Here is a 51,290-nt window from a genome sequence, read left to right as displayed (position 1 = left end):
ATTCATTACTATACTTAGCCATAATAAAACACCCCAAAAGTTAGATTTTGAACTCTAACTTTTGGGGTGCACGTCATGGAGACGCTTTTTTGTCGGTTTATAAATAGTAAAGTACCAAGGCTAGAAGCATTAATACAAAAGAGGGAAGTCCTGCCATGAAAAACCAAGCAGAACGAACTGACATGGCTTCGGATGGAACACGCATCGATTCAAGCGCCTCTCGCTGTCCTTTTCGTGCTAGAACCTTCTGCATGCTTTTCATGAAAAAGTCAAAGGATCCTGTACGGATAATAAAAACTATCCCACCTATTAACAACAATAATCCACTTACAAAAAATGAAACATTAATATAGCCTAGTAAAGACCACTGACCATAAATGAGCCATATAAAAATGAGTATTACAACTTGAGAAATAGAAAAAATAATAATATTTGATTTCATATAAATCCTTCTTTTCATAATAGAATTAATGACTACCATCTATCATACTAGAAGCAGGACTGGAAGTGTACAGACAACATGCAGTACTATTAAAATTAAGAAAATTTAGTTGATAGCGTTTACATCTATAAATTTTTCTTGTATAATGAATAAGCTAGTTCTTCAAACTATTTCAAAGGGGAGGTCAATGATTTGAAGAGTAAAAAGTGGCTTTTACTTATGGCGCTGACGTTAGTGCTCAGTATGTTCCTAGCTGCATGCGGCGGTTCGAAAGAAGAAGACAAGCCTGCGGCAGATAAGGACAAGGAGGATGATCAGGCAACTGAAAATCCAGCAGAAGAAGACGGAGAGCCGGATGCTGAACAAGTATTATACTTGGAGGAACGAAATGCGATTCCTTCTGTTGATTCTGCGATCGTTGAAGACCAAGTAGGCTTCAATGTGTTGAACAACGTCAATGAAGGTCTATACCGTTTGAACCAAGAAAACATTGCGGAACCGGCAATGGCTGCTGAAGAGGCGGAGGTAAGTGAAGATGGATTAACTTACACATTCAAGCTTCGCGATGCGAAATGGTCAGATGACACTCCTGTTACAGCAGAAGACTTCGTATTTGCATGGCAGCGTGCGATCGATCCTGCGACTGGTTCACCTTACGGACCATTCATGATGTCTGGCGTAATCAAAAATGCGACAGAAATCTCTGAAGAAAAGATGGAAGTGTCTGAGCTGGGGGTAAAAGCTATAGACGAAAAGACGTTTGAAGTAACACTTGAACGTCCGGTACCTTATTTCTTATCCCTTATGTCTTTTGGAACTTTTTATCCACAAAAAGAAGAATTCGTAACGTCTAAAGGCGATGCTTATGCAACAAATTCAGACGGTCTCCTATATAACGGTCCATTCATTTTAACTGATTGGGATGGAACGGGCGATAGCTGGACGTACAAGAAAAACGAACACTATTGGGATGCAGAAAACGTAAAGCTTGATGAAATTCATGTAAACGTTGTAAAAGATTCTGCTACTGCAGTTAAGCTTTATCAAGATAACAAGTTGGATTGGGCTAGAGTTACCGGTGATTTGGCTATGCAATACCGTGATGATAAAGAAGCGGTAATCGAACCTGAAACTTCTGTTTTCTACTTCAAGTTTAACCAAGAACGTGGTGGAGAAAAAACGCCACTTGCGAACGAAAATATCCGTAAAGCCATTGCGAAAGCTTTTGAAAAAAATGACATGGCGGATATAGTTATAGCTGATGGTTCAACACCTGCAAACTTCTTAGTACCTACTGATTTTGCATTTGATGAAAATGAGAAAGATTTCCGTGATTTGAGCGGAGACCACTTGGTATATAATGTGGAAGAAGCACAAGAACACTGGAAAAAAGGATTGGAAGAGCTAGGCGTGGATTCTCTTAAATTAGAAATCCTAGGTGGAGACACTGAGCTTTCTAAGAAAATGGATGAGTACTTCAAGTCTCAATTGGAAGGTAACCTAGAAGGTCTTTCGATTTCATTGAAAGAAGTTCCTTTCTCTGTACGTCTAGATTTGGATACGAACCAAGATTACGACATCCAAGTATCTGGATGGGGCCCTGATTTCCAAGACCCGATTTCGTTCCTAGATCTTTTTGTAACTGACGGACCAAACAACTTAATGTCTTATTCGAACTCTGAATACGATAAGTTGATTGAGGATACAAAAGGCGAATTGGCAGTGAAGCCGGCTGAACGTTATGAAGCGTTCGCAAAAGCTGAGAAAATCTTACTTGAAGATGACGCAGCCATTGCTCCAATTTACCAACGGAGTTTGGTTATTTTACAAAAGCCATACTATAAAGGTTTAGTAAGACATCCATTTGGAGCGGATTATAGCTATAAATGGGCTTATGTTTCAGGCAAGAAATAAGCTGTGTTAATTTCATAGGGGAGAGTATATGGGAGAATTTTTATACCATATACTCTCTTTTTAGTAAGGTCAAATAATTTCAAAATTTCTAAGGCACTTTTTATTGCGAATACACCGAATATTTTGTTGCCTATATTGTATCAAACCCTGGAGGTGTAACGTAAAGTGGTTAAATATATTGGAAAGCGCATTGTATATATGTTCATTACCCTGTTTTTGATTGCGACAGTCTCTTTTTTCCTGATGCAATCATTACCAGGTTCCCCGATTGCTTCGTATAGTAAGTTGAACGAAACACAAAGAGCAATAGTTGAAAAAAAATATGGGATCGATAAGCCGAAGCCTGTACAATACGCAATTTATATGAAAAATCTAGCGAAAGGTGATTTGGGAACTTCTTTTGCGTTTAAAGGAAAAAGTGTCAATGATTTATTGGCATCACGAATCAAACCTTCATTAATCTTGGGAGCGCAAGCGATGGTCTTTGGGACTCTCGTCGGAATCCTGTTAGGTATGCTTGCTGCATTGAAGCAAAATACATTTTGGGATTACGGAAGCACCTTTTTTGCGATACTCGGTATCTCCATTCCATCATTTGTTTTCGCGTCTTTGTTGCAGTATTGGATTGCTTCTCAATGGCATCTATTACCGGTCGGTCTGTGGAATGACGGTTGGAAATCAAGTGTCCTGCCATCGCTTGCACTCGCTATGGGGCCTCTTGCCCTATCCGCGCGTTTCATTCGGACTGAGATGATTGAAGTGTTAAGTTCGGACTATATTACATTGGCCAAAGCAAAAGGAGCAAATGGTTTCGAGATTGCATTTAAGCATGCATTCCGTAATGCGCTGATCCCTTTGATTACGGTTCTTGGACCATTGGCTGCAGGATTGGTTACCGGTTCGCTTGTCGTAGAACAAATTTTTGCAATTCCGGGAATCGGAGAACAATTTGTATCCTCCATCATGGTAAATGACCATGCCACAATCATGGGTACGACTTTGCTATTCTCAGCATTCCTCATCTTTATCATTTTTATCGTGGATATTTTATATGGTGTCATTGACCCTCGTATCCGCTTGTCTGGAGGTAAGGGATAATGCGCAATGAATTCGAACACGAACAACTGCCTCAAGAAGAATTTGAACGGATTACAATCGATAGTGATCAAGCAGAACGTATAGAAAAACCGAGTTTAAGCTTTTGGCAAGATGCCTGGCTACGTCTTCGGAAAAATAAAGCGGCGGTCGTCAGTGTAGTAGTGCTTTTACTGTTCCTCATTTTGGCGCTGATTGGCCCGCATTTGAATGGACATGCCGGGGATGCGCAAAACTTGCGGCACGCCAATTTACCTCCTAAGATTCCTGGTATTGAAAAAATGGGTATTTTCGATGGCGTCGGGAATTTAGCTGGAAAAAAGGTTGATTTGTATGAGATGAAGAAAGTCGATGAATATTATTGGTTTGGCACCGATGGACTTGGCCGTGATTTGTTTACACGTCTCTGGTTAGGTACTCAAGTATCCTTGTTCATCGCATTTGTTGCAGCAGCCATTGATATGGTGATTGGTGTAGCATATGGTGGGATCTCCGGATACTACGGCGGTCGGACGGATGATATTATGCAGCGGATTGTCGAGATATTGATTGGTATACCTACTCTAGTCGTTGTCATTTTAATGATTATGATTATGGATCCGGGGATTATGGCGATTATTATCGCGATTTCCATAACCGGATGGATTGGGATGTCACGTATTGTACGAGCTCAAACCTTGAAATATAAATCACAGGAATTCGTACTCGCATCACGAACACTAGGTTCAAAAGACGGTAAGATTATTACGAAGCACCTGTTACCGAATATGCTAGGGATCATCATCATCAATACAATGTTCACGATTCCGAATGCAATTTTCTTTGAAGCTTTCCTAAGTTTCATTGGGATCGGTCTTCAGGCGCCAGATGCTTCATTAGGTACGTTGATCAATGATGGCTATAAAGTGATGGAACACCAACCGTATATGTTATTATTCCCAGCACTTGTCATCAGTATTTTAATGATTGCCTTTAACTTGATTGGTGACGGATTGCGTGATGCACTAGATCCGAAGATGAAAGATTAAGAGGAGGAGAGCAAGTTGACTAAGATTCTACAAGTGAAAGACCTCGAGCTTTCCTTCCATACATTTGCAGGTGAAGTGAAAGCAATCCGGGGCGTGAATTTTGATTTGATTAAAGGGGAGACGCTTGCGATAGTGGGCGAGTCGGGATCGGGAAAATCTGTCACGACAAAGTCTATTATGCGTTTGCTACCTCAGTCGAGTGCTGAATATAAAAATGGGGAAATCTTGTTTGAAGGAAAAGATTTGACCAAGGTTTCAGAAAAAACGATGCAAAAGATTCGCGGGAAAGATATCTCGATGATTTTCCAAGACCCGATGACATCGTTGAATCCAACGATGACGATCGGAAAGCAAATCATGGAGCCTATATTGAAGCACCAGAAATTGAGTAAATCTAAAGCATTGGAGCAAACCATTAATTTATTGAACCTTGTTGGGATTCCGAATGCTGAAAGTCGCTATAAAATGTATCCACACCAATTTTCAGGAGGGCAGCGTCAGCGTATCGTCATTGCGATTGCGCTCGCCTGTAACCCGAAGATATTAATTGCCGATGAACCAACGACAGCTCTGGATGTTACGATTCAAGCGCAAATTCTAGAACTGATGAAAGAAATCCAGAAGAAAATCGATACATCCATCATTTTCATTACCCATGATTTAGGTGTTGTGGCGAACGTGGCAGATCGGGTGGCAGTCATGTACGGAGGAAAGATTGTGGAGATCGGAACCGTAGATGAAATATTCTATAATCCACAGCATCCATACACATGGGGATTGCTCAGTTCAATGCCATCCATGGATTTGGCGGATCAAAAGCTTTATGCCATTCCAGGTACCCCTCCAGATTTATTAAATCCTCCAAAAGGGGATGCTTTCGCGTTGCGTAGCGAGTATGCAATGAAGATTGACATGGAACGCCAGCCGCCATTTTTTAAAGTGAGTGACACGCATTACGCGGCAACATGGCTTTTACATCCGCAAGCACCTGAAGTGGAACCGCCAGCTGTCATTATCGAGCGGATGAAAACTTTCCCGGGTAGCCGATACTATGTCGAACAGACAGGGGGGAACGCATAATGGCGGAGCATTTAATTGAAGTGAAAAATTTAAAGCAATATTTCAATGTGGGCAAGTCATCCGAAGTCCGGGCGATCGATGATATTAGTTTCTCTATCAAACGCGGGGAAACTTTCGGGCTGGTAGGAGAGTCAGGCTGTGGTAAATCGACAACAGGCCGTACGATGATACGGTTGTACGATGCAACTGCAGGTCAAGTGCTTTATGATGGCCTGGATGTTCATGCGCCAAAAAGTCAGTCTGAAAACCAAACATTAAACCGAAAAATGCAGATGATTTTCCAAGATCCGTACGCATCATTGAATCCACGGATGAAAGTATTGGATATCATTGCAGAAGGTTTGGATATACACGGTTTAGTGAAAACAAAAAAAGAACGTAAAGAACGAGTTATCGAACTTCTGGAAACGGTCGGATTGAATAGGGAACACGCCGAACGCTATCCCCATGAATTCTCGGGGGGGCAACGGCAACGGATCGGGATTGCACGTGCACTGGCAGTGGATCCGGAATTCATCATTGCCGATGAGCCCATCTCTGCTCTAGATGTGTCCATTCAAGCGCAAGTAGTCAACTTGCTGAAGGAACTTCAGGAAGAAAAAGGCTTGACGTATTTGTTTATTGCCCATGATTTGTCGATGGTTAAATACATTTCAGATCGGATTGGCGTCATGTATTTCGGTAAGTTAGTGGAAATGGCACCAGCAGATGAATTGTATCGCAATCCGATGCACGCTTATACGAAATCATTACTGTCTGCGATTCCTCTTCCTGACCCAATCTATGAGCGTTCTCGTGTACGCCATCCTTATAATCCGAAAGATCATCAGTATGGCCCGGATGAAAAGGTAGAATTCCGCGAAATTGCTCCTGAACATTTTGTGTTGTGTTCGGAGAAGGAATTTAAGGAAATGCAAGCTGCACGAATGTGAATAATGATTAGCAAGTCCTCTAGCGAAACATCGCTAGAGGACTTTTTTTATTAAGTGAGGTGTAGGATACGCATGAGCGCACCAAAGTCAAGTCGAAGCGAACCAAAGCCGCGTCTGAGCGCACCAAAGTCATGTTAAAGCGAACCAAAGCTGCGTCTGAACGCACCAAAGTCATGTCGAAGCGAACCAAAGCCGCGTCGGCCCGCACCAAACCATCGTTAGACCGAACGAAACCCAATCCCAATCCCCTCCAATGAAAAACGGAGCGGCAGATGGTATTTGATCTGCCGCTCCATTTTATTTATAAACCTAATTTTTGTTTTACTTCTTTAATTTGATCAATATGACGCAATTCGTGATAGCCGATGAACGGAATCCATTGTTTTAGATTCATCTCACCGAATACAGGGTGAGGGTAGGATTTTTCCTCTAATTGCGCATCAGATGTACTCTCAGCAAATTCCCGTAAGGTCGAGTGAGTTGCGTTGAGTTTGGCTTTTAATTCTTCCAGTGTTGCGGATTCTTCTGTAGCAGTTGCAAATTCTGGAGCTTGTACTTTCGTCGATCGATTGACTGTCAGCTCAATCGGTTTGTCGGCTACGTCCTTTTGCTCGCCTGAGGTAAGCTGTGCTTGTATAGTTTTGATGACGCCGCTTTCCATAAGATAAAGATGTTCAAGCACTTGTTTTATGGACCACTCGTTATCTGAAGGTTTTCGATTAATGTCTTCATCTGTTAAATGGCCGACTTGCGTCCATAATTCCTCGCGTGCTTGGTCATTGATCTTCATATACTTCACTCCTTTTTTTTATGGTACCATTTCATAGAGGGCAATGCTTCTTAGGGCTCTCAAGGAGAGGTGGAATTCAAATGAAACTTAACCAACCGAAAGTGTCGGAACAATTAACTCCGGCAACGTTTCAAGATGTATGGCTAGAAGAGGATCCTTACCTTCAAAATTGCGTCGTACTTGATTCGAGGTTTGATGGAGAGATGGTGGAACGAGCTCAATTAACAAATATGCTCGTTAAAAACTCAAGTTTTCAACATGCGTCCCTACCGGATTTATTCATTACCGATGTCCGATTTGAGAACTGTGACTTTTCTAATGCGGATTTAAGAGGGGTTAGTATACACCGTGCCAGTTTCCACAATTGCAAGATGCTTGGCGTAAACTTTGCGGATGCTCGCTTTACTGACGTTTTATTCGAGCAATGTATCGGCAATCTCTCGGCGTTCGTCCATGCGAAGTGGGAACGCGTGCTTTTTGAACAGTGCCAGCTTAAAGATGCGGATTTTTTCGACTGCAAACTGAAGCAAACGAAGTTTTCAATGTGTAATCTTGACAGTGCAAGTTTTGATGAAACCTCTTTAAAAGGAGTGGAACTGAGAAGCTCAGAATTCGAAAGTATGACCGTGTCGATGAAAGACTTGGAAGGATGCATCGTTTCTGTCCGGCAAGCCGTACAGTTTGCAGCGATGATGGGGTTGGATATTCGAGATGAATAAAGATAAAGCAGACCTGAGTTGAAAGGTCTGCTTTATTTTTAAATTAGTTAGTTTGTAAAACGTTCAATCAGCTCACGAGTCAAGGTGAACCGGGGTTCTGAGCTGTCACCATCTACATCCTCCACACCTATCACTACGGAAATGACACGCTTTCCATTAAACACACCAGTGCCTGCAAAACAAGAACCAGCAGCGTCGGTATAACCCGTCTTCAAACCATCTATTCCTGCCATTTGAAGTGGCATACCAGACAGCAGTAAGTTCGTGTTCCACATTTTTACATTTTGTTTTGAGGTAAAGCTTTGCATCTTGGTAAACTCTAATATTTCCGGATGTTTCTTAATCAATTTTTGCGCTAGCAATGCCACATCATAAGCAGACGCTAAATTGGTTTCGTCTTCACTGCGGCCTAAATAGCTGCCGTCTAGTCCAGATGAATTATAAAAAGACGTGTTTTTTAGTTTCAAGGCGTTAGCTTGCTTATTCATAATAGATACAAATTGATCTTCTGTTCCGCCCACCAGCTCGGCTAATGCGATGGCGGCATCGTTCGCTGAAATGACACTCATCGCTGTGAATAGCTCACGGACAGTATAGGTCTGATCAGCCGTCATACCGATTTTAGATGCACTCGTTAATGCATTCATATTCAGTACAGATGCGCTCGGTTGATATACAGTATCCCAAGACAGTGCACCACTTTTTATTGAATTTAAGACAATGTATTGCGTCATAAGCTTCGTCATGCTGGCAATAGGTAAAGGTTCGGAACTATTATTCTTATATAAGACCTTATCTGTCTCTGCGTCCAGCAAAATCATTGCTTTAGCGGACACACTCCAATTTTCCTGCACTAGTTGATGGTCGTCCCATTTCGAAAAGGTGAAATAAATTCCACCTATTAAAATGAAGACCAACAGTAATTTTTTCACATGGCCCCCCCGTCCTATTCAGTAAAGTAACTGACTTCAATTATGCATGATCAACCTGAAGAAAAGGTAAAGGTTTTTATGAAGAATTTATGAAGATGATTATAACGATAGTAAAAGGGCTAGGTTCTTTTCCACCTCATGACGGTCAGGAATAGAAAGGAGAATACGAATGCCGTTCCCAGTAAATAAAGTACACTGAATAAGAGTGAACTAGAACTTCCATTTATTTCGAAAAAAACGCCCATATTCAATTGAAAGTCTTCTATGACTGCGATCGGTGCGTTTGAGAAGGCTTCCTGAAGCGGCCGGTCCATTAGCAATTGACGAAATAAGGCCGCTGAATGGGAAGTAGGAAAAAATTTTATGATGGTTTGCAAGTAAGCGGGCAAATTTCCAATAGGTATATAAATTCCAGCCAGAAATCCAAGTAATGTCCCGATTACCGTACTTGCAGCGGCAAACGCATTGGATGTTGTAAAGAAAGAAACTAGAAGTAAAATCATAGAACCGCTCGCCAATACGGATAATAGGCTGACCCCGATGATTTTTAGAAGCTGAGTGAAAGCTAATAATTCTCCACCTGAGAAAAATAGAAAAACATTTGCTATAAAGAGTACGACCAAACACATAAGGAAACCAATGAAGATGGAACTCATGACATAGCCGGCAAATAGAGAGGACCGTTTGATCGGAGAAGCGTAAAAGTCTAAGTAAGTGTGTGTCGAGCGATCCTCCACCATAACACCAAACGCGCCTAGCGTCGTGGTCACTGAAGTTACTGCTAAAATTCCGGCCAGAATCCATGATGTGAGAAGCCAACTTTTAGCCGGGAAATCGGGCAAACCTTCTGCCATTAAATCGCCAAGAAAGAATACATACAGAGCAATCAGGATGAAAACGGCAAGCAGTGAAAAAAACAATGCAGCCTTATCGCGGAAATAAACTAGTAAGTTACGTCTAGCAAATGCCAGCATCAGACGACCCATCCTTTCCGTTATGAATTTGGATGAATACATCGTCTAGACTAGATTTCATTACTTCAAAGGAAGTAATGTCATCTTGGTACTTTGCTAAAAGTGGAATTGCATCGGTCGTTCTTTGCAAGTTCAGAATGTATGAGGCATTTTCTTCACGAAATTCCAGTTGATCTGCCTGTAGTTGATTGCGAAACTGCGAATGGTTTGCAGCTGTGATAACCAGTCTATCAGCAGAATAGTCAGTTTTCAGTTGATTTGGCGTTCCTCTCGCGATAATCCTTCCTTCTTTCATTACAACAACAAAATCAGAATTAGCGGCTTCTTCAATATAATGAGTCGTTAAAAAAACTGTCATTCCTGTATCGCGTTGCAGTTGTAAGATCGTATTCCAAATCTGTTTTCGATTCTGGGGGTCCAGACCGGTAGTAGGTTCATCGAGCAATAAGATCTTTGGCTGATGGAGAAGGGCTCTGGCAATATCCACTCTTCTTTTTTGTCCGCCAGATAATTTACCGTACCGGCGTTCCAAAATAGCAGTTATATCAACAATCTCCGCTACTCTCCCAATAGCTGCTCCTCTTTCGTATTTTGACATTCTGTAAAATCGAGCTCGAAGGTCTAAATTCTCTCGCACTGTCAGAAGTGGATCCAATAAACTGTCTTGAAAAACAACACCAATCTCTTTGCGTATTGATTCATCATCTTTCCCAACTGTTAAGCCATTTACTTTCACATCTCCTGTATCATGTTGCAAGAGTGTTAAAATTATTGAAATGGTAGTGGATTTACCTGCACCGTTTGTTCCTAAAAATGAAAAGAGACTTCCTTTCTCTACATAGAAACTAATATCTTGGACAGCATGGACAGAACCATAAGATTTTTGTAACCCGTTAACTTCTATAATTTTAAGCATTTGCATCACTCCTCGTATTCGAAATCACTTTATTGATCTCTCGCTCTGCTCCCTTATTATTCATATAAATCATGGTGTTGACGAAGGCATATGCTAATAGACCGCATACGATAACCGTTACAATATAGAACGAGTGAAAAGGGTACACCTTAAATGCAGCTCCTGCTATAAGTAGAACGACTATGACACAGCCTAGTTCAATTAAATGAATAAGCCAGGGCTGCTCTACCGGTAATTGATGGGATAAGAAAATTAACAAGGTGATCATGGTGGAGATTATAAATAGATAGGCGGTCATCCTTTCAGTTAATGGCGGGAAAATATTGAACATCCGAAATAGGTAATAAAATATAGAGCTAAAAGTAAATGCAAAGCAGGTAGCACTAATATAGATAATTGTACGATTCAAGTTATTCACCTCACCCTAGAAAATGTTTTCGAAATGATTTTACATAATGACGATTGACAATCACTTTTTCACCGTTCGATAAGGAGGCCTCAAACCGTCCATTTATGAGAGCTTTCACGTTTTCAATCTTGGAAGTATTCACGATAAAGTTTTTGCTGATTCTTAAGAAACGGGTATTTACTAGCTGTTCCTCGAACTCATATAATTTTTTGTCACTTTCAAAGACCTCACGGTCGGTGTATAGGAAAGTCGTATCATTTACTGACTCAATATAAAGCAGTTCATCTGAAATTATTGGGTACGTATTGCCATCCTTTTTGCCATGAATCGAGAACATCATTTGATTAATCTGTTGAATCAAGCGGGAAAGACGCTCATCAACTTCGGGGCAATTAATCATAATTTCAACATCTCTAAATTCGTGTGATTCATTTATTTTTAGCCGTATGGTTACCACCTCATCGTTATCATCTTGGATGAATCGTACCATTTCATTAGAGACGGAACAATGCAATATAGGTGTCTTGCATGAAACGACAGGTGACTTGCATTTTGGATTGGTGTCCGACTCTTCAAAAAAATCCATATTGACTTTCTTTTTATGCAAACGTACCATTAGAACCATACAAGTTACATAGGAGCCTTCACAATCCTGCCGTGAGTTCAATACAGATGAATGGAGAGATATAATATGTTTATGCTTAAAGTGACGGATCAAATTTCATTGAAATTGCTAGGGCAACGAGATGCGAATGAGCTATATGATCTCGTGGACGATTCCAGAGGGAACTTACGTCAATGGCTGCCGTGGGTAGATTCCATGATAGAACCTGAACAGTACGGCCCAATTATTTCAGCATGGCTGGAACAATTTGCTGCGGAGGATGGCTTTCAGGCTGGCATTCTCTTTAACGGAAATCTGGCTGGGATGGCAGGGTTTCATTCGGTGAGCCAAGCTAATAAACAGACGAGTATCGGCTATTGGCTGGCAGAACCTTATCAAGGGAACGGCATCATGACAGAGGTCGTCAGGTCGTTGCTGGACTATGCATTTGACGAGTACGAATTGCACCGCGTGGAAATCAGATGCGGTACGGGAAATGAAAAGAGTAGGGCAATCCCCGAACGTCTTGGATTTATTGAAGAAGGAGTTCTTCGTGATGCTGAATTTCTCTATGATCATTATCATGATATAATTGTCTATAGTATGCTTAATGAAGATTGGAAGAAGAGTAGAGAGTAAGCGTAATGAAAGGATGAAGAATATGAAATTCGAATTTCAGCAAATTGTCCAATGGATTTTGCTAGTTGCTTTTCTCATCCTGCTCATTTCATTTGCAGTAATATCTTTAGACAGCTATACATTCGACGCTTACTTCATGAGGTCAATGCCCATCGCTGTCCTTACGGGATGTACGGCGATTGGACTGGGTCTTGCAGTGAGCTGGAAGAATCGTTAGAGTTGCCTTGAAAATACGCGGTGTCCTTTGAAATCGGACTCCGCTTTTTTTGTTTTGATAATAATGTGTACTTTTACAATCTCTCGTCAGTCAAGGTGTGCAAACTGAGTAGAGGGATAATTGGGAATGCACTTCTCTTCTTCTTGTAAGTTTCCTCACGGCTTGCTATGATGAAGAAATATCAACTTAGACTGATTGCGGGTGAGAGAACATGAAGAAGGAATCCATTACATTAATACTGTTGTTGTCCAATTTGCTAATTGCTTTTTTAGGGATTGGTCTCGTAATACCTGTTATGCCGACATTGATGAATGAACTGCATATATCGGGTACAGTGGTCGGATACATGGTCGCCATTTTTGCGATGGCACAGTTGCTCGTGTCGCCTTTTTCAGGAAGATGGGTTGATACAGTCGGAAGAAAAAAGATGATTGTCATCGGCTTGGTCATTTTTAGTGCATCTGAATTTTTATTTGGGATCGGACAAACTTTGCCGGTATTATTCATATCACGGATTTTAGGTGGAGTGAGTGCCGCGTTTATTATGCCGGCAGTTACAGCCTTCATCGCGGATATCACGACGATGGAAACACGGTCAAAGGCGTTAGGTTTTATGTCTGCTGCCATCTCTACAGGTTTTATCATCGGACCTGGAATAGGTGGTTTTTTGGCAGGATTCGGTACTCGGGTTCCTTTCTTTTTCGCAGGAGGTCTTGCATTGTTCGCGGCTGTATTTTCATTGATCATGCTGCGTGAGCCTGCTCGTTATCAAGAAGCTGTGGCGGAAGATGAAAGCAAGCCAGGATTGAAGCGGATATTTGCGCGCCAGTACTTTATCGTGTTTGTAATTATCTTTATTTTGTCATTTGGACTGGCTTCATTTGAATCGATTTTCAGTTTGTTTGTCGATCATAAATTTGGTTTTACACCAACAGATATAGCGATTATTATTACGGGCAGTGGTATCGTAGGGGCACTTGCACAAGTATTGCTGTTCGATAAGCTTTCCAGGATGATAGGGGAAAAACGGCTGATTTTCTTCTGTCTTGTTTTTTCGGCATTGCTCGTGTTTTTAGCTACATTCGTTAGGGGTTATTTTATGGTGTTGCTTGTGACGATTATCATTTTTGTAGGATTTGATTTGATTCGTCCGGCTGCAACCTCGTATTTATCAAAAATTGCCGGGAATGAGCAAGGCTTTGTCGGTGGGATGAATTCGATGTTTACCAGCATCGGTAATGTATTTGGACCTATTATTGGTGGTGCATTATTTGATGTTAATGTCGATTATCCTTTTTACTTTGGCGCATTTGTATTGTTCCTCGGTGTTGTACTGAATTATCTATGGATCAAGCGAACGCCTGCTTTTAAGGCGAATGTATGACGATGTGTTGGGGGAGATTGCATTGACGATTATTGGATTTGTACGTCATGGACAGACAGCTTGGAATAAGGAAGGCCGTGTTCAGGGGAGCTCGAATATTCCGTTGAATGATGAAGGTGTCCAGGCCGCTGAAAAATTGGCGACTCGACTTGAAGGAGAACACTGGGATGTTATTGTCACGAGTCCTATGAATCGTGCAAAACATACAGCAGAGATTCTCGCTGCTCGTATGCCGAATGTGAAAGTGGTGGAAGATGACCGTGTGCGAGAAAGAAGCAGTGGTCTAATCGAAGGTACGACAGAACAAGAACGTGTGCAGAAATGGGGTCCCGATTGGCGTGAACTGAATATGCAGTTCGAAACTGCGGATAGTGTAGTTGCTAGAGGTATGGAGTTTGTAGAAGAGCAGATTCATATGAACCCGGATAAACGAATTCTCGTTGTAAGTCACGGAAGTTTTATTAAACGGATGATTGTCACTTTGCTTGAGGATGACCGATATGCGGTAACGATCGACAATACGTCACTGACTATCATTGATGTTGAAGGGAAAAGTTGTTCGCTGTTGAATTGTACAGCACACTTGGCAGGAGGAACAAATGGAGATTCAGTATGAGTTAACAGAAGAAGATGTCGTTGCTTTTAATTTATATCATGTTAAGAATTCTAAAGTGGGAAAAAATTCATTGCAGTGGCAACGCTACATATCGCCTTTGATTTTTCTACTCTTCGCCTATTTTTTATCCGTATTTACAGATATGGCACGGGGACCGCTATTTGCTACATTTACGGTAACGGCTATTGCCTGGGTGATCGTATATCCGAAGTATTTTTACTTTCACATCACAAGGCAAGTTCGGAAAATGTTGAAAGAGGGGAAGAATGAGGGCCTTGTCGGTAAGCATTTTATGAAGATGAATAAATCAGGAATGACGGATACTACATCTACAGGTGAAACGAATGTCCAGTGGGCAGGTGTTAAGACAGGTGTTAAGAGCATCATAGAAGATGCGAATTACTTTTATATTTACACGAGTACGGTCAGCGCGTACATATTACCCAAACGAGATTTGTATTCAGCGGATGCTGTGAAATCTTACGTAGAGAAACGGCTTGTTATCTAGCAATAGAGCCGAGTTGCGGAAACTAATAGGGGCGTCTTGTTCGTTGCATTCGTATGCGATGAACAGGACGCCTTTATAATTGAAAAGATTATATCCAGCGCATTATTTAGTAGGTTTCATTTCTCTTAAGCCAATTTTCATTGCAGCAATCGCACTTGTTACATTCAAGACGACCGCAATACCTAAAAATAGCCACTTTACCTTTTCAGGAAGATCGAGAATGATCGCTAAAATTAGAAATGTAAAGCCAACTGCGAGCATGATCAAATAGGTCAACAATTTTTTAGACAAGACTAATCCGCCTTTCTTATTTTCTACCTTTATTGTAGCACGAAACTCGCTGTCATTTTATGTGAGATTTTTAGGAGAGCTTGTCGAACAAATCCCCAAAAATCGGAAACAATTATGTCGGGACATAACTGATATAAGGTTTGATTCCGGCCGATAGGGGAATAATACATTCAAAATAGGAATGGGAGTGCAGATAATGACGAAAAGTTATGCGGATCAACCCGGTAATCAAGATGAAAACAATAAAAAACCATCTGAAGTGGCAAATGATGCAGCAAAAGAAGCTGAAAAACAAGTTGAGGAAATAAAGAAAGAGGCAAGAGAGCAAGTAAAGGCAGACCGAGATAAAGAATAAAGACAACAAGCGATTATTTCCCCGGAAATAATCGCTTGTTTTACATATTTCATACGGTAACTGTCATTTTAGCAAATGATGCAACATACGGTCTTTATCATCAAAGAACTGCTTCATGATTCGATAATGGCTAGTTTCTTCAAGAGTCGTTTCCTGAGCACCTTCATCAGTGAATTCTACAATTTTTGCATCGGGGTAGGATAACAGGATAGGTGAGTGTGTGGCGATGATGAATTGGGAGCCTTCTCCGACCAAGTCATGAATTCGACTTAGCATGGAAAGTTGTCGCAACGGTGAAAGTGCAGCTTCCGGCTCGTCCAATAAGTAAATACCATTTCCTCTGAAGCGATGAATGAATGTAGACCAAAAAGATTCGCCGTGAGATTGTTCATGCAAAGATACGCCTCCGTAGCCATCTATAATCCGAGGGCTGTTTCCTGGTGCGTTATCCAATTCTTCAATCGTTGTTGCGAGGTTATAAAACGTTTCGGCACGCAGAAAAAAACCATCAGTTGGACGGATTACGCCTTTAATCAATGTTATATATTCCTCTAATACAGAATGTGAATCATAGGTGGAAAAGTTGAAGTTTAAAGATCCGCCTTCAGGATTAAACCCTGCAGCTACAGCCGCTGCTTCTAGTAACGTTGATTTTCCCATGCCATTCTCTCCGACAAAAAATGTCACGTTCCGATGAAAATCCAGTTCATCCAGCGTCCGAATACTTGGTAAATCAAAAGGATATGAGTTAAACGAGGGAACGATGTCCCGTTTTAACCGCATCGCTTTCATAAATTGTGTATTCAGCATAAATTCACTCCCTATTCTAAAATTTATAATCAGTTGGCAAGCAACTTCAAAGCATATCTACCAGCAAATTGTTAGACTAATTGTAGCATGGCGAAGGGAGAGAGTCTAAATGGCAAAAGATATCCATTCATTAGCAGGTAAAACAGCAATCGTTACAGGAGCGAGTGGAGGGATTGGTGCTGCAATCGCCAAAGAGTTGGCAAAAGAAGGAGCGAATGTAGTATTAGCTGCACGTCGCGAGGAGCAATTGAAAGCTGTGGCGAAAGAGATAAATAGTACGAATCAAGGTCAGGCACTGGCCGTTCCGACAGACATCGCGAATGAATCAGAGGTAAAGGAACTGGCAAAGCGTGCGAACGAAGCATTTGGTTCCATAGATATTTATGTCAATAATGCTGGTCAGATGCTATCTGCTACCGTACGTAACAGAGAAGTAGAGCAATGGGAGCGTATGATTGATGTCAATATTAAGGGTGTGCTGTATGGAATTGACTCTGTTTTGCCAGGCATGGTAGAGCGGTCAAGTGGCCATATTATCAATATTGCATCCGTTTCGGGCTTTGAAGCGACGAAGAAAAGTACTGTATATAGTGCTACGAAATTTGCAGTGAGAGCAATTTCAACAGGGCTTGAAAAAGAACTTGCACGGACAGGAGTACGTGTGACGAATATTTCCCCGGGCATGGTCGATACCCGTCTAAGCTCTAGTATGACGGATAGAAAAAAATTAGAAGCAGAAGATATTGCCAAAGCAGTCGTTTATGCAGTGAAACAACCTGAGTACGTCAATGTGAATGAAATTACTGTTCGGCCTGTATAAGAAAGGAGACAAGTGCAAGTGAATAATAAAATTGTGTTTTTTGATTTAGATGGAACTTTGATGAGTCATGATAAAACGATTTTAGACTCAACAAAGTTAGCGTTGAAAGCTTTGCAGAATAAAGGGATACACACGGTCATTTGTACGGGGAGAGCGCCGTTGATGTTCGAATGGCTGCTAGATGAGCTTTCATTTGATTCATATGTATCGATGAATGGGCAGCATGTTGTGTTTGGTGGAAAAGAAATCTTTTCTAACCCGATGAAGCGCGAAGATATGCAGAAGTTAACGGAGCTTGCCAATGAAAAAGGACATGGACTGACATACTCTACATTTGATAATTTTGTCACGAATGCGTCTGAACATCCACTGATCACTGCAGGTACGACTCGATTAAAAATCCCGTACCCTCCAGTAGATAAGGAAATTTGTTCGCATTCCGACATCAACCAAGTTCAGATCTATTGCGAGCCTGAAGAAACTGAGCAGTATATGCAACTATTTAATGATTATTCTTTTGTTCGATGGGATGAATGCTCGGTGGATATGCTCCCAAATGGTGCGTCTAAAGCGATCGGGATTCAAAAAATGCTGGAACATTTGAATATTCCAATCGAGAACAGCTACGCATTTGGCGATGGACTGAATGATATGCAAATGATCGAGACAGTCGGCACAGGCATTGCGATGGAGAATGCGATTCCAGAGCTTAAAGAAGTGGCAGACCACGTGACAGCATCTTGTTCGGAAGACGGAATTTTGAAGGGATTACTTGAAGTCGGTCTGTTAGAAGAAAAAGACGTTCCGTTGTTACAGGGAATTCAGAAATAAGATAAAGCTCCGATACGAACAACTGTAGATGCAAGTAGATTCACAAATCAACCTTGACAATTTTGTGAACATTAGGTATATTTATTTGATACACAAATATAAAAATGTTTATGAATGTATTCTAATTTAGATTTAATAGGTTGGCGTATTTCAAGGGGAGGCTTCATTTGGAATGAAACGTGAAAAGCAGTGCCGGGAATCAAGAGTCGTTCGAACGAGCAGAATCTTTCCCAATGATGTCAACAATCATAATACATTGTTCGGTGGTCGTTTAATGAGTGATATTGATCAAATCGCATCGATTTCAGCAGCTCGGCATAGTAGGGCCGACTGCGTAACGGCCTCCATGGATTCCGTGGATTTTCTGCATCCGATTCGTCCTTCAGATTCCGTTTGTTTTGAATCCTATGTGACGTGGACAGGGAAATCGTCGATGGAGATTTTTGTGAAGGTCATCGCAGAAGACTTGGCAAGTGGTGATTGTAAAATAGCTGCTACCTCTCTATTAACCTTCGTTGCATTGGATGAGGATAAAAAACCATTGGCCGTTCCACAAGTCATCCCAGAGACAGAAGAGGAAAAATACTTGCATGAGACAGCGCCGCAAAGAGCTGAAATTCGTAAAATGAGAAAGCAACAAAGTAAAGACTTAGCAACTGTTTTGACGAATAACTACCCTTGGCATGATCCTGTACAAGTAAAAGTATAACGAAGCTCAGTCAACAATAAATGTTGACTGAGCTTTTTAGTGAGGACGTATAAAATGCTGCACAGCTGTCCACACTATTATCAGATAGGATGTTCTCTAATCAATTTCAGTAGAGGATACCTATCTTTTTTTGTTATAAATGACGTTGAACGAAATGCAATTCACTCCACGATGTTAAGTGTAAACTCCAGATCGGCTTTCAAATGCTCTTCCATTAAACTGCTCGCTAATTCAGGTTTGCGCTGCTCAATTGCATCGCAAATTTTCATATGCTCTTCAAGTAATAATGGGCGTTCATGCACTACTACAGTTTTGCTAAATAGGTAAATAATCGATTGCATTTTATCGACCGTTTCAATCATAATCGGATTTCTGCATTCCTGAACAATCAGATCGTGGAATTCTTTATTAGCTTTCACCGTGCCTTCTGTATTGCTCCTTTGTGCCAAATGGATGCTTGACCGCAATTGAACAATGCGTTTTTCAGACATATACGTGGCAGCCATTTTTGCAGCATGACTTTCAATTAATGTACGCATCTGGAACATATGACGCAAGTCTTTTTCGCTTGGCTTGATCACTTTTTTTCGCTTAATTAAACCTTCCTGTTCTAAACGACGGATCGCTTCTCGAATGGGTGTCCGGCTCACTCCGATTTCTTCAGCCAGTTGGACTTCTACTAATTTCATCCCGCCAGGAAAAGCTCCATTTATAATCTTTTCCCGGATTGTTTCATATGCGATTAGTTGCGCGCTACGTGAAGTGATTTCCATTGTACTTCTCCTCCGTTCGTTACTAAACAGTATACAAGAGAATCTATCAAATTAGGTAACTGTATTCATTGAGTTAAATAATGTATACAAGTCAGAAAACTTATTGTATAATGAAATCGCTAATTGTCAAATAAAGAGGAGGCAACATAAGATGAAGATTGGTTTTATTGGGCTTGGTATCATGGGGCGTCCTATGGTCTTTAATATTATAAAAGCAGGATTTGAAGTGAAGGCATTTGATTTGAATGAAGATGCCAGAAAAGTTGTAGCAAATGCGGGGGCCATGGAAGCGGTTTCACCTGAGATGGCAGCTGAAGGAAGCGATATTGTCATCACAATGCTGCCGAATGCTTTTATCGTCCAAAACGTTTTATTCGGTGAAAATGGAATTGTAAATCATCTTAAGCCTGGATCGATCGTAATCGATATGAGTTCTGTATCGCCGGCAGATTCGATCTTTTGTGCAGAGGAATTAAAAAAAGTGAATGTCCGGTTTATGGACGCACCAGTGAGTGGCGGAGAGCCGAAAGCAATTGATGGAACCTTGTCCATCATGATAGGTGGCGAAGAGCAAGCTTTAAATGAAGCCCTTCCCGTACTCCAAGCTATGGCAGCAGATGTTACGCATGTAGGAGGTCACGGCAGTGGATCGACTACCAAACTTGCCAATCAAATTTTGGTTAATGTCACGATTGCTGCGATGTCTGAGGCAGTAGTTCTGGCATCGAAATCCGGAGTGGATATCGAAAAAATGTACCAAGCCATCCGAGGCGGATTGGCAGGAAGTACTGTTTTAGACGCGAAAATCCCTTTAGTCTTGGAGCGGAACTTCGTAGCAGGCGGGCGTATCGACATTAATATGAAAGATCTGACGAATGTTGTTCAGGCAGGACATGATATTGGTGTACCAATGCCACTGTCTACGGATGTCTTGGAAATGTTCCATGCATTGAAAATAGATGGCAAAGCTGCAGACGATCATGTGGGTTTGATTCAATACTATGAGAAATTAGCGAATTTTGAAGTGCCAAAGGGAGGTAAATAAAGTGCAACAGCGTATTAAACACCTTCCTGTGTACGGACTGGAGTTGGAAACTCTTTGGAAAACAGAACGTCCAACGTTTCAGCAGAAAATTATTGTGCTAGATGATGATCCGACTGGTGTACAAACGGTTCATGGCATTCCGGTATATACCGACTGGTCTGCCGAAACTATCCGTTCCATGTTTGAGGAATCACGTCAGCTAGTATTCCTTTTGACCAATTCCCGAGCATTCTCTGTGGATGAAACGACGAGAGTTCATACGCAAATTGCGGAAAGAATAGCCATCGCTGCGAAAGAAACAGGACAAGACTTTATAATCATCAGTAGGGGTGATTCCACATTGCGTGGGCACTACCCTCTTGAAACCGAAGTTTTGAGAAATGTGATTGAAAAGCAAGGTGCGTATAAAGTCGATGGGGAAATCGTTATACCGTTTTTCAAAGAAGGCGGCAGAGAAACGATAGATGATGTGCATTATGTAAAGCAAAACGGGAACTATATACCGGCAGGAGAAACAGAATTTGCAAAGGACCGGATGTTTGGATTTACAAAGAGCGATCTGAAGGAATATATTGCGGAGAAAACAGAGAATCAATTCCCTACTGACTCGGTATTGTCGATTTCACTTGACGAGCTGCGCGCACTTGATTTTGGTTCGATTGAGTCTAAATTGCATCGTCTGGAAAGTTTCCAAAAGATGATTGTCAATGCGGTATCGGAAGAGGATTTAAAAGTGTTTACGATAGCGTTGATGCGTGTTATCCAGCAAGGAAAACATTTTCTATTCCGTACGGCAGCTTCCTTTACAAAAGTCATCGGTGATATTTCTTCAAAACCATATTTGACCAAAGTGGACTTGATTCAAAAAAATTCAGCAACGGGCGGTTTGATTGTAGTCGGTTCGCATGTGCGGAAAACGACAGATCAACTAAACGCTTTGAAAGCTTTGGATTCGATTGAGTTTATCGAATTTGATTGTCACCTCGTCGTGGATAAAGAACAATTTGAAAAAGAAATTGTACAGATTCAGGAGAGGATCAATGAGAAAATTGGAGAAGGCACGACGGTTTGTGTGTATACATCTCGTAGTCGAATCGATTTAGGTGAAGGGCGGCAGGAAGAGGAGTTGGCTTTATCTGTGAAGATTTCCTCCGCAGTCACACAGTTTGTCGCACACTGCAATCCACAGCCAGCATTTGTCATTGCAAAGGGCGGCATTACGTCAAGTGATGTGGGAACAAAGGGGCTAGCCGTGAAAAAAGCAGAAGTGGCTGGACAAATCGCGCCCGGTATTCCTGTATGGAAAACAGGGGAAGAGAGTCGTTTTCCAAGCATTCCGTATGTCATCTTCCCTGGCAACGTCGGTGAAGTCGATACACTGCGCACAGTTGTAGAGAAATTAGTGAATAAGGATTGAGGTGATGACATGGTAGAAGGTAATATGCTCATTGTCATTTTTCTGCTGTCATTGGCAGCATTATTCTTTATGATATTAAAAATGAATATTGAGCCGTTCGTAACGTTGATTGTTGTAGCCTTTGTTACAGCACTTGTACTTGGATTTCCGTTGGCAGATATTCCGGGCCTCATTACGACGGGTTTTGGTAACACGCTAACTGGAGTCGGAATTTTAATCGGTCTTGGGGTAATTTTTGGCCAGTTCTTAGGTGTATCAGGTGCAATTGAAAAAATTGCGGAAGCTGTGCTGCGAGTATTTGGGATCAAGCGGTCAGCAGCCGGGCTTTCTTTAACAGGAATTGCCGTTTCGATTCCTGTCTTCTTCGATGCAGCTTTCGTCATTTTGAGTGGACTGGTGAAAAGTTTATCCAGACGTACAGGAATTTCGATTGTGACATTCGTAACTTCCCTCGGTGTCGGATTGATCGTTTCGCACAGTATGATTGCGCCAACACCTGGACCGCTCGTTGTGGCGGAAAATACGGGCGCAGACTTAGGATTGTTTATTCTTTATGGAATCATTTGCGCAATCCCAGCAGCGATGATCGGCGGCTATTTTTACGGTTCATTTATTGGCAAACGAATTAAGACCATGCCGGAAGAACTTGAGGATGATATTGCCGTTCCTGATAAAGTTGAAGGTCGTAAAGAAATCTCTACAGGTTTATCGTTCTTTATGCTTGGCTTGCCGATTATACTGATACTCCTGAATACAGTCACGGATTTATGGTTGCAAGAAGGGACTGCATCACAAATTCTAGGTTTCATTGGCGACAAAAACGTTGCATTGTTAATCAGTGTGATTGTCGGATTGATCGTGCTGAAACCGTATATACATGTGCCCTATAAAACATTGTATGATGAAGCAATCAATTCTGCAGGAATGATCATCCTTGTCACGGGAGCTGGTGGCGCTTTCGGTGCAGTAATTAATCAAAGCGGCATAGGAGATTATTTGATTGAGACGATGCAAGGTTGGAGTATTCCGGTTCTCATCCTGGCATTCATCTTTTCACAAATTTTACGTGCTTCGCTCGGATCAGCAACTGTCGCGCTCGTCACGACTTCATCCATTCTCGGACCGATGGCCGGAGAACTCGGCGTCTCTCCAATTTTGCTTGGACTTGCAATTTGTGCGGGAGCGATCGGCTTGTCCTTGCCGAATGATTCTGGCTTTTGGGTCGTCAATAAATTTGGTCGTTTGACGATTCCTCAAACAATTCAAGCATGGTCGATTGGTGGATTTATCGCAGGTCTTTCCGCACTTGGCATGGTATATTTATTAAATTTACTAAGCGGGATTTTACCTGGATTATAATGCAAAACCGCAAGTTGCTCATAGATGGGTGGCTTGCGGTTTTCGTCACTCAATGAGACGACGCGCTCATACGACTTCGATTTGCGCTTATAACTTCGCCATCGCGGCTCATAAACACATCTTCTTGTGTAGAAAAAATTTCCGCCTTCCAAATTAACAGAGAAAAAACTGCATTACTCATCGCAGTTGATTTTCATATAGCAGAAATGTTTAACTATTCTTTTTACTGGGAATAGTTATGTGTGGTTTGTTAAAAGCTTCATTAATAAATCATATAGATCTACGAAAGGGATTGATAGAGTTGAAAAAAACAGGTCGATTTGCAGCAGCGTTACTAATGGCGGGTGTTTTAGCTATTGGTGCTAACCCTTCTATAAATACTGCGCAGGCAGCATCTACCAGTCAGACTATAGGTTCAACTTCCTTAGGAAGTAAGTGGCAAAGCGGGGAAGTTGGATTCGAAGCGGGCTGCGCGTTATCCGAGTGGCTTGGTTGGTTTGAATGTCATCCTTCACAAGTGTCTTGGAAGTAATATCGTTTAAAAGGGTATAAATTATTGAAAGATACTATACTATGTTTAAATTTACGAGACATTTTTAAGGAACGATTTAAAGATCGACTAATAAAACAAGTGATGAGACCAATTGGTGCTCATCACTTTTTTTTTATTTTTCTGTTAAGAAGATGCAACTAATAGACACACAGTCTATAATTAAATTAGATGTTGTTTTCTGATTTCCGTTAAGGGAGAAGGGGTGTCCGCCATCGAAGTTTTATTTGACTTTAATCTGATTCCTATCATATTCACTCTACTATCTTGGATAGCATTGGGGTATATTGCTTTCAAACTCTATACGAAGCAGAAAGTCAAACTAAAATTATGGAAAGTCCTGGTCACCATAATTGTAGGTCTGTTTTCTTTCTCTATTAATGTATATTGGTTTGATCTGCTGCTAAGATTGGCGATTTTACCGCTTGGAGTATGGTTTCTCTATTTCATTTTGAAAAGTAAGGAAAACCGATGGGAGCGTTATCGATCGTTTGTCTGGCTTGGCTTTTGGTCAAATTATATTTTCCTAGCATTTGCTCTGCTATCCGTTCCTTTCCAACAATGGTTTTATCCGAAAGACCAGTTATCCACCTATCTTTCTCAGGTGGAAAACCCAGAACTTATCTCTATTCATCCTGCCGCAAAAGATCATCAGGTATTTCAGACAGAAAAATATTTTGACCAACTGGACACTATGAAAAAGGATAGGGTTTTTAATGATGAGTGGTATACGGAATACTATTTGGAAACAGAGCCTGCTGAACGGAATGAAAGTTTCCCTTATCAGCTGACAGGCACTGGATCAAAATGGGGAAGTGGTTTGCATTCTATGATCTATGTCGAAGAGGACGGTAAAGGAATTTTAGTGACGACTTCAGATCGGCAGCTATATTTTCGCACAGATGCATCGCTGATAGATGAGGGAGGGAGCCAATGAAGAAACAATCGTGGATTCTGACCGGTATCGTGCTCCTTGGTGTGGTAATTGGCTTAGCTGGTTGGTTTTATTTATCGGAACCAGTCTCTTTTCCAACTGATGCGCAATTGATGAATGAAATTCATGAGATGTTTCCCGAAGCGGCTGTTGACGTGATTCAAGATATAATTCATGCAGATGAACGTCATACAGTGGTCCCTTTCATTTCTGAACGCCAAGAATACGGTCTGAGCTATTGGATTTGGAAGAACCGTAAATGGCAGGTGGCACATATTGATATGAACGGCGAACCTAGAGTGTGGAAGGTTGACCAGCAAGATCCATCTTCTTATCATTTTGTATGGAATATATCACCTGCGGATCAACTAAGTACTCTCCAATTATATATGATTCGGGAGAGAGGACAGCGAATCTCAGAAGAAGTAGTAGAAGAAGAAACATATTATCCAAGGGTGCAAATGGAGTGGGTCACCTCTCTCAAGGACAGTTCATATGGCGTGATGCCGTTGCCTGAAGATGGAGTGCAGATTTTGGATTCTTTTTTAAAAACTAAAGCAAAACATCAGCCTGAGTTGTTCTTTGAGAATTTCTCACCAACACAAGAGATACATTTCAGTTGGATTGCAAAGGATCAGTCAGGGAACGAAGCATATCCAGAGAGTTCAGTAAATGGCGATAGCTATAGTGTCAGTAATATCTCGGTAGATTATATGATGATTTTTAGTGAAGAACAGTTAGAGTTGCCGGATAGGAAGTGATGAACCGGATGTCGAAGAAGTTTTTATATGTAGTAGTGACTCTTGCAGCATTGGGATCTTTCATTTATTTTCAAAATAATGCAATCGATATAACTCGCACTACAATTCGTTCGACAAACATCCCAGCTGGCTTTGATCAATTCAAAATTGTGCAGTTGTCTGATTTGCATAATAAGAGTTTTGGGGAAGAACAGCGTGCTTTGGTGCGTAAAGTCAGCGGCTTGGAACCAGACATCATTGTATTTACGGGCGATTTGATCGATTCAAAGAAAAAGGGCGACAAAGCTAGCCTTATTTTGATGGAGGAATTGGTTCAAATTGCGCCTGTTTATTTTGTCTCGGGAAATCATGAATGGTGGTCGGGAACGTTCAGTTCACTGGAGAGTTCTTTACATGATATAGGAGTACAAGTCATGAGAAACACACATGTTACCTTGGTTAAAGGTAATGAAGAGATACATCTTGTTGGGATTGATGATCCGGCGTACGAAAATGAAAGCCGATCAGAAAGAGATACATCAGAGGAGGACATTTTGAGATCGACCGAAGGGCTTGAAAAAGAAAATACTACTCTCCTTTTATCGCATAGGCCCGAAATGTTTTCGCTCTACGCAGAGCATGAATTTGATATAGTTTTTGCCGGTCATGCGCATGGGGGACAGTTCAGAATACCGTTTATTGGCGGTCTAGTAGCACCGAATCAAGGGTTTTTACCGAAGTATACTGCTGGTAAATATACATTGGATCATACGGTCATGGTGGTGAGCAGAGGACTTGGGAATAGTATCATTCCATTAAGGGTTTTCAATCGACCGGAGATTGTTGCAGTCACATTGGAAGCGACAGATAGCGAAATAAATAAATAGAGAAACAGCTGATGGGTATAACTGAGGAGGAGAGCAAATTGACTATTAAGACGATAACACCGGAAGATTTATTTATGAAAATGAATTCTAACGAAGAGATTGTGCTTGTAGATGTACGAGCTGAAGACAAATACAATGACTTTCATATTGAAGGGTCTAGCGTAGAGGATTTGAATGTGCCAAAAACAGAGATATTCAAGTTGGTAGACGAGAAAGATCGACTCATTCCTATGTTACCGATGAATAAAGAATTGACCATCACGTGCACAACGGGGAATTCCGCTACGAAGTGCGCGAACATTCTCTCCGAACGAGCTTATACCGTTGTCGTATTGGAAGGAGGAATCACCGCGTGGAAAGAATATAAGAGCAAGAATTCGACCAATCGTATGTGGGAAGAGTATATAAAGGGTAACCCGCATGCACCTGAAAGTTACGAAGCATGGGCTTTCGGCGATTCAAAAGAAATGGCAGATGAACTTGCCAATCTGGTTATAGAAGGAAAGAAAACAGCGACAGCCTCCAATTACACAATTTATGAATTAGAAAACGAGCCGTTACCGCAAGTGGGCCTACACAATATTATTCTCGATGGTGATGGGGAAGCGGTAGCGATAGTGGAAACGACAGAAGTGGAAGTTGTTCCTTTTGACGAAGTAACGGTAGAACACGCTTATTTGGAAGGCGAAGGTGATCGTTCGTTAAGCTACTGGCGTGACGTTCATGAAACTTTCTTTAGCAAAGAATTTGAAAGTCTCGATAAAGAGTTCACATATAAAATGCCGGTAGTTTGTGAAAAGTTTAGGCTGCTTTATAAGAAATAAATGATTTATCTATATAGAAATACTTCTCAAAAAAGTCAGCCGTTCGCAACCGGTTGACTTTCACTACATCACAATTTTAATTTTATGGGTTTCATTGGGACCTCGTCTTCGAGATTTACCTCTTTTACACCTCGATAGATCCACTTATGTAACGGCTGTTTAAAACGCGGCATCATAAAACCAAGAACTTTTCCGATATAGTACGCAGCAAGAATTGTTCCGATACCAATTGAGCCGAGTGATTGAATAAAGACTAAACAAACTGCACCTGCGATCCCTACGTTAAGCAAGTCACTCGTAATTTTTGCTTTGCTGAATTTTAAATCGAATCGCTCACTAATTACATATGTCAAAGCATCATAAGGCATCAACGGAAGTTTGGCCGTGAAATAGGCTACTAGACCTGCTGAAATGATGAATAGACTGATCACTAGAAAAGCAAATCTTGTCAGAAGAATTTCAGGGTTAGGAAGCAGCTGAACAAGGAGTAGTGTCGCATCCATAAAAAATCCGAATAAAAGTGCGACTAATAGCTGTAAGAACAATTCACGTAATTCAATTCGTTTCTTTAAAATTACCTGGAGTGCGACGAATAAAATGTTCGCGAGGATGGTAGTGATACCAATGGATAGGCCGGCTGTCAGCGACAAAGCATAAGCCAGCGAAGACACAGGGGAAACGCCGAGATTTGCCTGAATGGAGAAACTAACGCCTAACGATAATAAAAATAAGCCGATTATATATAGTATTACACGTTTCATGATGGTTTTCATAAACTTTGAAGGACCTCAGCTTTCTAGAAATGTCTATGTTTAATCATAACATGTTAATTTGGATATGTATTAAACCTGATACGCTAGAAAACCTTCACTTCTATAAGTAGGGGATGGACTGCAATGGCTTACATCATGCAGTCCAAAAAACAACAGTTACTTCACCAACCAATTTTAATCGTCAACACACAGCATGTTCCGTTTTGGTCCCGATATTTCAGTTGAATACCTTCTGGGGTGTAGTGGGTTTCAACGATAGCCGTTTCATCAATGGATGCAATCAGCTGGTTTACTTTATTCTGATTGGATTGTTGTGCGGCCTGCATAAGTTCCCGTGAGAATTGGGGCGATTGTTCGATCTTACCGACTAATAAAGTTGCCTGTTTCATGAGTAGATGGAATTCCTGAGCTGAGGATTGAAATTTTTTCGTATCGACAGGTGGGTAGCCGCTAGTGTCATTGACGGCTTGTGCTTGAGTGGAGAATGGCCAGACAGGATAATAAGGTGAATGGAAGTAAGGGAAACGATGCACTGAAACTCCTCCTTTTTATAAAATTCGGTATGGTATATTATGAAGCTTATCGTAAATACGTGTTAAGTGTCGGTATGGTAGACCCATTTGAAATACGAGAATGCATAATACATAACGAAAAATTAAGGAGCTGTCGTAGAATAGCAAACGTGGACTTAGTGGTGTTTTATTATAGTGCGACCGATACACAAACTACCTTTTCTTCGTGTGTTAAACAGAGCAAAGTTGCAAGGAAGAATGCCTTTCCTTGCAACTTTTGCGTATTACAGTACTAGTAAATAAGGTGTTTCAATATATTTTACTAAAATGGATAAGAACTCGGCAACTTTAGCTCCATCAATGATTTGATGGTCAAACGTAATGCTAAGTGGAATCTTTTTGATGGCTTTTACTGTTCCGTCTTCACTTAAAATCAACTCTTCTTGCAGAGCCCCAATTCCCAAAATTCCTGTTTCGGTTGGATTCAGTATTGGTGTGAAATATTCGATACCACTTGCACCTAAATTGGTGATAGTGAATGTGGAACCAGAGAGAAGAGCTTGATCCGCTTCACCGATTCGGGCTCTTTCAGTTACATCTTTTAACGCGTTCGCGAGTGTTCCAATGGTCTTTTGATGTGCATTTTTAATGACAGGCACTAGTAAACCGTTATCTAGGGAAGTCGCGATGCCTAAGTGTACTTCATCAAATTCTACTAACTGTCCATCAAAATATGTGGAGTTCATGGCCTTTAGCTCTTGTAAAGCCAAGATAGCAGCTCGAGCTAATAAAACAGTTAAACTTAATTTCACTTCGGAATTATTGGCTTTCAGTTCATGGCGCAATGTCTGTTGGAATTCAATTAGCTGATCGATACCTGCTTTGCGATGTAAAGTGAGTTGGGCTGTTTGTGCCAAACTTTCACGCATATTTCTCGCAATCGCTTTTCGCATGGGAGAGAGCCCTTCGCCGACAGAAGCAGTTGGTGCTGAAACGGTTGCTGCGGCTTGTTTGGCAGCGAGCTCATGTGCAGGTTCAGTCTGTCTATCACTACTTGCCAACACTTTATCGATATCGCGCTTTGTTATACGCCCTTTGCCGCCAGAGCCTGTCACAGATTGGATATCGATATCATTGTCGACAGCCATTCGTCTCGCTAACGGGGTAATGAAGATCCGATCTGACTGTTGATGTTTTGTTACTCCTTGCTGTGCAGGTATGTCTGATGGTGAATGTGGTTTTTCGAAATTCATTACATCTACACTGACAGGGTTAGTATCCTTTTTATCAGCTGAGGAAGGCTTTTCTCCTTCTTCGCCAATAATCGCAAGGGCGTCTCCCACTTTCAGTTCATCTTCCACGTCACCGAACTTCTCCAATAGGATACCGGTGTTTGGAGCTTCTACATCTTGATTTAGTTTTTCAGAGCTAATCATTAAAACAGGTTCACCTTTTTCAACTGTGTCACCTATTTCTTTATACCATTCAGTAATGGTGCCTTCTGTCATAGTCATACCTAGTTTCGGCATTACAATTGTTTCGCTCATTTATTTCACCTCCTACATTGTATGAGATTTCTTTAAGTCTTCAATGATTTCATCAGCTACATGCAATACCTTATTGGCATCTGGTATATATGCTTTTTCCAGATTAGCGGCAAATGGAACAGGTGTATTTGGTGCACAAACTGTTTTAATTGGACCATCTAGATAGTCGAATGCCTTATCTGCTACAACAGATGCGATGTCTGTCGCTGTATTGTTGTGCGGGTTGGATTCGTCTATAACAATTAGGCGGCCTGTTTTTTTCACAGACTCAATAACTGTTTCCTGATCCCATGGTGCAATCGTTCGTAAATCGATTACTTCTACCTCGACACCATCTGGATTCAGTCGCTCTGCTACTTCTTGAGCGACCTGCACCATTTTACCTATCGCCACAATTGTCAGGTCACTTCCTTCACGTACTACATTCGCCTTGCCGATTTCAATTGTATAATAGTCTTCCGGCACATCTCCTTTGATGCCATAAAGCATTTTGTCCTCCGAAAAGACGACCAAGTTATCGTCTTCGATTGCTGCTAGCATGAGCCCTTTTGCGTCATAAGGATTGGAAGGAACGACCACTTTTACACCGGGAATTGCACCGAACAATCCATACAATGTTTGGGAGTGTTGAGCAGCAGCTCCTGCGCCTGCCCCATGGACCGTGCGTACGGTAAGTGGGATTTTTGCCTTTCCGCCAAACATATAGCGCATTTTTGCTCCTTGGTTCAAGATAGGATCTAGTGCAAAACCAACAAAGTCATTGAACATCAATTCTGCGATTGGGCGTAAGCCGGTTGCTGCTGCGCCGACAGCTGCGCTGAAGTAGCCGTGTTCTGCAATCGGTGTGTCAATGACGCGTCTTCTGCCAAATTCAGTAACAAGCCCTTTGGATAAACCGAACACCCCACCAAATGCATCGTCATATCTTCCGTCATCTTGGACTAAATGATCAACTTCTGCCCCGCCTGCTACATCTGTACCAATTAGAATAACAGATTCGTCTTTACGCATGGATTGCGCCATTGCTTCATTGATTGCTGTCATAAAAGTGACTTTTCTTTCCGTCATCGTCAGTTCCCCCTTTTCTTATGCAAAAATATCCGTGTAAAGTGTGGATTCATCTGGAAGTGGACTTGCTTCTGCAAAAGCTACTGCATCCTCAACTGTCTTCTTCGCGTTTGATTCAATTTCGTCCGCTTGTTCTGAAGTCATCCATTTATTCTTGGTAGCTTTTTCACGGAATTCCGTAATTGGATCACGGTCCCTGTTTGGATCTTGGTCGGTTTTATATTTTTGTTCATCTCCTTCAAAATGTCCGAAATGTCGGTACGTATCACATTCAATTAAAGTAGGGCCTTCTCCGGCCTTAGCTCGTTTAATAGCCTTCTCAGTAGCCTCGTAAACGGCTTCCACGTCCATTCCGTCTACCCGAACGCCAGGCATATTATAGGCAGGTGCGCGTTCCGCTACGGTTTCAGATGCTGAAGCATAACGGAAAGGAGTGCCTTCCCCGAATTGGTTATTTTCACAGACAAAAATTACTGGTAAGTCCAAGATTGACGCTAAATTAAGCCCCTCGTGGAATGTCCCTTCATTGGAAGCCCCATCTCCGAAGAAACAGACTGCTACATGACTTTGCCCAAGCGTTTTAATGGTTAATGCGGCTCCTGCTGCTAACCCGAACCCACCGCCAACTATCCCGTTGGCGCCGAGCATTCCCCGGTCTATATCTGCAACGTGCATGGAACCGCCTTTTCCGCCGCCCAAGCCATCTTTTTTGCCCATTATTTCAGCCATCATACCTTTAATATCGCAGCCTTTTGCAATGGCATGTCCGTGTCCGCGGTGTGTACTCGTAATATAATCTTCGTCATCCAGTAGTGCCATCACGCCAGTAGCGACGGCTTCTTCTCCAGCGTATAAGTGAACAAATCCAGGGATTAGACCTTTTCCGAATATGTGATGCACTTCCACCTCAAAAAAACGAATTTCATTCATCTTTTGATAAATCCATAATGCTGTTTGCTGATCCATAATAAATTCCTCCTTTATGACATTCTATTTATGAATAGCTAGACCGAAAAATGCGTTAGCACTTTCCCCGATTGCTTCTGAGACAGTAGGGTGCGCCTGAACAAAATTTGCCAGCTCAAACATCGTACCTTCTGCATGTTTAACTGCTGACAATTCCTGAATTAACTCTGTCGCATTCGGAGCAACAATCACTGCTCCAAGAATTTCTCCGTATGTTGTGTCGGCAATAATTTTGACAAAGCCTTCTGTCTCGTCCATGGCAAGTGCTTTTCCATTTCCAGATAGGGGAGTGAGGGTCGTCCGTACTTGATAACCACTCTCTGAAGCTTCGTGTTCACTAAGACCGAATGAAGCAATTTCCGGATGTGTATAGACACATCGTGGAATGGAAGAGGAGTCCAGTGGTAAAACTTCTTCTCCTAGGATTGCTTGAACGGCCGTCAAACCTTCCGCGCTCGCTACATGTGCCAGTTGATAACCCTCTACAATATCGCCAATCGCGTAAATATGTTTTGTACTCGTCTCATAATGATCGTTGACTGCAATATAGCGATCCGAATCATCAAGCTGTAAATCTAGTTGATTAGCTATTTCTAGGTTAGGAGTTCTACCTGTTGCAACAAGCAGTTGGTCATAAGGATAGATTGTATCTATAACTATTACACTGTCTTTTGTGACGCTCTTGATCTCCGCGCTTGTTACAACAAGTACACCTAATCTATTCAAGCGTTGTAAGATAATTTTTCTTGCATCCTCGTCCTCTGACAATAAAATCTTGTCTGCTACTTCAATAACAGTGACAGATGTACCAAGCGGTGCCATGGCAAAGGCGAGCTCGATGGCAATAACACCACCGCCAATGATTACAAGTGTACTGGGTAACTTCCGAAGTTCGAAAAAAGTGTCTGTTGTTAAATAGTCCACTTGATCAAGTCCGGGAATTGACGGGACAAATGGTTTACTTCCAGTCGCTAAAATTACATCTTGGGCTTTGAAGTGTTTATCCTTCACTGTAACGACTCGATCAGTAGTGACTGTAGCAATCCCTTGAAATAATGAAATTTGATTTTTTTTTACTAAGTACTGAATTCCCTGTGCTAACGTGTCAATCACTTGATTTTTCCGGTCCATTAATTTGGGGAAATCAATCGACATAGATCCTGTCTGGATACCCCAATCATTTGCCTTGTGGATGACTTGTATCATTTCACTATGTTGCAAAAGAGTTTTGGAAGGAATACAGCCAACGTGTAGACAAGTGCCGCCAAGTTTACCTTTTTCTATGAGAGCTATTTTTTTTCCCGATTGGGCCGCACGAATTGCTGCGACATAGCCGCCGGGACCTGCCCCAATTACAGCTAAATCAAATGTTTCCATAACTTTCTATCACCTGCTTTCATGAAAATAAAATGAACTTTTAAAGAAATAATAAATTAGCTCTTTTGATGATGCATTATTATATATTGCAAGAAGCATGCCGAAAAAACGAAAATTTTTAAGAGACTATGATACTGTGAGTTTTATTCAATATATCAACTAAATTCGGATTAAATGGAGGGATCCAGAGTGTCTCAGTGAGACAGAAAAGTGCCTCACTGTAGCAAAAAACCTCTAACAGATCAACAGGAGGCTGTTGATCCATTAGAGGACGGGTTATCGTGCGGTAATATTAAATTGCTTCATTCGTCGGTACATAGTTGCGCGTGAGACACCGAGACGTTTGGCAGCATGGGTAACTACTCCATTTTCAGCTTGTAAGGATTCGAGTAACTGCTCTTTGTCAGTTTGCTTTAAGTTTGAATTTAGTTCTAAAGGTAGATGCGCAGGAGTAAGCATTTCACCTTCCAGATTAAATAACGCTTGCTGAATCACGTTTCTTAATTCGCGGATATTGCCAGGCCAGTGGTAATCAATGAGACATTGTACTGTCTCTGCCGTGATTTGTACATGTTGTTTTCCAAATTGATTGCTTAGTTCATTGATGAAACGATGAGATAATTCAGAGATATCTGATGTTCTCTCCCGAAGTGGAGGTAACGTTAATTGAATAATTTTTAGACGATACAATAGGTCTTCACGAAAAAGGCCATCTGTGACAGATTGTGATAAGTCACGGTGCGTGGCGGCGATGATACGGACATCAATTGGAATGGGCTTCGCACTACCGATCCTTGTCACTTCACGTTCCTCAAGAATGCGTAGCAAATGAACTTGAAGATCAAGGGGCATGTCACCAATTTCGTCCAAGAAAACGGTGCCGCCCTGTGCCATTTCAAATTTCCCTGGGCTTCCCTTTGCTCTGGCACCGGTGAACGCACCAGCTTCGTATCCCGATAATTCACTTTCTAGTAATCCTTTTGGAATGGCTCCACAATTGATTGCGATAAAAGGATGATCTCTTCTTTCGCTTGCTTGATGGATGGATTGTGCGAATACTTCCTTTCCTGTACCAGTCTCTCCTGAAAGGAAAATTGTCGCATCAATAGCAGCCGCCTTTTTTGCTTGTTTTATGACATAAGAAAAACTAGTAGATGAACCAGTTATATTTAGAAATGGGTCAGATTTCTTATTTGTAGTTTTCTTTAAAGCAGGTTTATGCTCATGTTTTGAAAAGGATTTAGTTTTCCTTAAAGTGATAATGGCACCTAAGTATATATCTTGGAATGAAAGCGGCTGGATGGAGCAACGAAAAATTTGTTTTGAATGTTTGATCTTCACTTCTTCATTCAGGATATTCTGTCCGTTCATGGTGTGGATTAAAAGTTCTTCCAATCCAATAAGGGATTGAATTTGTGAAACCTGAGAAATAATTGGATTGGTCATCGCAATTATATTTCTTTCTATAATATTTTTTCCGCTATCCACCACCAAAATAGCCTCGTCAGCCACTTCTATCGTATTTTTCAAAAATAGATTGTCACGTACTGCACTTTCATATACTTGTCCCATAATTGAATTTGATACATTTTGAGTCTCTGCGATAATTAGCTTAAATGTATGGGGATGGAGATTCGGATTAGAACCTGCAATGTTGACGATTCCCAATAGCTCTTTTGTAAAAGGAGCAATAATTGGTGTAGCCGCACAATACCAATCATGATTCTTTTCACAGAAGTGCTCGGAAAATAGTACTTGAGCGGATTGTTTAGTTTTCAAAGTGACTCCAACGGCATTCGTACCGGCTGATTTCTCACTCCATGTACCGCCATCCGAGATGTTAAGCGCCTCAGCTCGCTTTAGTGTTTGTCTGTTTCCGCAGGAATACAAAATAGTTCCTTGGCGGTCGGTAATGGATAACATAGTTTGTGACTCATTTAATAACTCTAAAATATGTGTGGTTTTTGGGGTTGCATACGACAATAATTGTTCATTTTGTTGTAAGCGATTGCCTAAATCGTGGTGGGTCACAACTTCTTGTATTTTTGATTGAAGAGGATTTACACCAAGACTCTTGGAATTCTCCCAGGATTCATAAATTTCGTGACGAATAGAATCATTTGAATGTATTCCATGATCTTGATACTGTTTCCAGGCTGCTTTAGCTGACAGATTAAATTCATAAGGTTTAAGAATTGCTTTTTTAAGTAAAGGATTCATATCCAAGCCTCCAAACCGTTTATATGCTAAATATAAGACTACCGAATATTTAGACTATAGCATACAAGGTAGATTGGATGCGATAGATAAGACAATCTAGGAGAAATTCTCTATCGAAAAGTTTGAGCGACATGTTATGATAGAGTCAGATAAATGAAAGCGCATTCAACTTTGAAGTTATTGTGTGGATAAATCTTAAGGAGGAATGGGTTATGGAAATGGTTTTACAGCAAAAACAGGATTTGCATTTGCGTATGACGACAGAATTGCGACAAGCCATTGAGTTATTACAATTATCCACTTATGATTTAGAACAATATATAAGAGAACAAGAATTAGAAAATCCACTGATTGAGTTAAAAGAATCCGATAGAAATGAATCCTTTCAGGAAAGAATCTCTACTAAGAGTTCTGGAAATGGAGCAGAGCAACAGGATTGGGTAAAGCAGCAAGAAGAGAGTAAACGTGATCAACTGATCAAGCAAGTGAATGTGAGTTTCCCAGATAGTGAGACAAGACAATTGTTAAAGGCTATCATTCACAACTTGGATGATAATGGGTACTTGTCTACAGACATGCAATTTATGGACCCTTCTCGCATAGAATTGGGAATCGAGCTTTTACAACAAATCGGACCTCCGGGTATTGGCGCAAGGAATTTACAGGAATGTCTATTGCTGCAGGTTAGGAGAAGTGATACAAATCCCGAATTAGTCGAGACTTTTATTGGTGATCATCTAACGCTGATTGCGGAACGAAAGTGGGAGAAAATCGCGAAGAGTATGGGGATTTCCTTACTGCAGGTAAATGAATTGCATGACTATGTCCTAACATTGAATCCTCGGCCGTGTCCAGAACTTTCACTAGTGACTACCGAATTTATGATACCGGATATCGTTGTAGAAGAGACAGAAGGAAAGCTGTCATTCCATTTAAATGATCGAGGATTGCCGAAGATTGGTTTGCAACGAGAATACGTATCGTCTTTGCAAGGAAAATCGGAGCTCTCTTCATATTTAAGCGAATACCATAAAAAAGCACAATGGCTATTGTCGAGTATCGAGCAGCGACGTCATACGATTATTCGAATTGTAACGGAAATGCTGAAAAAACAGGAATCTTTTTTTAAGGAAGGTTTTGCGGCGTTGCAGCCGATGACGTTAAAAGACATAGCCGACAGCATCGAGATGCATGAATCTACAGTGAGTCGGGCAGTGTCAAATAAAGTAATGCAAACTCCGGTTGGTTCCTTCGAAATGCGTTCTTTATTCACTTCCAAATTATCCGGTCAAGACGGTGATAGTATCTCCCAATCGGCCGTCAAATCTTTGTTACAAGCTTTAATCGCAAAAGAAGACAAACGAAAACCGTTATCCGATCAAAAAATTGCGGATTACTTTATAAAAGAACGAGGAATTACGGTATCGAGAAGAACGATCAGTAAGTATCGAGAAGAACTGCAGATCCCTTCATCAAGCAAGCGGAAAGGGATTTTATGAAAAAGCCAATCACACCGGCCGTGATTGGCTTTCTTCTGTTGCTCTCAGTTGAGCACGTTTTTCTGTATGTATCACCAAGCGAATGCTTGCTTCATACAGGAGAATCATTGGAATGAGTACAATAAGCTGGCTGATAAAATCAGGCGGGGTGATTAATGCAGAGAGAACGGCCAATACAACATATGACCACTTTCGTACTTTTTTCATCGTATCGCCTGTCAATAAACCGATTGCGGCAAGAAACATAGCGACCATTGGCAACTCGAATAACAACCCGATTGGCATGGTCGTCAGCAGCAAAAAGCGTACATATTCTTGTGCAGAAATTAAAATATCGAAATTCATTGCACCTAACGAGATTAGGAAGTTATAACTCAACGGATTGACAATGAAATAGCCAAAAGCTAAGCCAGCAGCAAATAAAATAAACATCACTGGCGAGTAAAGACTGAGGAATCGACTCTCCTTTTCGTTTAAACCAGGTCTCACAAATTGCCATAAAAAATTGCATAAGAATGGCAGTGCTAAACCGAGAGCCAACGCAGCAGAGATTGTGGTATAAAAGGTGATGATCTCTAATGGTCCCAAGACGATAAGTTTGTGACCTCTCGTTACATAAGGAAACCACAAATTTATCGTACTGAAAGCTCCGATGAAGAAGACTAAAAAGACAGCAATACTTTTAACCAGCTGTTTTCTCAGATCCGTCAAATGCTCTACAAGTGTCGGCTCCATCGTAGAATCGTTGGTACTTGAATCTTTTGACCCGACAGATGCAACGTGTTCATTCGTTTGTTTTTCTTCTGTGGGTACTGTCATTTACTTCACCTGCTCTTGTACTTCAGTTTTCTGTGCTTCAGTTTTTGGTTGGTCATCATCGTCATCCATTATATCCTTTGCGGATTTTTTAAACTCTGCTAAAGTTTTTCCTACCGCAGAACCGACCTCGGGCAATTTACGTGGTCCAAATAAAATCAAAATGATAACTAAGATGATAATTAACCCCGGTACTCCAATGGCTGCTAAATTCATAGCATTTCCTCCTTTCTCTCCTTAAAAATCAAGTCCTTTTTATATAATAGCCAGTTTCCGACCGCCTAAAACAATTTCCTATGTATTTTTTTATGAAAGAATTGAAAAGGGGATATTTTTGACTAAATTTATGGACTTTCGGGCAAGCTACGGTCTATACGAGATGCATTGAGGAAGTGACAGGAAAATGGATGAAAATACAGAAAATCCGAATACCCCCGAGTACATGAAACGTCTAACCAAAAAACTAGAACCATCTGATGATATTGTACAAAATACCTTGACGATAGAAGGAAAGAAAGTTCATCTTCTGTTTTTGAAAAGTGTAGTCGACCCACTTCAACTGCAATCCGTCATTGTGAAACCATTTTTTGAAATGAAGGAAGAAAGACATTACGCGGAATATATCAATTCGCTGCCGTATAAAACCAAGTTACCGTCCGGTGATCGTGAAGTAATGATCGAACTGACAAAAGGTAATGTATTGGTCATGGTTAACAATCAACTGACCTTGCTGGAATTAAAAATTGTAGCAAATAATATGGTGCAAGAGGCGGATTTGGAACCGACTATGCATGGCCCTCAAATGGGGATGAGTGAAAGTTTGGAAATTAACATCAATATAATTCGGCAACGTTATCACGATCCATCCCTCATTGTAGAGACACTTGAATTGGATGAACAATCAAATCGAGGTATTGCCCTTCTTTACGATAAGGATAGAGTCAGACCGGGCGTGCTGGATAAGATCAAGGAACGACTCCAACCATTGGATGTTGAATTGGTTCAAGCTGCAGATGAGTTGATATATTATTTGAATAACAAAAAACGCAGCCTGTTCCCCACGAGCCTTCTTTCTGGACGCCCTGATCGATTGATTAACAATATAACGGCTGGAAAAGTCATCATTTTGGTTGATGGGAGTCCGCATGCTATTGTGACGCCGATTGTCTTTTTTGACTTTATGGCATCTATGGAAGATAGGTACCATTCTTATTGGATTATGGTGGGAGCTATGGTCTTGCGCTACGGCGGGCTTTTCACTTGTCTCATGCTGCCGGGAATTTATGTGGGGGTTACATCCTATAATCCGGACGTATTCAGAACAGAACTTGCTCTTACAGTAGCAGCAAGTCGGATAGGTGTTCCATATCCATCATTTATTGAAGTGTTTTTCATGTTGATTTTTATCGAACTACTCACGGAAGCCAGTTTACGTCTTCCTGTAACGATTAGTGCAACAGCCACAACGGTCGGTGGGTTAATTTTGGGAACCGCTGTTGTCGAGGCTGCTTTAGCATCCAATATTATCGTAATTGTCGTTTCCCTCGTTGCCATATCTACATTCGTAATTCCGGTCAATGAGATGAGTTACGCTATTAGGATCTGCCGATTTTTCCTATTACTTTATGCGACATTGTTCGGGTTGGCGGGACTTGTTTTAGGAATGTTGGGGCTTATTATGTTTTTGTCGAACAAAGACAGTTTAGGACAGCCTTACCTACGCATGTATTGGTGGAATCGTGAAAAGGAATTAAAGGCGGGTAAGAGATGAGTCGATTCGTCTATTTTCTAATTACAACTAATATGATAGCGAATATAGCAGCCTCTTTGCCAAGGGTTCTTCTAAGCGGAAGTAATAATGGGGCAATTACTTCCATGGCGTTGGCTTTGATTTTCGGAGTGTTTGCCACTTGGTCAGTGATTCGATTACTAAGTTCATTTCCTGGAAAAACACTTCCAGAATTAATGGAAACATATTTATCGAAATGGTTATTTGTTCCGTTGCTTCTTTTCTTTGCAATTAATTGGTATGTTAGTGGGTTGGCAACGTTGATTACGTATTCGGATATATTGCTCCGATACCTAACACCTGAAATGTCTATTTATTCAATTGTCGGCACCTTCATTCTGTTTATTACATTTGGTTTAGTGATGAAAGGTCGAAGTGTCTTGTACACATTAGAAATCATTCTTGTATTACTTGTCCCCATAATTTTATATTTCTTATTAAAAGTATATTTAGATCGACAATTGGACTGGGATAATGTTGGAGTAGCGATTATGAATGTAAACAGCTTCCCCAATTATACCCTATTTACGGCCTCTTCCTATATATTCTTGGGTTTTTTTGACATGCTATATTTTAATAAATATATAAAGAAGAAAATGAAATTTGGTATTAAAGAGGGACTGATTGTCGGAGGGATGGGCTTCTTCGTTTTATTTACAACCTATTTTATCCCAATTGGCTTTATTGGTTTTGATGGAATTGAAGATATTCTCTATCCATGGATTGTAACCACGGATTCAATTCGAATGAAATTTGGAGTAGTCGAACGTATTATTTTTATATTCCTTTTGATTTTCCTTGCCATTGCGTTCTTAAACATTATGATTCATTGGCATGTGTCGTTAAAATTTTTTCAAGGCGCTTTAGGAATCGATAAATTAGAAAAAAGAAAAAAAAGGACGATAGCGAACAGTATTCTCATCATCGCTTTTTGGACGGTAAGTATAGTTGTCGCTGTTAAAATAACAGAATATGGTTTGTTTAAGTATATCAACTATTTTTACGGTACATTACCATTCCTTTTTATATTGCTTATGGGGACGTTGATGTTGGTGAAACGGAGGGCAAACTCTTGAAATATAGACGATCTTCTGTTAAAGACATACTTTTGACCTTCCTCCTGATAGGAACAGTTATTCTTCAATCTGGCTGTGCCTTTAAAGATATTGATAAACGGTTCTTTGTCTCTGCAATTGGAGTGGATCCTGCGGAAAATATAGAGAATGGCTATAAAGTTACGTTGAAAATTGCGTTGCCCTACGGTGCCATTAAGGAGTCAACACAGCCGAGCTATGCGTATCTTTCCCAAGAGGGGGAAACAATAGGAGAGTCAATTAGAATGTTAGAAACACATGTTGATAAAGTATTAGAACTTGGACATATGAAGGTAATTGTCATCAACGAAGAACTTCTTTCGGGCTCCCTTCGACCATTTATGGATTTCTTTACCAGAAGGGGGGATGTTCAGTTGATTGCCTACGTTGCGGCGGCGCGACCATCCGCTGAGAAGGTATTGAAAACAGAGACAAAAACGGAAGCACCTGCTTCTGTCTCTTTATTTAACTATTTTGGGGATACCGGAACGGAAAGTCCTTTCATTATCACCACTTACTTATTTCAATTGAGACGAGATTATTACATGGAAGGAATAAGTCCTGTCTTGCCAGTTATTACGACAAATGGAGATCATGAAGAACTTATTGTCAATAAAAGTCTGGTTATTGGAGACGAAAATGAGTCCGCTTCGCTTGATGACATCGAAACAAAGTATTACAATTCTCTCTTCAAAGATGCTAATGGTTTCTCTTATAAGACGGAGCAAGGTAAGATGAGGCTGCTTTTGAATTTTGACAGAATTAAAATGAAGTACAAAATTATCACGAAAAATGGAGTGCCAGAGGCGATTGACATGAAGGTGACAATGGCAGGAGAAATAGGTGAGTCTAGACAAAGGCTGTCCTTATCTAAATTGGATAAGTACGACAAAATGGCAGAAGAGGAAATTAAAAAGAAAATACTTCATCTCTTGAAGGATATGCAGGAAAAGAAATTGGATCCTTTCGGTTTCGGCTTGCGTTACCGGGCGACGAGACTGCAGAAGGATGGCCTTTATGAGACGTGGAAAGAAGCCTATCCTGAATTGGAGTTTAGAGTGAGTGTGGATGTGAAGTTGATGAGTATGGGAACGAATCAATGATACGAAGAAGGACATTGATTCGAGAGTTTTTTCGAGATGCACTTCAAAAGTTAGAGCAGCAATTTAACTTTTGGAGTGCTTTATTATGACTAAAATAGCAATGAAATTAAGCCGTAAGTGTCTATAGAAAAGGAACGACTTGGTCATAGCACATTGACTGGAAAAGATGGTGTGGAGGCAGAAGTACAGGAAGGAAATCTGGCGAACGCATGCCCTCTAAATTAGAGAAGAATACTCTTCAGGAGCTAAAAGAACAATACAATAAAGAGGGGGATAACGGAAAGACTCTCTCTCGTGGCATCCCAGTTTGTATTTAATATTCAGCTCGGTAAACACGCTTATGGAGGTGTTCTTAAAGGTAAGTGAAGCGACACTACACGTAAGAATCGCTCAATAAACGTAGAGTATTTAAACGTTCAGATGATTTCTTATGGATAAAGTCTTCGGGCTATCGAGACCAGAGATGTATTATGGGAAATGATTAACAAATTGAAGAAATAGAAACGAGATATTAAGATCACCTTTCGTTGTCTTAACGAAAACAGCAATTGGCTGGCATGAGTTCGGTCCGATACCGTCCTCATACCAGCCAATTGACTGCTGTATTAGCGCTAACAATAAGATGGCACATATTTTCTGGATATCGACTAATCATTCATTAATTAGCTTCCAGATCGATTAGAGAGGGCCTATTGGAAAGCCTCCTCTAGTTATTTTCGGTTATTGCGTCGTTCTCTGTTTTGCTCATCATCTTGTCGTTGACGTTTTTGGTCGAAGTTAAACTCTTCACCAAACTCCATGTTTTCTGCTTGATCCTGTCTCTCACGCTGGTTCTGCTGATCTTGACGTTGGTCTTGACGCTGACGATCGTTTTTTCGGTTATCCATTAAAAAACACATCCTTTAAAGTTGTTAGATGATGACATCTACACCTATAGATTGAGCAGAATTACGCTTTATATGAGTGGAAAAAAATTCATCTTAATGGGTCGGCCAGAGAATAAAAAAACTCCGTCTTGCACGAATGCAGTACGGAGTTTTAGCTAGCTCATGACATATGAAGAGGTGGCGGGATAATCCAGCCTTTTGATTTGTTTAGGTTCAATAATTTTGCGCCGAACGCCACTTTTTCCAAATGAAACTTCGCGAATAGCGCGGCGATGTCTTCACGCAAGCATTGACCCATTGCCATACTACATGAAACAAGCCCTTGACCTACGTTAATGGAGACGGCCGCACTGATTTCAGGATCCATAAACCGAGCTCCAGCTGGAATTTCCTCTGGATTTGATTTTGGTCTTTCTGGCAACGCGGGGGGAGGCGTAATACCGTTTGCTTTTAGCACTTTGCCGAATTCTTTATTCTCAGCTTTCATCGTCTTAATCGCTTCCTCCAACAGTGCGATTAAGTCTGCGTCCTCGGCATGATTGACAAATGCTTCATACCCACTAATCAACCCATTATTTGAGCCCATAAACGACCAAACAGCAATTACTTCACCATAATGCATTGGCTCATCTTTCGGATTACCGTCTAAAATACCCAAAAAATCACTCCTTAATATCATGATAATGTTCAGGTATAGTTTTTGCGTAAATCATTTTTTTATGCATACAGTTTTTAGAAGTTTTAAAAACAAGACGGAACTCTCAGTTTAAGATGAATGAAAGCGGGAAGATTACTTAGGAATTAACAAATTGGAGGCGATTGGATGAATTCTCAATATGAAGACGTATTGCGTGTACTGGAAGACTGTGTGAAGGCTTGTAATCAATGCTTTGATGCGTGTTTAAAAGAAGAAGACGTTAAAATGATGGCGAATTGCATTCGATTGGATCGGGAATGTGCGGATAGTTGTTCGTATGCAATACAAGCGATTACTCGCGAAAGCCCATTTACTGCGCAAATTCTCAAGTTGTGTGCAGACATTTGTGAAAAATGTGCGGAAGAATGCGCAAAACACGACCATGATCATTGTCAGAAGTGTGCAGAAGCTTGCCGTAAATGTGCACAGGCATGTCGAAGTGCCGCGTAATTAGGTTAAGTTAAAGTGTTTTTTTGAATCAAGTATACAAAAAACACCTTTCACATCATGTGAAAGGTGTTTTCGTTCGTTATAAAAGCCGTCTTTGCCGTAATTTAGTCATAGAAAGTTTTAAACCACCACTTCTCGAAGTGGGTGTTTGCAGAAACGTTCCTGTACGTCCGAGTTGCTAAAAGGAACCCGGCATGCCATTTCCGTTTCGTAATAAACTCCCTGTTACAGCTTAAAGGTTAAAACTTAATGTCATACGAACAATACAGCTTGTAAATTTATTATACACCCGAACAGCTGAAAATGCAAATGGAAAGTTTTTCAATGAAACGAAACTTAAGCGGTTATAAAAACGTATAAAGAAGAAAACTTGGAGGAGCGATTAGATCTATGGATACGAATGAAACATCTCCGCAAAAAAATGAACTAATTTCTAAGCAATCGCAGGAAATCAGTACGCTGAATACAGAAGTAGAAGAGCTTCGTAAAGAAGTGAAGCAATTGCGTGAAGACTTGGAATTGATCAATGTCTTTCAGAAGAAGCCGGTTGTGTCGACGGAACTGGTCCAAACCGTTGGGGGTCTTATTATCGCCGCTCTTGTCATCATTGGTATATTTTTTTAAACGAGTTTTTTTCTAATGTAATTAGAAAAGTACCAGGAATATGCACAGAGATTCAAGTTGATATAAGCAGGCAAATTTTCTGGAAAGATGAAACGAATACGACCATAAATTTAGATACTGAGGATAAGATACAGCTTAGCCGTGCGATGTTTAGATCTTTTAATTCGTGGAATAGTAGGTCTAGAACATCACATAAGGAGTGGTAAGCAATGGCAAAGATCGCAACAGTACTAGGAGACATGTTTGAGGACTCAGAATATACGAAGCCGGCCAAAGCCTATAAAGATGCTGGACATGAAGTAGAAGTGATTGGGACGGAAGCTGGATCGGCAGTTACCGGTATGAAAGAAAACACGAAAGTAAAAGTCGATAAAGGGATTGACGATGCGAAATCATCAGATTATGATGCTTTATTTATCCCAGGTGGATTCTCCCCAGATATTTTGCGCGCAGATGATCGTTTCGTAAAGTTTGTCAAAGAATTCATGGATGCCGACAAACCAGTTTTTGCTATCTGTCATGGACCACAGCTATTGATCACGGCGAAAACATTAGAAGGTCGTGACGCAACAGGATACAAATCGATTCGTGTCGATATGGAATATGCGGGTGCAAAGTACGCAGACAAAGAAGTCGTTGTCTGTCAGAATCAGCTAGTCACAAGCCGTCAGCCTGATGATATCCCGGCATTTAACAGAGAATCCTTAAAACTGTTGGAAAAATAATAGTTGAAAAGAGACTGTCCTGAAAGTCAGAAATGGCTTTTAGGGCAGTTTTTTCTTTGGGGAGAACAAAGAACACGCTAAAGTACAGCCGCCCCGAAGCAATGCAGTTTTTTTGTTGGACTAATATGCATATTTCAAGTTAATCGTGAAGTAGAATAAACCGATAGCATTCGAATTGAAAAAGGTTCTCACTTACACTTGAAAATTGTTCTCAACTAGAGTATGCTAAATACAACGAATTATTCAGAACCTTTGGGGAATCTTTAACTTGAAAGGTCGGGGATCTTGTTATGTATAAGTTGATTACATTGGCAATTATAGCGGGTATTGGCATAGGCACGACAGCCGGGTTTTCCTTAGGGAGTAAAGAGTGGGCGGGCATGCTGGCAGGTGTGGCGGCATTGGCATTTATTGTAGTGCCGGCAACAGTTGTTTACTCAGCGGAAAAGAAGAAATGGCAGCAAACTCAATGAGCATTTAACAGACATCCTTCTCTCTAGGATGTCTTTTTTATTGCTAGGAAAGAAAAAATCCTCTTGCACTTGAACGCAAGAGGAGATGGGATTAATGAATATTTACGGCTTCTACTGCTTCTTTCGCAGCGTACAGTGCTTGTTTGACATCGGCAATTAAATCATCCGCATCCTCCACCCCGACTGAGAAGCGCAAGAGTCGATCATCGACACCGCGTCGATTCCGTTCTTCAATCGGAATGTCCATATGCGTCTGTGTTGTTGGATACGTGATGAAACTTTCGACGCCTCCAAGACTCTCTGCAAAGGAAATGAGTTTCATATTCTCTAAGAACGGTCCTACCCACTCGCTGTTTTGTACGCGGAACGAGAGCATACCGCCGATGCCGGCGTACAAGACATCTGCGATTAAAGGTTCTTGCTTCAAATAGGCTACCATTTCTTTTGCATTCGCGTCATGCTGCTTCATTCTCAAATGGAGTGTTTTGAGACCGCGGACTACGAGCCATGAATCAAACGGAGATAGTGTAGCGCCACTCGCATTATGGTTCGTGAACAAGCGGTCGCAAAGTTCTTCGCCTTTTGCTACGACAAGACCAGCAAGCACGTCATTATGACCACCGATATATTTCGTAGCGCTATGGATAACGATATCCGCACCTTCCTCAATCGGTCGTTGGAAATACGGTGTAAGGAACGTATTATCAACAATTAGCAACAGGCCATGCTTTTTAGCAAGTTCTGCATAAGTTGCGACGTTAATCTGCAGCATAAGCGGGTTGGTAGGTGTCTCCAAAAATATCGCTTTTGTACGATCTGTAATTGCTTGTTCAACTTCTGAAACATCTTCAAATGTTAGGTAGTGTGTAGAAATCTGATAGGTTTTCTCATACTGTTGGAATAAACGATAGGTGCCGCCATACAGGTCCTCAGGGGCAAGGATTTCGTCACCTGTTTTAAACAGTGACAAGATTAGTTGAATAGCTGCCATTCCGGAGCTGCAGGCATAGCCTTGATCACCGGATTCTAAATCGGCAATGCCGTCTTCCAAAATAGAACGAGTCGGATTTTTTGTCCGCGTATAATCGTAGCCGGTAGACTGACCTAACCCTTCGTGATGATAAGCTGTTGATAAATAAATCGGTGTATTGACTGCGCCCGTTTTCTTATCGCTGTTATTCCCCAGCTGGACTAATCTTGTTTCTAATTCATTGTTTGTCATAGTATCCATCCCCTTCAGAAAAATAAAAAAGAGCCTCTTCATTTCGAATAGGCCCTCGAACATACAACATTTTCTTCAGTATTCTCATCTTCAAGGCGGTGTTCACCCTTGGAATTAGCACCATGCCAAGCTGGCTGGTTGCTGAGACTTCTTTGGGCCTATCCCTCCGTCTCTCTCGATAAGAATATTCTTAATATAGGAAAAATTATTAGTGGATTCATTCTATCATGCGAACATAGCAGATGCAAGCTTACTTCTACTAGGAATGCTTTTTTCGTTTAACTGAAAGGTTTGTTATACTAATAGACACTATAGAGCGAATGAAAGGAGACGTTAACTTTGGCTTGGAGTTATGTCGCTTTAGCTGCGGTCGTAGAAATATTTTGGGTGGTGGGACTGCGCTATTCGGAGACGTTTCTGCATTGGATCGGAACTGGAGGCGCGATTATATTTAGTTTTTATTTCATTATTAAGGCATGTGAGAAATTGCCTTCTGGGACTGTTTATGCTGTCTTCACCGGTTCAGGCGCTGCAGCCATTCTATTAGTTGATATTTTCGTTTTCCACGCGGACTTCACCTGGATTACGCTGTCATTTATCTGTTTGATTGTCATCGGGGTTGTTGGTATCAAACTGACTACAGATGAGCAGTCGGATGAAGCGAATCAAGAAGGGGGCAGTTGACGTTGGCTTGGGTTTATTTAGCGATTGCCAGTCTTGGAGAAATCTTTGGGGTTATAAGCATCAATTATTACTTGCAGAAACGTACGATCAAGCGTCTCCTACTCATAGTTGGAGTATTCAGTTTCGGCTTTGTTTTTTTATCGTTAGCGATGCGCGATATTCAAATGAGTACGGCTTATGCAGTCTGGACAGGATTGGGAGCGGCAGGGGCAGTCCTGGCTGGTATTCTAATCTTTAAAGAGTCTGCAAGTGTGAAAAGGATTTTCTTTTTGTCATTGATTATAGTAGGGGCCGTTGGATTGAAGCTGTTTGGCTAATAGAAAGGTAGTGGGGAAAATGGTTTATTGGACAAGTTTTGATGTGGAAGGTTGGAACGTAACAATGGCAGCGACTGAAAGAGGCCTTCTCTATGTAGGCTTAGCTGAAGATGCTGAGGAAAAAATGAAGAGTTGGCTCACCAAACAATATGGCGCTGGCGAAGTGAAGGAAAATGCAGACAGATTAAGTGAATACGCAGATGAAGTGAGAAGTTACTTGTCTGGAGAAGTGCAAGATTTCACATGCTCCGTGGATTGGTCAGGCACACCATTTCAAAACAAGGTGTGGAAAGCGCTTCAAGATATCCCGTATGGACAATTGGTGACATATTCAGACATTGCCGAGATAATCGGTCATCCTTCTGCAATTCGAGCAGCTGCTTCCGCGATTGGAAAGAATCCGTTGTTGCTTGTCATCCCATGTCATCGGGTCATCGCAAAAAATGGAAGTCTATCGGGCTACCGGGATGGTCAGCAACTGAAAGGTCGGTTGATTCGAATGGAAGGTAATTCTTTTACTTCCTCTAGTTGACAAAGCATTACTCTATGATAAACTATAGTTGTTCGACAATTCAATAATCATAACTAGGGGTGTCCAGCGCGACTGGACTGAGATGGGATGAGTAAAATGCATTCCGAACTCTTTGGACCTGATCTGGCTCGTACCAGCGTGGGGAAGTTTTCAATCTATCAATCAGCGTACTTTTGTGCGTTTTTGAAAGACCAGGTCCTTTTTTTATGGAGCTGGTCTTTTTTTGTGCTGCTGATTCCCTTTACTCGGATGGAGTCATGGTCTGCCCTCACAAAGGAGACGATGACAAATGAAACAAACGACAGAAAAAGAGATCCACATTCACGATTGTTTTCCGGCAAGCAGAAAAGTATATGTACAAGGAAGTCGATCCGATTTGCTTGTACCTATGCGCGAAATTGAACTATCACCAACCGTGACAGAGCAAGATGAGTTTCCGAATGAACCGTTCCGCGTTTATGATACGAGCGGAAAATACACGGAAGCAGGCTATGAAGTCGATATTAAAAAAGGACTTCCAGCCATTAAGGAAAATTGGATATGGGAACGTAATGACGTGGAAGAATATGAAGGAAGACAAGTAAAACCACAGGATAATGGCTATCGTTCAATAGAGCAAATGAATAACGATGCGCAATTTCCTTTATTGAAGCGCAAACCACTGCGAGCTAAAAAGGGAAAGAATGTTACGCAGATGCATTATGCACGAAAAGGGATGATCACACCTGAAATGGAGTTCATTGCGATTCGTGAAGGCGTTGAATCGGAGTTGGTACGCGATGAGGTTGCGAGAGGACGGGCAATCATTCCGTCCAATATTAACCACCCCGAAGCAGAGCCTATGATTATCGGCAGTAAATTTCATGTCAAAATTAATGCGAATATCGGAAATTCCGCAGTCTCTTCATCGATTGCAGAAGAAGTGGAGAAGATGACGTGGGCAACACGCTGGGGTGCGGACAATATTATGGATTTATCGACAGGTAAGAATATCCATACGACACGTGAGTGGATCATCCGAAATTCCCCTGTACCGGTGGGGACAGTTCCGCTCTATCAGGCGCTCGAAAAAGTGAATGGAAAAGTGGAAGATTTATCATGGGAAGTCTTCCGCGACACATTGATTGAACAGGCCGAGCAAGGCGTCAGCTATTTCACGATTCATGCGGGGGTACTGCTACGCTATATACCGCTGACGGTTAACCGAGTGACAGGCATTGTCTCACGTGGCGGTTCGATTATGGCGCAATGGTGCATGCTTCATCATGAAGAAAGTTTTCTCTACACGCATTTCGAGGAAATTTGTGAAATCATGAAGCAGTATGATATCGCATTTTCATTGGGAGATGGCTTGCGTCCGGGATCGATTGCAGATGCTAATGATGAAGCGCAATTTGCTGAGCTGGATACGCTTGGTGAACTGACGAAAATTGCTTGGAAGCACGATGTGCAAGTGATGGTCGAAGGACCTGGGCATGTACCGATGCATTTAATTAAGGAAAATGTTGATAAACAAATGGAAATTTGTCAGGAGGCACCATTCTATACATTAGGTCCGTTGACGACAGATATCGCGCCTGCGTATGACCACATCACATCTGCAATTGGTGCTGCGATGATCGGGTGGTTCGGGACTGCGATGCTGTGCTATGTAACGCCAAAAGAGCATCTCGGATTACCAAATAAAGAGGATGTTCGTGAAGGTGTCATCACATATAAAATAGCTGCCCATGCAGCAGACTTAGCGAAAGGCCATCCAAATGCACAAAAGCGCGATGATGCATTATCCAAAGCTCGCTTCGAATTTCGTTGGAGAGATCAATTCAATCTGAGTCTAGATCCAGAACGAGCGATGGAATATCACGATGAAACGTTACCGGCAGAAGGGGCGAAAGTATCTCATTTCTGTTCAATGTGCGGGCCGAAATTCTGCAGTATGCGTATTTCTCACGACATTCGAAAGTACGTGGATAAAAATAGTCCAGAAGAGAATCTGGCAATCGAAAAAGGAATGCAGGAAAAAGCGGAAGAATTCAAAAGATCTGGTGCTAAAATCTATCTTTGATTAGGAGTGGGTTAGATGACTTCAGCAAAACAGTTAGTTCGTCATATTGTTGTGCAGCGCCAAGGTCTACGTGAATTAGAGGAAAAGTTATATAAGTTGCAAGCCGAATGTGTTCATGAATATATAGAAACCTCGACACATAGAGAATGCGAAAAGTGCCAGAAGGTGGAGAGTATTCATTATTAAAAAAGAAGGTTGCGGGAAATATGTAACGTAACCGAGTCGGTCTGAACCGAGTAAATAAAATTTATCCACAACAAAAAAGAGCCAATCAATGACGTGCACCCCAAAAGTTAGAGTTCAAAA

At 41.2% G+C, this 51,290-nt stretch carries 57 protein-coding genes and 2 riboswitches; of the genes, 36 read left to right on the top strand and 21 right to left on the bottom strand.

Features of this window, described 5'->3' with window-relative positions; genetic code table 11:
• Positions 1–97 precede the first annotated feature (97 nt).
• A complete protein-coding gene (locus H7J92_RS14530; protein ID WP_176132609.1) occupies positions 98–442 on the bottom strand; it encodes a DUF3899 domain-containing protein in 345 nt (114 codons plus the stop codon).
• A 192-nt stretch (positions 443–634) separates the two neighbouring features.
• Between H7J92_RS14530 and H7J92_RS14525 the strand changes: the two genes are divergently transcribed.
• The 5 genes from H7J92_RS14525 to H7J92_RS14505 all read left to right on the top strand — a co-directional run bounded on the left by H7J92_RS14525 (position 635) and on the right by H7J92_RS14505 (position 6,491).
• The gene (locus H7J92_RS14525; RefSeq protein ID WP_078818587.1) at positions 635–2,356 is read left to right on the top strand and encodes a peptide ABC transporter substrate-binding protein; all 1,722 of its coding nucleotides are present in this window, start codon (positions 635–637) and stop codon (positions 2,354–2,356) included.
• 165 nt (positions 2,357–2,521) lie between these two features.
• Positions 2,522–3,454 carry an oligopeptide ABC transporter permease gene (gene opp3b, locus H7J92_RS14520; protein ID WP_009498722.1) on the top strand — a complete coding sequence of 311 codons (933 nt, stop codon included), beginning with the start codon at positions 2,522–2,524 and terminating at the stop codon, positions 3,452–3,454.
• On the top strand, positions 3,454–4,479 hold the full coding sequence (gene opp3C / locus H7J92_RS14515; RefSeq protein ID WP_009498721.1) for an oligopeptide ABC transporter permease: 1,026 nt from the start codon (positions 3,454–3,456) through the stop codon (positions 4,477–4,479). Before opp3b ends, opp3C begins: the two co-directional genes overlap by 1 nt.
• A 15-nt stretch (positions 4,480–4,494) precedes the next feature.
• Positions 4,495–5,559 carry an ABC transporter ATP-binding protein gene (locus H7J92_RS14510; protein WP_009498720.1) on the top strand — a complete coding sequence of 355 codons (1,065 nt, stop codon included), beginning with the start codon at positions 4,495–4,497 and terminating at the stop codon, positions 5,557–5,559.
• On the top strand, positions 5,559–6,491 hold the full coding sequence (locus H7J92_RS14505) for an ABC transporter ATP-binding protein (RefSeq protein ID WP_009498719.1): 933 nt from the start codon (positions 5,559–5,561) through the stop codon (positions 6,489–6,491). The genes H7J92_RS14510 and H7J92_RS14505 overlap by 1 nt, the downstream gene beginning before the upstream one ends.
• Before the next feature lie 301 nt (positions 6,492–6,792).
• Here H7J92_RS14505 and H7J92_RS14500 read toward each other — a convergent pair whose 3' ends face one another.
• Positions 6,793–7,281 (bottom strand): DinB family protein, encoded by a 489-nt coding sequence (locus H7J92_RS14500; protein WP_221837615.1) that lies wholly within the window; start codon positions 7,279–7,281, stop codon positions 6,793–6,795.
• Between the two features lie 80 nt (positions 7,282–7,361).
• On the opposite strand from H7J92_RS14500, the gene H7J92_RS14495 reads away from it, so the two are divergent.
• Positions 7,362–8,000: a pentapeptide repeat-containing protein gene (locus H7J92_RS14495; protein WP_246603014.1), complete on the top strand. Its 639-nt coding sequence runs from the start codon at positions 7,362–7,364 to the stop codon at positions 7,998–8,000.
• Positions 8,001–8,047: 47 nt separating this feature from the next.
• Here H7J92_RS14495 and H7J92_RS14490 read toward each other — a convergent pair whose 3' ends face one another.
• The 4 genes from H7J92_RS14490 to H7J92_RS14475 form a co-directional block, all read right to left on the bottom strand.
• Entirely contained in the window at positions 8,048–8,932 is an 885-nt protein-coding gene (locus H7J92_RS14490; protein ID WP_221837611.1) for a D-alanyl-D-alanine carboxypeptidase family protein, read from the bottom strand.
• A 119-nt stretch (positions 8,933–9,051) separates the two neighbouring features.
• A complete protein-coding gene (locus H7J92_RS14485; protein WP_221837609.1) occupies positions 9,052–9,906 on the bottom strand; it encodes an ABC transporter permease in 855 nt (284 codons plus the stop codon).
• The gene (locus H7J92_RS14480; protein WP_009498714.1) at positions 9,890–10,828 is read right to left on the bottom strand and encodes an ABC transporter ATP-binding protein; all 939 of its coding nucleotides are present in this window, start codon (positions 10,826–10,828) and stop codon (positions 9,890–9,892) included. Before H7J92_RS14480 ends, H7J92_RS14485 begins: the two co-directional genes overlap by 17 nt.
• A gap of 413 nt (positions 10,829–11,241) precedes the next feature.
• Complete coding sequence (locus H7J92_RS14475) at positions 11,242–11,817, bottom strand: LytTR family DNA-binding domain-containing protein (protein ID WP_221837607.1); 576 nt, start codon at positions 11,815–11,817, stop codon at positions 11,242–11,244.
• 105 nt (positions 11,818–11,922) lie between these two features.
• Here H7J92_RS14475 and H7J92_RS14470 point away from each other — a divergent pair, with 105 nt between their 5' ends.
• The 5 genes from H7J92_RS14470 (at position 11,923) to H7J92_RS14450 (ending at position 15,199) form a co-directional block, all read left to right on the top strand.
• Positions 11,923–12,474 (top strand): GNAT family N-acetyltransferase, encoded by a 552-nt coding sequence (locus H7J92_RS14470; protein WP_221837604.1) that lies wholly within the window; start codon positions 11,923–11,925, stop codon positions 12,472–12,474.
• A 22-nt stretch (positions 12,475–12,496) separates the two neighbouring features.
• On the top strand, positions 12,497–12,691 hold the full coding sequence (locus H7J92_RS14465; protein WP_040759855.1) for a hypothetical protein: 195 nt from the start codon (positions 12,497–12,499) through the stop codon (positions 12,689–12,691).
• Positions 12,692–12,902: 211 nt separating this feature from the next.
• A complete protein-coding gene (locus tag H7J92_RS14460; RefSeq protein WP_009498709.1) occupies positions 12,903–14,075 on the top strand; it encodes an MFS transporter in 1,173 nt (390 codons plus the stop codon).
• Positions 14,076–14,097: 22 nt separating this feature from the next.
• Positions 14,098–14,691, top strand: coding sequence for a histidine phosphatase family protein (locus tag H7J92_RS14455; protein WP_221837602.1), 594 nt, complete (start codon positions 14,098–14,100; stop codon positions 14,689–14,691).
• Positions 14,675–15,199 (top strand): YcxB family protein, encoded by a 525-nt coding sequence (locus tag H7J92_RS14450; protein ID WP_221837599.1) that lies wholly within the window; start codon positions 14,675–14,677, stop codon positions 15,197–15,199. The genes H7J92_RS14455 and H7J92_RS14450 overlap by 17 nt, the downstream gene beginning before the upstream one ends.
• Before the next feature lie 102 nt (positions 15,200–15,301).
• Here the strand turns inward: H7J92_RS14450 and H7J92_RS14445 are convergent, their stop codons facing one another.
• Positions 15,302–15,490, bottom strand: coding sequence for a hypothetical protein (locus H7J92_RS14445; RefSeq protein ID WP_040759854.1), 189 nt, complete (start codon positions 15,488–15,490; stop codon positions 15,302–15,304).
• Positions 15,491–15,686: 196 nt separating this feature from the next.
• Here H7J92_RS14445 and H7J92_RS14440 point away from each other — a divergent pair, with 196 nt between their 5' ends.
• Complete coding sequence (locus H7J92_RS14440) at positions 15,687–15,845, top strand: hypothetical protein (protein ID WP_171805946.1); 159 nt, start codon at positions 15,687–15,689, stop codon at positions 15,843–15,845.
• 63 nt (positions 15,846–15,908) lie between these two features.
• Here H7J92_RS14440 and H7J92_RS14435 read toward each other — a convergent pair whose 3' ends face one another.
• Positions 15,909–16,655 carry an AAA family ATPase gene (locus H7J92_RS14435; protein ID WP_009498704.1) on the bottom strand — a complete coding sequence of 249 codons (747 nt, stop codon included), beginning with the start codon at positions 16,653–16,655 and terminating at the stop codon, positions 15,909–15,911.
• Between the two features lie 121 nt (positions 16,656–16,776).
• On the opposite strand from H7J92_RS14435, the gene H7J92_RS14430 reads away from it, so the two are divergent.
• From H7J92_RS14430 to H7J92_RS14420, 3 genes are all read left to right on the top strand, one after another.
• A complete protein-coding gene (locus H7J92_RS14430; RefSeq protein WP_425516864.1) occupies positions 16,777–17,475 on the top strand; it encodes an SDR family oxidoreductase in 699 nt (232 codons plus the stop codon).
• Positions 17,476–17,493: 18 nt separating this feature from the next.
• Positions 17,494–18,306: a Cof-type HAD-IIB family hydrolase gene (locus tag H7J92_RS14425; RefSeq protein ID WP_221837593.1), complete on the top strand. Its 813-nt coding sequence runs from the start codon at positions 17,494–17,496 to the stop codon at positions 18,304–18,306.
• A 172-nt stretch (positions 18,307–18,478) separates the two neighbouring features.
• The gene (locus tag H7J92_RS14420) at positions 18,479–19,015 is read left to right on the top strand and encodes an acyl-CoA thioesterase (protein ID WP_009498701.1); all 537 of its coding nucleotides are present in this window, start codon (positions 18,479–18,481) and stop codon (positions 19,013–19,015) included.
• Positions 19,016–19,176: 161 nt separating this feature from the next.
• Here H7J92_RS14420 and H7J92_RS14415 read toward each other — a convergent pair whose 3' ends face one another.
• The gene (locus H7J92_RS14415) at positions 19,177–19,788 is read right to left on the bottom strand and encodes a GntR family transcriptional regulator (RefSeq protein ID WP_078818576.1); all 612 of its coding nucleotides are present in this window, start codon (positions 19,786–19,788) and stop codon (positions 19,177–19,179) included.
• Between the two features lie 151 nt (positions 19,789–19,939).
• On the opposite strand from H7J92_RS14415, the gene garR reads away from it, so the two are divergent.
• The 8 genes from garR to H7J92_RS17975 all read left to right on the top strand — a co-directional run bounded on the left by garR (position 19,940) and on the right by H7J92_RS17975 (position 27,544).
• Complete coding sequence (garR, locus tag H7J92_RS14410) at positions 19,940–20,833, top strand: 2-hydroxy-3-oxopropionate reductase (protein WP_221837590.1); 894 nt, start codon at positions 19,940–19,942, stop codon at positions 20,831–20,833.
• A 1-nt stretch (position 20,834) separates the two neighbouring features.
• On the top strand, positions 20,835–22,250 hold the full coding sequence (locus H7J92_RS14405; protein WP_343228093.1) for a four-carbon acid sugar kinase family protein: 1,416 nt from the start codon (positions 20,835–20,837) through the stop codon (positions 22,248–22,250).
• A 9-nt stretch (positions 22,251–22,259) separates the two neighbouring features.
• A complete protein-coding gene (locus tag H7J92_RS14400) occupies positions 22,260–23,609 on the top strand; it encodes a GntP family permease (RefSeq protein WP_221837584.1) in 1,350 nt (449 codons plus the stop codon).
• Between the two features lie 301 nt (positions 23,610–23,910).
• Positions 23,911–24,141, top strand: coding sequence for a hypothetical protein (locus H7J92_RS14395; RefSeq protein ID WP_221837580.1), 231 nt, complete (start codon positions 23,911–23,913; stop codon positions 24,139–24,141).
• Positions 24,142–24,364: 223 nt separating this feature from the next.
• On the top strand, positions 24,365–25,096 hold the full coding sequence (locus H7J92_RS14390) for a hypothetical protein (RefSeq protein WP_221837578.1): 732 nt from the start codon (positions 24,365–24,367) through the stop codon (positions 25,094–25,096).
• Positions 25,093–25,854, top strand: coding sequence for a hypothetical protein (locus H7J92_RS14385; protein WP_078818571.1), 762 nt, complete (start codon positions 25,093–25,095; stop codon positions 25,852–25,854). Before H7J92_RS14390 ends, H7J92_RS14385 begins: the two co-directional genes overlap by 4 nt.
• A complete protein-coding gene (locus tag H7J92_RS14380; RefSeq protein WP_221837574.1) occupies positions 25,854–26,720 on the top strand; it encodes a metallophosphoesterase in 867 nt (288 codons plus the stop codon). Before H7J92_RS14385 ends, H7J92_RS14380 begins: the two co-directional genes overlap by 1 nt.
• Positions 26,721–26,758: 38 nt before the next feature.
• Positions 26,759–27,544 (top strand): ASCH domain-containing protein, encoded by a 786-nt coding sequence (locus H7J92_RS17975; RefSeq protein WP_078818569.1) that lies wholly within the window; start codon positions 26,759–26,761, stop codon positions 27,542–27,544.
• Between the two features lie 68 nt (positions 27,545–27,612).
• On the opposite strand, the gene H7J92_RS14365 is transcribed toward H7J92_RS17975, so the two are convergent.
• From H7J92_RS14365 to H7J92_RS14335, 7 genes are all read right to left on the bottom strand, one after another.
• Positions 27,613–28,305: a YczE/YyaS/YitT family protein gene (locus tag H7J92_RS14365; protein WP_221837571.1), complete on the bottom strand. Its 693-nt coding sequence runs from the start codon at positions 28,303–28,305 to the stop codon at positions 27,613–27,615.
• Positions 28,306–28,478: 173 nt separating this feature from the next.
• Positions 28,479–28,850 (bottom strand): YuzC family spore coat inner layer protein, encoded by a 372-nt coding sequence (locus H7J92_RS14360; protein WP_009498689.1) that lies wholly within the window; start codon positions 28,848–28,850, stop codon positions 28,479–28,481.
• 263 nt (positions 28,851–29,113) lie between these two features.
• Complete coding sequence (locus tag H7J92_RS14355; protein WP_221837569.1) at positions 29,114–30,376, bottom strand: dihydrolipoamide acetyltransferase family protein; 1,263 nt, start codon at positions 30,374–30,376, stop codon at positions 29,114–29,116.
• Between the two features lie 12 nt (positions 30,377–30,388).
• Positions 30,389–31,444 (bottom strand): alpha-ketoacid dehydrogenase subunit beta, encoded by a 1,056-nt coding sequence (locus tag H7J92_RS14350; protein WP_078818567.1) that lies wholly within the window; start codon positions 31,442–31,444, stop codon positions 30,389–30,391.
• Between the two features lie 18 nt (positions 31,445–31,462).
• Positions 31,463–32,410 (bottom strand): thiamine pyrophosphate-dependent dehydrogenase E1 component subunit alpha, encoded by a 948-nt coding sequence (locus H7J92_RS14345; protein ID WP_221837566.1) that lies wholly within the window; start codon positions 32,408–32,410, stop codon positions 31,463–31,465.
• Between the two features lie 24 nt (positions 32,411–32,434).
• Positions 32,435–33,787 carry a dihydrolipoyl dehydrogenase gene (lpdA, locus tag H7J92_RS14340; protein ID WP_221837564.1) on the bottom strand — a complete coding sequence of 451 codons (1,353 nt, stop codon included), beginning with the start codon at positions 33,785–33,787 and terminating at the stop codon, positions 32,435–32,437.
• Between the two features lie 276 nt (positions 33,788–34,063).
• Positions 34,064–36,007: a sigma-54-dependent Fis family transcriptional regulator gene (locus H7J92_RS14335; RefSeq protein WP_221837562.1), complete on the bottom strand. Its 1,944-nt coding sequence runs from the start codon at positions 36,005–36,007 to the stop codon at positions 34,064–34,066.
• A gap of 212 nt (positions 36,008–36,219) precedes the next feature.
• On the opposite strand from H7J92_RS14335, the gene rpoN reads away from it, so the two are divergent.
• Positions 36,220–37,506 carry an RNA polymerase factor sigma-54 gene (rpoN, locus tag H7J92_RS14330; RefSeq protein WP_245799543.1) on the top strand — a complete coding sequence of 429 codons (1,287 nt, stop codon included), beginning with the start codon at positions 36,220–36,222 and terminating at the stop codon, positions 37,504–37,506.
• Between the two features lie 9 nt (positions 37,507–37,515).
• On the opposite strand, the gene tatC is transcribed toward rpoN, so the two are convergent.
• Positions 37,516–38,325, bottom strand: coding sequence for a twin-arginine translocase subunit TatC (tatC, locus tag H7J92_RS14325; RefSeq protein WP_078818563.1), 810 nt, complete (start codon positions 38,323–38,325; stop codon positions 37,516–37,518).
• Positions 38,326–38,538, bottom strand: coding sequence for a twin-arginine translocase TatA/TatE family subunit (gene tatA / locus H7J92_RS14320; RefSeq protein WP_078818562.1), 213 nt, complete (start codon positions 38,536–38,538; stop codon positions 38,326–38,328). It abuts the gene before it with no gap.
• Positions 38,539–38,725: 187 nt separating this feature from the next.
• Here tatA and H7J92_RS14315 point away from each other — a divergent pair, with 187 nt between their 5' ends.
• The 3 genes from H7J92_RS14315 to H7J92_RS14305 are packed head-to-tail and all read left to right on the top strand — an operon-like array spanning position 38,726 to position 42,308.
• On the top strand, positions 38,726–40,093 hold the full coding sequence (locus H7J92_RS14315; protein WP_009498679.1) for a spore germination protein: 1,368 nt from the start codon (positions 38,726–38,728) through the stop codon (positions 40,091–40,093).
• Positions 40,090–41,187, top strand: coding sequence for a GerAB/ArcD/ProY family transporter (locus tag H7J92_RS14310; protein WP_221837559.1), 1,098 nt, complete (start codon positions 40,090–40,092; stop codon positions 41,185–41,187). Before H7J92_RS14315 ends, H7J92_RS14310 begins: the two co-directional genes overlap by 4 nt.
• The gene (locus tag H7J92_RS14305; protein WP_221837557.1) at positions 41,184–42,308 is read left to right on the top strand and encodes a Ger(x)C family spore germination protein; all 1,125 of its coding nucleotides are present in this window, start codon (positions 41,184–41,186) and stop codon (positions 42,306–42,308) included. Before H7J92_RS14310 ends, H7J92_RS14305 begins: the two co-directional genes overlap by 4 nt.
• A gap of 710 nt (positions 42,309–43,018) precedes the next feature.
• On the opposite strand, the gene H7J92_RS14300 is transcribed toward H7J92_RS14305, so the two are convergent.
• Together H7J92_RS14300 and H7J92_RS14295 are read right to left on the bottom strand one after the other, a co-directional pair.
• A complete protein-coding gene (locus tag H7J92_RS14300; RefSeq protein WP_009498674.1) occupies positions 43,019–43,195 on the bottom strand; it encodes a hypothetical protein in 177 nt (58 codons plus the stop codon).
• A gap of 160 nt (positions 43,196–43,355) precedes the next feature.
• A complete protein-coding gene (locus H7J92_RS14295) occupies positions 43,356–43,853 on the bottom strand; it encodes a DUF3231 family protein (protein WP_078818559.1) in 498 nt (165 codons plus the stop codon).
• Between the two features lie 165 nt (positions 43,854–44,018).
• Here H7J92_RS14295 and H7J92_RS14290 point away from each other — a divergent pair, with 165 nt between their 5' ends.
• From H7J92_RS14290 to H7J92_RS14270, 4 genes are all read left to right on the top strand, one after another.
• A complete protein-coding gene (locus H7J92_RS14290) occupies positions 44,019–44,342 on the top strand; it encodes a four-helix bundle copper-binding protein (RefSeq protein WP_009498670.1) in 324 nt (107 codons plus the stop codon).
• Between the two features lie 390 nt (positions 44,343–44,732).
• Complete coding sequence (locus H7J92_RS14280; protein ID WP_009498669.1) at positions 44,733–44,966, top strand: spectrin repeat,Rudiment single hybrid domain protein; 234 nt, start codon at positions 44,733–44,735, stop codon at positions 44,964–44,966.
• Between the two features lie 209 nt (positions 44,967–45,175).
• A complete protein-coding gene (locus H7J92_RS14275) occupies positions 45,176–45,691 on the top strand; it encodes a type 1 glutamine amidotransferase domain-containing protein (RefSeq protein ID WP_009498668.1) in 516 nt (171 codons plus the stop codon).
• 290 nt (positions 45,692–45,981) lie between these two features.
• Positions 45,982–46,164 carry a hypothetical protein gene (locus H7J92_RS14270; RefSeq protein WP_009498667.1) on the top strand — a complete coding sequence of 61 codons (183 nt, stop codon included), beginning with the start codon at positions 45,982–45,984 and terminating at the stop codon, positions 46,162–46,164.
• 91 nt (positions 46,165–46,255) lie between these two features.
• Here H7J92_RS14270 and H7J92_RS14265 read toward each other — a convergent pair whose 3' ends face one another.
• Positions 46,256–47,386 (bottom strand): methionine biosynthesis PLP-dependent protein, encoded by a 1,131-nt coding sequence (locus H7J92_RS14265; RefSeq protein ID WP_040759850.1) that lies wholly within the window; start codon positions 47,384–47,386, stop codon positions 46,256–46,258.
• Between the two features lie 81 nt (positions 47,387–47,467).
• Positions 47,468–47,571: riboswitch (SAM riboswitch) on the bottom strand.
• Between the two features lie 154 nt (positions 47,572–47,725).
• Here H7J92_RS14265 and H7J92_RS14260 point away from each other — a divergent pair.
• The 5 genes from H7J92_RS14260 (at position 47,726) to H7J92_RS14240 (ending at position 51,170) form a co-directional block, all read left to right on the top strand.
• Positions 47,726–48,070 (top strand): DMT family transporter, encoded by a 345-nt coding sequence (locus tag H7J92_RS14260; RefSeq protein ID WP_009498664.1) that lies wholly within the window; start codon positions 47,726–47,728, stop codon positions 48,068–48,070.
• Entirely contained in the window at positions 48,067–48,387 is a 321-nt protein-coding gene (locus H7J92_RS14255) for a DMT family transporter (protein WP_009498662.1), read from the top strand. The genes H7J92_RS14260 and H7J92_RS14255 overlap by 4 nt, the downstream gene beginning before the upstream one ends.
• On the top strand, positions 48,380–48,919 hold the full coding sequence (locus tag H7J92_RS14250) for a methylated-DNA--[protein]-cysteine S-methyltransferase (RefSeq protein WP_221837552.1): 540 nt from the start codon (positions 48,380–48,382) through the stop codon (positions 48,917–48,919). The genes H7J92_RS14255 and H7J92_RS14250 overlap by 8 nt, the downstream gene beginning before the upstream one ends.
• 45 nt (positions 48,920–48,964) lie before the next feature.
• Positions 48,965–49,081: riboswitch (TPP riboswitch) on the top strand.
• A gap of 127 nt (positions 49,082–49,208) precedes the next feature.
• Positions 49,209–50,984, top strand: coding sequence for a phosphomethylpyrimidine synthase ThiC (gene thiC / locus H7J92_RS14245; RefSeq protein WP_009498660.1), 1,776 nt, complete (start codon positions 49,209–49,211; stop codon positions 50,982–50,984).
• Positions 50,985–50,999: 15 nt separating this feature from the next.
• Entirely contained in the window at positions 51,000–51,170 is a 171-nt protein-coding gene (locus tag H7J92_RS14240) for a hypothetical protein (protein WP_176132602.1), read from the top strand.
• Positions 51,171–51,290 lie beyond the last annotated feature (120 nt).

Source organism: Sporosarcina aquimarina (genome assembly GCF_019748715.1).
Classification (GTDB): domain Bacteria; phylum Bacillota; class Bacilli; order Bacillales_A; family Planococcaceae; genus Sporosarcina; species Sporosarcina newyorkensis.
The sequence above is the reverse complement of the archived record's forward strand: the minus strand, read 5'-3'. Positions and strand labels throughout refer to the sequence as shown.

Bases quoted from the DNA above. Each gene is read 5' to 3' on its own strand.
- H7J92_RS14530 (WP_176132609.1), bottom strand. From the start codon at position 442: ATGAAATCAAATATTATTATTTTTTCTATTTCTCAAGTTGTAATACTC.
- opp3C (WP_009498721.1), top strand. From the start codon at position 3,454: ATGCGCAATGAATTCGAACACGAACAACTGCCTCAAGAAGAATTTGAA.
- H7J92_RS14505 (WP_009498719.1), top strand. From the start codon at position 5,559: ATGGCGGAGCATTTAATTGAAGTGAAAAATTTAAAGCAATATTTCAAT.
- H7J92_RS14500 (WP_221837615.1), bottom strand. From the start codon at position 7,281: ATGAAGATCAATGACCAAGCACGCGAGGAATTATGGACGCAAGTCGGC.
- H7J92_RS14495 (WP_246603014.1), top strand. From the start codon at position 7,362: ATGAAACTTAACCAACCGAAAGTGTCGGAACAATTAACTCCGGCAACG.
- H7J92_RS14485 (WP_221837609.1), bottom strand. From the start codon at position 9,906: ATGCTGGCATTTGCTAGACGTAACTTACTAGTTTATTTCCGCGATAAG.
- H7J92_RS14480 (WP_009498714.1), bottom strand. From the start codon at position 10,828: ATGCAAATGCTTAAAATTATAGAAGTTAACGGGTTACAAAAATCTTAT.
- H7J92_RS14475 (WP_221837607.1), bottom strand. From the start codon at position 11,817: ATGGATTTTTTTGAAGAGTCGGACACCAATCCAAAATGCAAGTCACCT.
- H7J92_RS14470 (WP_221837604.1), top strand. From the start codon at position 11,923: ATGTTTATGCTTAAAGTGACGGATCAAATTTCATTGAAATTGCTAGGG.
- H7J92_RS14465 (WP_040759855.1), top strand. From the start codon at position 12,497: ATGAAATTCGAATTTCAGCAAATTGTCCAATGGATTTTGCTAGTTGCT.
- H7J92_RS14460 (WP_009498709.1), top strand. From the start codon at position 12,903: ATGAAGAAGGAATCCATTACATTAATACTGTTGTTGTCCAATTTGCTA.
- H7J92_RS14450 (WP_221837599.1), top strand. From the start codon at position 14,675: ATGGAGATTCAGTATGAGTTAACAGAAGAAGATGTCGTTGCTTTTAAT.
- H7J92_RS14440 (WP_171805946.1), top strand. From the start codon at position 15,687: ATGACGAAAAGTTATGCGGATCAACCCGGTAATCAAGATGAAAACAAT.
- H7J92_RS14435 (WP_009498704.1), bottom strand. From the start codon at position 16,655: ATGCTGAATACACAATTTATGAAAGCGATGCGGTTAAAACGGGACATC.
- H7J92_RS14420 (WP_009498701.1), top strand. From the start codon at position 18,479: ATGAAACGTGAAAAGCAGTGCCGGGAATCAAGAGTCGTTCGAACGAGC.
- H7J92_RS14415 (WP_078818576.1), bottom strand. From the start codon at position 19,788: ATGGAAATCACTTCACGTAGCGCGCAACTAATCGCATATGAAACAATC.
- garR (WP_221837590.1), top strand. From the start codon at position 19,940: ATGAAGATTGGTTTTATTGGGCTTGGTATCATGGGGCGTCCTATGGTC.
- H7J92_RS14400 (WP_221837584.1), top strand. From the start codon at position 22,260: ATGGTAGAAGGTAATATGCTCATTGTCATTTTTCTGCTGTCATTGGCA.
- H7J92_RS14385 (WP_078818571.1), top strand. From the start codon at position 25,093: ATGAAGAAACAATCGTGGATTCTGACCGGTATCGTGCTCCTTGGTGTG.
- H7J92_RS14380 (WP_221837574.1), top strand. From the start codon at position 25,854: ATGAACCGGATGTCGAAGAAGTTTTTATATGTAGTAGTGACTCTTGCA.
- H7J92_RS14365 (WP_221837571.1), bottom strand. From the start codon at position 28,305: ATGAAACGTGTAATACTATATATAATCGGCTTATTTTTATTATCGTTA.
- H7J92_RS14355 (WP_221837569.1), bottom strand. From the start codon at position 30,376: ATGAGCGAAACAATTGTAATGCCGAAACTAGGTATGACTATGACAGAA.
- H7J92_RS14350 (WP_078818567.1), bottom strand. From the start codon at position 31,444: ATGACGGAAAGAAAAGTCACTTTTATGACAGCAATCAATGAAGCAATG.
- H7J92_RS14345 (WP_221837566.1), bottom strand. From the start codon at position 32,410: ATGGATCAGCAAACAGCATTATGGATTTATCAAAAGATGAATGAAATT.
- lpdA (WP_221837564.1), bottom strand. From the start codon at position 33,787: ATGGAAACATTTGATTTAGCTGTAATTGGGGCAGGTCCCGGCGGCTAT.
- H7J92_RS14335 (WP_221837562.1), bottom strand. From the start codon at position 36,007: ATGAATCCTTTACTTAAAAAAGCAATTCTTAAACCTTATGAATTTAAT.
- rpoN (WP_245799543.1), top strand. From the start codon at position 36,220: ATGGAAATGGTTTTACAGCAAAAACAGGATTTGCATTTGCGTATGACG.
- tatC (WP_078818563.1), bottom strand. From the start codon at position 38,325: ATGACAGTACCCACAGAAGAAAAACAAACGAATGAACACGTTGCATCT.
- tatA (WP_078818562.1), bottom strand. From the start codon at position 38,538: ATGAATTTAGCAGCCATTGGAGTACCGGGGTTAATTATCATCTTAGTT.
- H7J92_RS14315 (WP_009498679.1), top strand. From the start codon at position 38,726: ATGGATGAAAATACAGAAAATCCGAATACCCCCGAGTACATGAAACGT.
- H7J92_RS14310 (WP_221837559.1), top strand. From the start codon at position 40,090: ATGAGTCGATTCGTCTATTTTCTAATTACAACTAATATGATAGCGAAT.
- H7J92_RS14300 (WP_009498674.1), bottom strand. From the start codon at position 43,195: ATGGATAACCGAAAAAACGATCGTCAGCGTCAAGACCAACGTCAAGAT.
- H7J92_RS14290 (WP_009498670.1), top strand. From the start codon at position 44,019: ATGAATTCTCAATATGAAGACGTATTGCGTGTACTGGAAGACTGTGTG.
- H7J92_RS14280 (WP_009498669.1), top strand. From the start codon at position 44,733: ATGGATACGAATGAAACATCTCCGCAAAAAAATGAACTAATTTCTAAG.
- H7J92_RS14275 (WP_009498668.1), top strand. From the start codon at position 45,176: ATGGCAAAGATCGCAACAGTACTAGGAGACATGTTTGAGGACTCAGAA.
- H7J92_RS14270 (WP_009498667.1), top strand. From the start codon at position 45,982: ATGTATAAGTTGATTACATTGGCAATTATAGCGGGTATTGGCATAGGC.
- H7J92_RS14265 (WP_040759850.1), bottom strand. From the start codon at position 47,386: ATGACAAACAATGAATTAGAAACAAGATTAGTCCAGCTGGGGAATAAC.
- thiC (WP_009498660.1), top strand. From the start codon at position 49,209: ATGAAACAAACGACAGAAAAAGAGATCCACATTCACGATTGTTTTCCG.
- H7J92_RS14240 (WP_176132602.1), top strand. From the start codon at position 51,000: ATGACTTCAGCAAAACAGTTAGTTCGTCATATTGTTGTGCAGCGCCAA.